General features: G+C 43.5%; 51 protein-coding genes and 2 tRNA genes (2 of these 53 cut by a window edge). 20 read left to right on the top strand and 33 right to left on the bottom strand.

What is annotated here, in order from left to right; all coding sequences use genetic code 11:
- Both H6849_04735 and dksA read right to left on the bottom strand, forming a co-directional pair.
- On the bottom strand, nt 1–108 hold the start of the coding sequence (locus tag H6849_04735) for a DUF4167 domain-containing protein (protein ID USO01363.1). 438 nt of this gene lie to the left of the window's left edge; the window shows 108 of its 546 coding nt (coding positions 1–108); it begins with the start codon at nt 106–108; its stop codon lies beyond the left edge, outside the window.
- 147 nt (nt 109–255) lie between these two features.
- On the bottom strand, nt 256–618 hold the full coding sequence (dksA, locus tag H6849_04730; GenBank protein USO01931.1) for an RNA polymerase-binding protein DksA: 363 nt from the start codon (nt 616–618) through the stop codon (nt 256–258).
- 255 nt (nt 619–873) lie between these two features.
- Between dksA and H6849_04725 the strand changes: the two genes are divergently transcribed.
- Nucleotides 874–4,263 (top strand): AsmA-like C-terminal domain-containing protein, encoded by a 3,390-nt coding sequence (locus H6849_04725; GenBank protein USO01362.1) that lies wholly within the window; start codon nt 874–876, stop codon nt 4,261–4,263.
- Nucleotides 4,264–4,327: 64 nt separating this feature from the next.
- On the opposite strand, the gene H6849_04720 is transcribed toward H6849_04725, so the two are convergent.
- Together H6849_04720 and parC are read right to left on the bottom strand one after the other, a co-directional pair.
- Nucleotides 4,328–6,043, bottom strand: coding sequence for a hypothetical protein (locus H6849_04720; protein USO01361.1), 1,716 nt, complete (start codon nt 6,041–6,043; stop codon nt 4,328–4,330).
- A gap of 234 nt (nt 6,044–6,277) precedes the next feature.
- Nucleotides 6,278–8,533 (bottom strand): DNA topoisomerase IV subunit A, encoded by a 2,256-nt coding sequence (gene parC, locus H6849_04715; GenBank protein ID USO01930.1) that lies wholly within the window; start codon nt 8,531–8,533, stop codon nt 6,278–6,280.
- 268 nt (nt 8,534–8,801) lie between these two features.
- Here parC and H6849_04710 point away from each other — a divergent pair, with 268 nt between their 5' ends.
- Complete coding sequence (locus H6849_04710) at nt 8,802–9,308, top strand: phosphatase PAP2 family protein (protein ID USO01360.1); 507 nt, start codon at nt 8,802–8,804, stop codon at nt 9,306–9,308.
- Here the strand turns inward: H6849_04710 and H6849_04705 are convergent.
- Genes H6849_04705 through H6849_04685 form a run of 5 tightly spaced genes read right to left on the bottom strand, consistent with a single transcriptional unit; the run spans nt 9,247 to nt 12,980 of the window.
- Entirely contained in the window at nt 9,247–9,765 is a 519-nt protein-coding gene (locus H6849_04705; protein USO01359.1) for a winged helix-turn-helix transcriptional regulator, read from the bottom strand. The two genes, H6849_04710 and H6849_04705, sit on opposite strands and share 62 nt — an antisense overlap.
- A gap of 42 nt (nt 9,766–9,807) precedes the next feature.
- Nucleotides 9,808–10,890, bottom strand: coding sequence for a glycosyltransferase family 4 protein (locus tag H6849_04700; protein ID USO01358.1), 1,083 nt, complete (start codon nt 10,888–10,890; stop codon nt 9,808–9,810).
- Between the two features lie 14 nt (nt 10,891–10,904).
- Entirely contained in the window at nt 10,905–12,182 is a 1,278-nt protein-coding gene (gene murA / locus H6849_04695; GenBank protein USO01357.1) for a UDP-N-acetylglucosamine 1-carboxyvinyltransferase, read from the bottom strand.
- Nucleotides 12,183–12,186: 4 nt separating this feature from the next.
- Complete coding sequence (locus H6849_04690) at nt 12,187–12,699, bottom strand: dCTP deaminase (protein ID USO01929.1); 513 nt, start codon at nt 12,697–12,699, stop codon at nt 12,187–12,189.
- 47 nt (nt 12,700–12,746) lie between these two features.
- Nucleotides 12,747–12,980: a hypothetical protein gene (locus H6849_04685; protein USO01356.1), complete on the bottom strand. Its 234-nt coding sequence runs from the start codon at nt 12,978–12,980 to the stop codon at nt 12,747–12,749.
- Between the two features lie 96 nt (nt 12,981–13,076).
- Here H6849_04685 and H6849_04680 point away from each other — a divergent pair.
- From H6849_04680 to H6849_04665, 4 genes are all read left to right on the top strand, one after another.
- A tRNA-Thr gene (locus H6849_04680) sits at nt 13,077–13,151 on the top strand.
- A 209-nt stretch (nt 13,152–13,360) separates the two neighbouring features.
- On the top strand, nt 13,361–14,164 hold the full coding sequence (locus H6849_04675; GenBank protein ID USO01355.1) for a hypothetical protein: 804 nt from the start codon (nt 13,361–13,363) through the stop codon (nt 14,162–14,164).
- A gap of 29 nt (nt 14,165–14,193) precedes the next feature.
- The gene (locus tag H6849_04670) at nt 14,194–15,156 is read left to right on the top strand and encodes a hypothetical protein (protein ID USO01354.1); all 963 of its coding nucleotides are present in this window, start codon (nt 14,194–14,196) and stop codon (nt 15,154–15,156) included.
- 152 nt (nt 15,157–15,308) lie between these two features.
- A complete protein-coding gene (locus tag H6849_04665; protein ID USO01353.1) occupies nt 15,309–16,331 on the top strand; it encodes a glycosyltransferase in 1,023 nt (340 codons plus the stop codon).
- A 10-nt stretch (nt 16,332–16,341) separates the two neighbouring features.
- On the opposite strand, the gene lpxC is transcribed toward H6849_04665, so the two are convergent.
- From lpxC to H6849_04640, 5 genes are all read right to left on the bottom strand, one after another.
- Nucleotides 16,342–17,232 carry a UDP-3-O-[3-hydroxymyristoyl] N-acetylglucosamine deacetylase gene (gene lpxC, locus H6849_04660; GenBank protein USO01928.1) on the bottom strand — a complete coding sequence of 297 codons (891 nt, stop codon included), beginning with the start codon at nt 17,230–17,232 and terminating at the stop codon, nt 16,342–16,344.
- Between the two features lie 69 nt (nt 17,233–17,301).
- Complete coding sequence (locus H6849_04655) at nt 17,302–18,621, bottom strand: CCA tRNA nucleotidyltransferase (protein USO01352.1); 1,320 nt, start codon at nt 18,619–18,621, stop codon at nt 17,302–17,304.
- 13 nt (nt 18,622–18,634) lie between these two features.
- Nucleotides 18,635–19,327 (bottom strand): hypothetical protein, encoded by a 693-nt coding sequence (locus H6849_04650; GenBank protein USO01351.1) that lies wholly within the window; start codon nt 19,325–19,327, stop codon nt 18,635–18,637.
- Between the two features lie 103 nt (nt 19,328–19,430).
- Nucleotides 19,431–20,174 (bottom strand): ABC transporter substrate-binding protein, encoded by a 744-nt coding sequence (locus tag H6849_04645; protein ID USO01350.1) that lies wholly within the window; start codon nt 20,172–20,174, stop codon nt 19,431–19,433.
- A gap of 17 nt (nt 20,175–20,191) precedes the next feature.
- Complete coding sequence (locus H6849_04640) at nt 20,192–21,139, bottom strand: VacJ family lipoprotein (GenBank protein ID USO01349.1); 948 nt, start codon at nt 21,137–21,139, stop codon at nt 20,192–20,194.
- 199 nt (nt 21,140–21,338) lie between these two features.
- Between H6849_04640 and H6849_04635 the strand changes: the two genes are divergently transcribed.
- From H6849_04635 to H6849_04615, 5 genes are all read left to right on the top strand, one after another.
- Nucleotides 21,339–22,085, top strand: a complete 747-nt coding sequence (locus H6849_04635) for a thioredoxin domain-containing protein (GenBank protein USO01348.1) — start codon at nt 21,339–21,341, stop codon at nt 22,083–22,085.
- 32 nt (nt 22,086–22,117) lie between these two features.
- Entirely contained in the window at nt 22,118–22,462 is a 345-nt protein-coding gene (gene cyaY, locus H6849_04630) for an iron donor protein CyaY (protein USO01347.1), read from the top strand.
- Nucleotides 22,463–22,515: 53 nt separating this feature from the next.
- Nucleotides 22,516–22,592: transfer RNA gene (locus H6849_04625), tRNA-His, on the top strand.
- Between the two features lie 61 nt (nt 22,593–22,653).
- Nucleotides 22,654–23,736, top strand: coding sequence for a glycoside hydrolase family 3 protein (locus H6849_04620; GenBank protein ID USO01346.1), 1,083 nt, complete (start codon nt 22,654–22,656; stop codon nt 23,734–23,736).
- Between the two features lie 66 nt (nt 23,737–23,802).
- Nucleotides 23,803–25,311, top strand: a complete 1,509-nt coding sequence (locus H6849_04615) for a hypothetical protein (protein USO01345.1) — start codon at nt 23,803–23,805, stop codon at nt 25,309–25,311.
- A 174-nt stretch (nt 25,312–25,485) separates the two neighbouring features.
- Here the strand turns inward: H6849_04615 and H6849_04610 are convergent, their stop codons facing one another.
- The 5 genes from H6849_04610 to H6849_04590 form a co-directional block, all read right to left on the bottom strand.
- Nucleotides 25,486–25,824, bottom strand: coding sequence for a ferredoxin family protein (locus H6849_04610; protein USO01344.1), 339 nt, complete (start codon nt 25,822–25,824; stop codon nt 25,486–25,488).
- Between the two features lie 15 nt (nt 25,825–25,839).
- A complete protein-coding gene (locus tag H6849_04605) occupies nt 25,840–26,796 on the bottom strand; it encodes a ketoacyl-ACP synthase III (GenBank protein ID USO01343.1) in 957 nt (318 codons plus the stop codon).
- Nucleotides 26,797–26,827: 31 nt separating this feature from the next.
- Nucleotides 26,828–27,871, bottom strand: coding sequence for a phosphate acyltransferase PlsX (gene plsX, locus H6849_04600; GenBank protein ID USO01342.1), 1,044 nt, complete (start codon nt 27,869–27,871; stop codon nt 26,828–26,830).
- Nucleotides 27,872–27,891: 20 nt separating this feature from the next.
- Nucleotides 27,892–28,107, bottom strand: coding sequence for a 50S ribosomal protein L32 (rpmF, locus tag H6849_04595; GenBank protein USO01341.1), 216 nt, complete (start codon nt 28,105–28,107; stop codon nt 27,892–27,894).
- A gap of 87 nt (nt 28,108–28,194) precedes the next feature.
- A complete protein-coding gene (locus H6849_04590; GenBank protein ID USO01340.1) occupies nt 28,195–28,974 on the bottom strand; it encodes an NAD kinase in 780 nt (259 codons plus the stop codon).
- A gap of 469 nt (nt 28,975–29,443) precedes the next feature.
- Here H6849_04590 and rnhA point away from each other — a divergent pair, with 469 nt between their 5' ends.
- Nucleotides 29,444–29,893, top strand: coding sequence for a ribonuclease HI (gene rnhA, locus H6849_04585; protein USO01339.1), 450 nt, complete (start codon nt 29,444–29,446; stop codon nt 29,891–29,893).
- Between the two features lie 89 nt (nt 29,894–29,982).
- Here rnhA and rpoD read toward each other — a convergent pair whose 3' ends face one another.
- The 10 genes from rpoD to H6849_04535 form a co-directional block, all read right to left on the bottom strand.
- Nucleotides 29,983–32,064 carry an RNA polymerase sigma factor RpoD gene (gene rpoD, locus H6849_04580; GenBank protein ID USO01338.1) on the bottom strand — a complete coding sequence of 694 codons (2,082 nt, stop codon included), beginning with the start codon at nt 32,062–32,064 and terminating at the stop codon, nt 29,983–29,985.
- Between the two features lie 28 nt (nt 32,065–32,092).
- A complete protein-coding gene (locus tag H6849_04575; GenBank protein ID USO01337.1) occupies nt 32,093–33,901 on the bottom strand; it encodes a DNA primase in 1,809 nt (602 codons plus the stop codon).
- A complete protein-coding gene (locus H6849_04570) occupies nt 33,902–34,420 on the bottom strand; it encodes a copper chaperone PCu(A)C (protein USO01336.1) in 519 nt (172 codons plus the stop codon).
- Between the two features lie 61 nt (nt 34,421–34,481).
- The gene (gene polA, locus H6849_04565) at nt 34,482–37,271 is read right to left on the bottom strand and encodes a DNA polymerase I (protein USO01335.1); all 2,790 of its coding nucleotides are present in this window, start codon (nt 37,269–37,271) and stop codon (nt 34,482–34,484) included.
- A 25-nt stretch (nt 37,272–37,296) separates the two neighbouring features.
- Nucleotides 37,297–37,758 carry a dUTP diphosphatase gene (gene dut / locus H6849_04560; GenBank protein ID USO01334.1) on the bottom strand — a complete coding sequence of 154 codons (462 nt, stop codon included), beginning with the start codon at nt 37,756–37,758 and terminating at the stop codon, nt 37,297–37,299.
- 54 nt (nt 37,759–37,812) lie between these two features.
- A complete protein-coding gene (locus tag H6849_04555) occupies nt 37,813–39,063 on the bottom strand; it encodes an MFS transporter (GenBank protein ID USO01333.1) in 1,251 nt (416 codons plus the stop codon).
- A gap of 22 nt (nt 39,064–39,085) precedes the next feature.
- Complete coding sequence (locus tag H6849_04550; protein ID USO01332.1) at nt 39,086–40,072, bottom strand: hypothetical protein; 987 nt, start codon at nt 40,070–40,072, stop codon at nt 39,086–39,088.
- Complete coding sequence (locus H6849_04545; GenBank protein USO01331.1) at nt 40,069–40,731, bottom strand: 1-acyl-sn-glycerol-3-phosphate acyltransferase; 663 nt, start codon at nt 40,729–40,731, stop codon at nt 40,069–40,071. Before H6849_04545 ends, H6849_04550 begins: the two co-directional genes overlap by 4 nt.
- Before the next feature lie 65 nt (nt 40,732–40,796).
- On the bottom strand, nt 40,797–41,348 hold the full coding sequence (locus tag H6849_04540) for a YdcF family protein (GenBank protein USO01330.1): 552 nt from the start codon (nt 41,346–41,348) through the stop codon (nt 40,797–40,799).
- Between the two features lie 153 nt (nt 41,349–41,501).
- Nucleotides 41,502–41,885, bottom strand: a complete 384-nt coding sequence (locus H6849_04535) for a hypothetical protein (protein USO01329.1) — start codon at nt 41,883–41,885, stop codon at nt 41,502–41,504.
- Between the two features lie 176 nt (nt 41,886–42,061).
- On the opposite strand from H6849_04535, the gene H6849_04530 reads away from it, so the two are divergent.
- From H6849_04530 to H6849_04505, 6 genes are all read left to right on the top strand, one after another.
- Nucleotides 42,062–42,682 (top strand): hypothetical protein, encoded by a 621-nt coding sequence (locus H6849_04530; protein ID USO01328.1) that lies wholly within the window; start codon nt 42,062–42,064, stop codon nt 42,680–42,682.
- Between the two features lie 81 nt (nt 42,683–42,763).
- Nucleotides 42,764–46,246: a DNA polymerase III subunit alpha gene (dnaE, locus tag H6849_04525; GenBank protein USO01327.1), complete on the top strand. Its 3,483-nt coding sequence runs from the start codon at nt 42,764–42,766 to the stop codon at nt 46,244–46,246.
- A gap of 71 nt (nt 46,247–46,317) precedes the next feature.
- A complete protein-coding gene (locus H6849_04520) occupies nt 46,318–47,421 on the top strand; it encodes a 6-phosphofructokinase (GenBank protein ID USO01326.1) in 1,104 nt (367 codons plus the stop codon).
- Nucleotides 47,422–47,479: 58 nt separating this feature from the next.
- Entirely contained in the window at nt 47,480–48,607 is a 1,128-nt protein-coding gene (locus H6849_04515; protein ID USO01325.1) for a glycosyltransferase family 4 protein, read from the top strand.
- 79 nt (nt 48,608–48,686) lie between these two features.
- Entirely contained in the window at nt 48,687–50,099 is a 1,413-nt protein-coding gene (locus H6849_04510) for a glycosyltransferase family 39 protein (protein USO01324.1), read from the top strand.
- Nucleotides 50,096–52,624 carry a hypothetical protein gene (locus tag H6849_04505; protein ID USO01323.1) on the top strand — a complete coding sequence of 843 codons (2,529 nt, stop codon included), beginning with the start codon at nt 50,096–50,098 and terminating at the stop codon, nt 52,622–52,624. Before H6849_04510 ends, H6849_04505 begins: the two co-directional genes overlap by 4 nt.
- Nucleotides 52,625–52,732: 108 nt before the next feature.
- On the opposite strand, the gene H6849_04500 is transcribed toward H6849_04505, so the two are convergent.
- A complete protein-coding gene (locus H6849_04500; GenBank protein USO01322.1) occupies nt 52,733–53,005 on the bottom strand; it encodes a hypothetical protein in 273 nt (90 codons plus the stop codon).
- A 90-nt stretch (nt 53,006–53,095) separates the two neighbouring features.
- On the opposite strand from H6849_04500, the gene H6849_04495 reads away from it, so the two are divergent.
- Both H6849_04495 and H6849_04490 read left to right on the top strand, forming a co-directional pair.
- Nucleotides 53,096–54,667, top strand: a complete 1,572-nt coding sequence (locus tag H6849_04495) for a hypothetical protein (GenBank protein USO01321.1) — start codon at nt 53,096–53,098, stop codon at nt 54,665–54,667.
- 247 nt (nt 54,668–54,914) lie between these two features.
- Entirely contained in the window at nt 54,915–56,066 is a 1,152-nt protein-coding gene (locus H6849_04490; GenBank protein ID USO01320.1) for a hypothetical protein, read from the top strand.
- A gap of 64 nt (nt 56,067–56,130) precedes the next feature.
- Here H6849_04490 and H6849_04485 read toward each other — a convergent pair whose 3' ends face one another.
- From H6849_04485 to H6849_04475, 3 genes are all read right to left on the bottom strand, one after another.
- Nucleotides 56,131–56,946, bottom strand: a complete 816-nt coding sequence (locus H6849_04485; protein USO01319.1) for a biotin--[acetyl-CoA-carboxylase] ligase — start codon at nt 56,944–56,946, stop codon at nt 56,131–56,133.
- Nucleotides 56,927–57,409 (bottom strand): glutathione peroxidase, encoded by a 483-nt coding sequence (locus H6849_04480; protein ID USO01318.1) that lies wholly within the window; start codon nt 57,407–57,409, stop codon nt 56,927–56,929. The genes H6849_04485 and H6849_04480 overlap by 20 nt, the downstream gene beginning before the upstream one ends.
- A gap of 101 nt (nt 57,410–57,510) precedes the next feature.
- Nucleotides 57,511–57,671 carry the 3' end of a branched-chain amino acid transport system II carrier protein gene (locus H6849_04475; protein ID USO01317.1) on the bottom strand. The gene runs 997 nt beyond the window's last position, so only the last 161 of its 1,158 coding nucleotides appear in the window; the start codon falls outside the window, past its right edge — the gene reads right to left on this strand; its stop codon occupies nt 57,511–57,513.

Genomic DNA, 57,671 nt, shown 5'->3' with positions numbered 1-57,671 from the left:
AGAGTTATTTCCACTGCCATTGCTTCGGTTGTTACCATTGTTCCCGTTGTTGCGCTTTTTAAATCGTGAGGGGCGCTGAATCTTGTCGCGAGCGATGTTCATATTCATGTGTGTGTACAATACTCGATTGTGTTAAGGTGATTTTTCCAAGTAGGGCTCTCTATGTTGTTGTATATACATAGACAGTGTGTGAGAGCTATAAGGTCGTCGCATACCCGTGTGCAATGAACCCTTCTTGTGCTTTCTATCACGAGTCTACTCACTATGCAAGCGTTCAGATTTTTCGTGTAACTCTTGCGCTTCAAGACTTAGTGTGGCAATTGGCCGTGCCTCAAGTCTGCCAATACCAATCGGCTCGCCGGTTTTTTCACAATACCCATAACTTTTGTCAGCGATACGACTTAAGGCTTCATCAATTTTAATGAGCAATTTGCGCCCCCTGTCACGCGTACGAAGCTCAAAAGAGCGATTCACTTCGCTGGTTGCACGATCAGCCAGATCGGGCTCGTTGATGGTTTCTTCTTGAAGATGAGAAATAGTTTCGGCTGATTCAGCAATGATTTCATCGCGCCAACGCAGGAGGCACTGCCGGAAGTACTCCAGCATTGTTGGGTTCATAAAATCTTCATTATCACTTGGTCGGTAGTCATGAGCCAGGAGAACGACGGAATCATTGATAGGTGTGTTTTTATTTTCAAAGGATTGAGACACTAAGCTACCTCCATAGTATGTAAAAATCGAACGTTAGAATAGGATAGATTTCAATCAAGTTCCAGCTTATTTTTTTTTGCAAAAATATGAATTGTAACGCTCAAAGACTTAATTAATAGGACAATATGTGTTACTATTATAAAGATTAGGCGGGATAATTTAGTGGTAAAAAAAAGAAGATTCGCAGGGGAACCACTTAAGCTTCAGAAGGATCTTACCCAGCCCGCTGATTCTCTAGTCACCCTCATAAGGACATTCATTGCAGAAAAAATCATCAGCTGGGTTGCGCGCGCGCTTAAGGTCGCAGTACTATTTTTTTGTTTTACGGGATCATTGCTTGTCGGTGTGATTGCCTATATTTCCCATAATCCGCTTACGTTTACCCAAACACCAGCTTACCTGAATGAAGCCCTTATATCGCGGGTGCCGGGATATAAGGTAAGCCTTTCTAGTCTTGTAATCACATGGAATACAGCCGCGCGTGCTTTTGTTGCGCAAACAAAAAATGCCTATTTTGAATCATCGGCGTCACACTTGCCATCAACAACAATCCCTCAGCTTGAGTTACACTTTCCGCTAACAAACCTTCTGAGATTGCATTTTTTGCCGGGGCTGATTGGCATCAATAATCTTGATCTTACTCTTGATTTACCGGACTCCACAATTCATGAAAAACGGCCCAATTCATTCGACTGGGAAGAATTTCTAGGCGGCATTGATCAAATTACGGATATTAGTATCCATAAAGGAAAGATAACGCTGCGTGACCCCCACACAAGGAAAACGATGCTGCTGACTGTTGTGGCCCACAAAACCAAAGATTACATGCGTGCGGTAGCAACTCTTCCTTTGGGTGGATCTCAAAGTTGTGCGGTTGAGTGTGTCAGTCATGACGGTCTGCGTATGAAAGTTTCTGCTTTAATGAAAACATTTACACCGAAAAAGCATATGAATGTATGGCGTTTTTGTGAGAGGTATATGCCTGTAGAAGGCAAAAAATATTTGTCACGTATAACGCTTCCGCTATCTGGAAAAATAGGAGTGGTGTGGCATATTCAAAAAGGCCTCCAGGAGCTTTTCACAGACGTGCATATAGAAAAGGGCACACTAAAAATTCCCGAAATAAACGAGAAACCTTACAAAGTTTTGGCTGCACGAATCAAAGGAAGTTTGGGAATAAAGGGCCTATTTATTGAAAATACAGATATTTCTCTTCCTCAGGGGCGCGTTGCACTTCATATCAATGCTCCCTATGAACAGCATCGCAAAGAACTAGTAGGAAAAGTAAGCATCAAAGGTACAGAGCTTGATCTTTCTCAGCTACGGGATGTTTGGCCGGTGGGTCTGGGGGATGATGCACGTACGTGGATTACAACAAATATTCATAAAGGGAGTATCCCAAAAATTACCTTAAATGCTGATTACACGGTAAAGAACACAGGAATAACTGACAGGATATCACCCTCATCGTTTTTCACACCCTCTCATCATAAAATTGCCAATATTCAAGGGCATACAGTTCTTCAGGATGCTTCTGTTGAGTATATGGATAATATGCCTCTTGTGACTGATATCAACGCATCTGGACCTTTTGATAGCAAGACATTTACTCTTAAGGTTACCTCAGGCCGCACAGAAGCTATTGAAGTGCGGGAGGGAGAGGTGATTATTCGGGGTTTTCAGGATGCGCGTCAGTATCTTGATGTGACCATCGGTATTCATACGGATTTGCGTGCGGCGCTTGTGCTTGCAAATGAGAAGCCCTTACATTTTATGGATGAATACTCTATAGATCCGCAGAATTTTTCGGGGAAATCTTTGGTCAACCTAATGCTTTCATTCCCTCTGCAGAATGATCTGACTCCGAAAGATATTCAAGCCCAAGTCATAGGTCACGCATCGGATGTTTTTATGAAAAAACTAAGCCCAGAAATCAGTATTCCTCTTGAAAAAGGCACATTTGATGTACGCATTTCCAATAAAGGTAAAGATGCGGGTATTGCTTTGAAGGGAAGTGGATCTGTTCTTGGTGAAGAGACTATGATTGAAATCAAAGAGAACTTCATTGCTGATGAAGCAAGCGCTGAAGGAAAAGAAGTGAAAAACATTACCCTTGCAACGTCTATAACAGATGAGCATATCATAAACTTTGTACCCCAACTGAGAGGTGTTATTTCTGGAAAGGCTCCCCTCACTCTTAAAAGGCAATTTTTTCATCGTGCCCAAGGAACAGCAGATGGTACGCTTAACTTGACGCTTAACTTGACGCCTGTTTTACTTGATATTCCTCTTGTTAAGCTTCATAAGCCCTACGATGAGGCAGCCGTCCTGCAACTCGAATTAGCGATGATCGGTGATATGGTTCATCGCATTAACAGGATTCAATTATTGGAGAGCGAACGCATTCACTGTGAGGCTGATGCGCAGTGGGATATCGACGCTCGCTCTTTAAAACGAGCCTCGATGAAGCTGCAGTATCCAGAAGGTCACGTAGACTGTGTGTTGATGGGGCTCCATCAACAGATTCTGGAGTCTGAGATCCGTATTCACCACCTTGATGCAAAAGAATTGATACGTATAATTTCGGCCTCAGAAAATGATGATCAAAAACCAGACGCAAAATCGCATAAGCATAAAATCAAAATAACAGTTGATAAAGTCGATTATGGCAACACATCTCTTGTGACCAATGTCGGTGGCGCAATCACCTTTGAGGATGGCGCACTGGTTGGAGGAAACCTTGAAGGATCACGCCCTAAAGACGGTGGAGTTGATCTGTTTCGTTTTGATGCCGCACGCACCCAGGAAAAAGAGCTGCATTACAAGATCACAGCTGAAAACCTTGAATCATTCTTTGCCGCCCTAGAAGTGGATACGAAGGTAAAAAGTTCCCAGGTGGAAATTGATCTGAAGCGTCGCGCTGATGGAAATAAGGGATGGAAAGGTAGCTACACCATGAAAGACTTAGTGTTGGCAGATGCTCCTCCTGTTATTAGGCTGTTGAAAGTTCTTTCACCCACGGCAATTACAGAATTATTCTCTGATAAAAAAGAAGGTATTGTATTAAGTTCGGTGACGGGACAATTTCGCTACCATGATGATGTTTTGCACCTTGTTCAAGGGCGCGCAGCAAGCGCGAGTGTTGGCTTTACGTATGAGGGGACGATAGAGCTTGATACCCAACTGCTTGATATTACAGGAACGCTCATTCCTGCCTATGGTCTGAATACGGCGGTCGGATATATTCCCATTATTGGACATATCTTAAGTGGTGGACCAGGGCAGGGGCTTGTGGCGTTTAGTTTTGCTGTGCAGGGAAAGTACAGCGACCCTGTGATTACCAGCAATCCACTTAGTGCCTTAACTCCTGGTTTTTTGAAAAAAATATTTAGTGATTCATCTCGTGCTGAAAAAAATGCCTCTCGGGAAAAAAAATCTGAGACGGATGAAAAAGAAGATAGTGCCTCTTTACCTGTCAAGAGTAAAGGCATGAATGCCGAAACAAAGCCTATTGCTTTACCAGGAACTTTTCAAACAGAAAAAAAACGATAAAAAGCAGGAATTAAGTGGTTCCATCAAAAAAATAGATTAACGACAGCATCAATAGTATAAGAAATCAAGCCTGGTGATCATCACTGTGCATAAATGTTCTTGCGTGTGTGGGGGCTTCTGCTGCAACTTGAATTTTTGCAAAAAAAGAACCAGCAGGTTGATCCTCAAGATTTGTCTCTCCCGGGAGGTGAGAAGATAAGAGGTATGTTGGGACAGAATGAGAAGTTGTTTTTTCTTGGGTTATAAGCATTCTACCAAACGTCTGATAGGCGACTTTTCTTATGCCGTCAAACATCGTGCGATCAATTGCAGAAGGTGTGCTGCTGTAAGGATGGATACTTTTTCTATGCAAACTACTGGGAAGAATGACGATAGAAGAGAAGTTTGCCTGACACACATGATGAGCATGGCCCACTTCCTCAGACCCATCAGGAAATATATTTTTGGGTGCTCGTCCTGAGGACAATGTTTGTCTTAACAGATATATTTGAGCTGTGTAGTCAGTATCCGGGTCTAAGAATAGTGCAAGTGGAAAATAAAACTCAAGAGATTGATCTTTGTTTGTTGCCGTTGTGTGCAGACAAAAAGATAGCAAATTGCGTGCGAATTTTCTTTCTACCTTTCTGCGAGAGATAAAAATACCATCCACAGAAATTTCTTTTTCATATTTTTGAAAGGCATCGACCCAATCACGTTGTTGTTCTTTGATCCAATCTTTATTTATAATCCCAGGAATCATTAGAGGCATAATTTCCTTGCGTGCAGCATACACAAGGGTGTCTTTGCCAAATGCATAGGTTTCACTTTCTATAATGCTTTCATTTTTTTCAATAAGTGCATGCATAGATCGCGCATGAGAATCAGAAATGATCCGATCTTTTTTACGGAAGTGTAGAAGTCCATCTCTTCGAAGAAGATTTAACACAAGAATTTCTGGAAATTTTTCAGTAAATTTCCCTTTTAGGTGTGTATGCGTCAAGGGAGAAAACAAAGGAATCGCAGATTCTGGATATACAATATGTGATAACGTGGCCGTCACAGCAGCATCATCGGTAAATTTCATCCAACTTTGTGCAAGGTTAAAGGTTCGGGTGCGCAATCCTTCATCAGATTCAGTGACATAAGATGAGTGGCGGACAACTTCTCGTGCTTCGATTTTGAGGATGTGGAGAAAGTTTGTATAGTGTTCGAACAGAATGCGTTGATTTGAGGACTGTTGAAATTTTCTTGATTCTGGATTTCTCCTTGATACAAGAGGGGATGAAAAAGAGGGCTTTATCGGAATCTCTCCACAAATATGCTCAAAGAGAGATTGTGCGTATTGCAGAGGTTTTCTTTTTGCGGGGGAGAGAAAACTGAGGTTGCTAGAAAATGTTTTTTCTGATTTTTCCTCTTCTGTCAGGGGAAGATACACACTTGCTAGCAGGGAGGTTTGTCCCGATACAGGAGTCGGGGATGAAGCTAGTGCATGACAGGGAGAATTTTCATTGCCTGTCTCGGCCTGTAAAGGCTTTGGTGTATTTTGAGCTAACTTATTTGAAAAAATACTTCTTTTTACGGTGGTATAATTGCTGCAATCTTTGAGAACATGACAAGAATTCTCATGAGCCGTTTTCAGCCGTGTACGAGAGGAATAAGAATCCACACGATCGTGTGATAAGGGGAGATTATCCCTCTTACGTTTGGTGGAGGAAGTTTTGCTATCGCAGAGATTGCTACTATTGAGAAAAGAGCTTTGAGAAAAAACAAGAATAAGCGAAAGAAAAAGACCGGGACTCATTGACTGAAAAGTTTTTTATAAAATATAAATTATAAAAAAATAATATCAAATATTAATATTTTAGAAAAATTTAATTAAAATGTTTTTTATTTATAAATGAGATTAATTCACTAAAATAGATACCCAAACCGTAGTCCAATATATGCGCATGAAGAAGCCCTGCCTAAAAATAGCCTGCTGCAGGAGAACTATCTTTGTGCACGGCATTCGTAGTGCAGGTGTTTGTGTAAAAAATTACGACTCGTCAAATTTTCCGGATCGTGGAAATCCCGTAGGGGTTGTTCGTCCCACACATGCTCGTTTCCCCATCCACAGCCCTATGTTAAAGGGGCGTTCCGCGCTGCGTCCCTTCCAGGTGAGGCCTTCATGAGCATTAATGAGTGTGACATCTGTCACTGTTGTTTCCGGTGATGTGTATTTTTGAAGAATCACTCCTCGTCCGCGCTGCAGAAGAGGAACTTCACTGAGAAGGAAAAAGAGAATCTTCCGATTGGAACCACAAATAGCAACAGTGTCTCCTGTGTGGGGAAGAGATTTTAGTGCCCTGACGCCCTTGGGAATTTTCATAACTTGCTTGCCTTGGCGTGTTTGTGCAAGAAGATCTTTCTCGCATACACTAAAGCCACGGCCATCAGTTGCAACGAGAAGGCGCTTTGCGTTTTTATCTGGGTGCGCGGCTATAAACATGTGCACAATTTGTATTTCTGCAGATAAATCAAGCTGTACACGCAGCGGTTCTCCAAAGCCACGCCCTCCTGGAAGTTTATCTACCCCGATTGTGTAGAATTTTCCATCGGATACCATAATGATTAGTTTTTCAGTTGTTTGTGCCTCAAGAAAGTACGCCAAGGAATCTCCTTCGCGAAACCGTAAATCCTTTACATCAACGCCGTGCCCTTTATGGGTACGAATCCATCCATGGTCTGAAAATAAAATCGTAACAGGTTCTTTTTCGATGAAAGCATCTGCATCAATGATAATATCTGAAGGTGCTTTTGCAAGCATACTGCGTCGTGGGGTACCAAACTGTTTTGAAAGATCGGCTAAGTCCTCATCGATTGCCCGCCACTGCAGATGCGTATCTCCCAGAATTTCCTGCAGATTCTTTTGTTCGGCACGTAAAAGATTTTGCTCAGTCGTAAGCTTGATTTCCTCTAGTTTACGTAACCCCCGGAGGCGTGTGTTGAGAATAGCCTCTACCTGTAGGTCTGTTAGTACAAAGCGTGTCTTTAAGACATCAGCTGGCTCATCTTCTGTGCGTATAATGCCAATGACTTCGTCAAGGTTGAGATAGACAACCAAGAGCCCATCAAGGACCTCGAGGCGTTCTGCAATTTTTGCACAGCGATGGTGTGTTCGGCGAATGAACACATGATAACGATGTGCAAGAAAAGCCTGCATAACTCCCTTAAGACTCATAACGCCAGGTGTACCTTTTTCATTCAGCACATTGATATTTACGCTAAAACGTGTTTCCAGTTCGGTAAGTTTAAAGAGTGACTCCATCAATACATCAGGATCGGTGGTGCGTGTTTTGGGTGTTAGAATAATGCGAATATCAGCAGCAGATTCATCAGCAATATTTCCCAATAACGGTAGCTTTTTATTGAGCAGAGCCTCAGCTGTTTTTTCAATTAAACGAGATTTCATGACACCAAAAGGAATTTCGCTCACGACAATGGCGTACTGACCATTTTTGAGTGGCTCCACTGCCCATTTGGCTCGCACGCGAATAGATCCTCGTCCGGTTGCATATGTTTCTGCAAGACTTTCCGGAGACTCAACAATAACGCCCCCTGTTGGGAAGTCAGGCCCAACAACATACTTCATCAAGGTTTTGCAAGGTGTTTCGGGATGTTTAATGAGGTGACGTAAGGCGTTGCATACCTCCTGAAGATTGTGAGGAGGAATATTTGTTGCCATCCCCACGGCAATTCCCATGGCACCATTGAGAAGAAGATTGGGCACACGACTGGGGAGTACGCGTGGTTCTTTTTTCTGCCCATTATAGTTGGAAACAAAATCAACGGCATCCTCATTCAATCCAACCATCAAGGCTTCAGCAAGAGGAGTCAATCGGCATTCTGTGTAACGCATGGCAGCAGCGTTATCGCCATCAATGCTTCCGAAGTTTCCTTGTCCTTCAATGAGAGGAGCTCCCATAACAAAATTTTGCGTCATGCGCACGAGCGAATCATAAATCGCACTGTCTCCATGAGGATGGAAGTGCATCATGACATAGCCAACGGCGTTAGCTGATTTACGGTGTGGCCGCGAATGGAAGTTTCCTGATTCATGCATTGCAAATAATATGCGCCGGTGAACAGGTTTTAATCCATCACACACACTAGGCAGTGAGCGGGCTGTTATGGTTGACAGAGCATAACTTAAATAACGCTCACTTACCGCTGACTTGAGGGTAACGTCGCGAATTTTTCCAGAGTTTTGATGTTTTTGTTCGTCAGGCACGTGAACAATAGAGAGAAACATTATCTTTTTCATACCAAAACTTGTTGCTAAAGTAAAATTGTTATAAGATTGGCCAATTGGTATTTTATGTACATCGATGAAAAGTACGTCGAAAATAGAACAAAAAACACAATATTTACAAAGAAATATATACGCATTAATAACTGTTATTTTATTTATATCTATTTTTTTTATTGTTTGGCCTGAAATCGATATTTACGTTGCAAGACTTTTTTATATACCTGAAACAAGAAATTTTTGGGGAAAACAGAGCGGAATTATTCGGTTTTTGCATTTTTCCATACCTGTGATGGCCAAGATTCTGGCTATCGTTGGGCTTGCTCATATGTTCTATTTTTCGTTTTTCAAGCCAAACAAAGAGCGTTTCCGAGAAGGACTTTATTTTTGCGTATCGTATGCTGCTATTCCCGGTGTTTGGATTAATCTTCTTTTGAAAGATCAATGGGGAAGGCCGCGCCCAAGTCAGACCATTATCTTTGGTGGGGATTACCCGTTTTCAGCAGCCTATGTCATTACAGGGCTGAGTAAGCAATACGGATCCTTTGTTAGTGGTCATGTGGCATTGGCCATGTTTGTGATGGCTGTGGGTGTTTTCCTTGATCGTTCGCGCGAACCTCTTTGGATTTGTGGTGGTGTTGTCTATGCTCTTGTGATGAGTGTTGTCCGTATTGCCGAGGGCGGTCACTATTTGAGCGATGTTTTCTTGGGAGGGTCTATGACGTTTCTGGGGGTATTGCTTGCGAAACGTTTGTATCTTCGTGCGCCGCAATTGTAGAGGTTAAATAGGTAATACATTGTTGAAAGTCGACCTGAGCTGCTTGTAAAACGCCAAAAACATCTTTATTTATTTGCTCAATAATTTCCTTTCCCTTCCGAAGCTTAACGGCACCAAGAGGAGTTAACTTCACGATCTTTGCACGGGAGTCCCCTTTTAGGGTGCGCCGGGCGACATGTTTTTTAACTGTTGTAAGGATTTTTAAAACCTGTGATGTCATGGCAGGAGCTGATCCAAGAAACGTGGAGAGACTCACTTGGTTGACGGGAACGCCATCGTGACTCAAAAAATCAACCCCAGCCAAAAGATGATACTGCATTAGTGTGAGGTCATGGGCCTCAAGGGCGGATTCAACCTTGCGTCTCCAGAGCATTTGCAACTGCCAAAACTGAAAGCTTATTGTTGTACGAGGATCGTGTTTAGGAGGTGTTTCTCCCCAGGGGCGAAGGGTGCTCATGACATACATTATTAATATATAAACATTATTGTATAGCAATAATTACAAGGATTCCAGAGGTTTTCTTTCTTGTTTTTTCCGTAAAATTTTTTCCAGAAGTGCTCGAAGAGTTTTCTGGGAATTGCTTGTATCATAGCGTGTGTGCAAGGTATCAAAAGCATTGCGCGCACACGCGTCTAATTTGTGTGGATCATGTATAAGCGCATTCACTGTTGCCGCAAGAGAGTTTTCCTCAGCACGGGGGAAGATAAACCCATCATGATTTGGTGTAATAATACTCATAGGTCCATCTGTATCAGATGCAATGACAGGAACACCGTGAGCAAATGCCTCTAAAATAACAAGTCCAAAGCTTTCAGAGTGTGAGGGAAGAATCAGAATATCAATTTTTGAAAAAAAGTCTTTTTTATCGCCGATCCAACCTTCCCATGCAACCACGTGTGTGAGGCCTTGTGTATGAATTGATTGCTTCACTTTATGAAGGTATGCGGGACGCCCAGACCCTGCAAGTATGAGAGAAATATCCAGATTATCAGACTTCAGTTTTGAAACGGCCTGAATGAGGGTATCAATACCTTTTGCTCGCTCGATTCTTCCAAGATATCCCAAACGAACTTTTCCGTCGGGAAAAAATAGGCGGGAAGAGGGTAGTGAATACAGTGTGCAATCAAGAGCATGGGGAAGTGTGGTTAGGCTACTTTTGGGGAAATTCTGTGCTAGAAACTGGGCCTTCATGGTATCTGTAAGGGTAATAATGTGATCGCACCCATGGAGATTTTTGGGTGCTGTGCCGTGAGCGTAACCCACTCGGGGAAGATGTTTGAGCGCACGGCAGACAAAGTTTGCATATTTACCATTGTGGATCAAAACAAGATCAATGGCATGTTTGCGGGCAAACCGTCGCAGTTTCCAGGTAGACAAAAGTGGAAGCAAAACATTGGGACGCAATGTTAGACTCGCAGAAGGCTGCAGGGGCATGTTGGCCAATGGCGCATTACTTTGTGCGTCCACATGTGTAAGTGTGTACGTGGACCATCCCCATGATAAAAAAAGATGTGTGGTGTCCGAAAAAACTTGCTCAACACCACCAACTCCCTTGTTGAACATGACATTAAGAATACGCACAGTGATAGAAGCCTCTAGACTGGTTCGCCAACAATGCGGCTAATTGTAGCTCCAACAGCTGAAAGCTTTTGTTCAATATTTTCATAACCACGATCAAGATGATAGACACGACTTATGGTTGTTTCTCCTTTCGTGGCAAGGGCAGCCAAGACAAGACTTACCGAGGCACGAAGATCAGTCGCCATGACTTCTGCCGGATTCAGGGACTTTTTTCCCTGGACGAAGGCGTTATTGCCTTCTGTACGAATATCAGCTCCCATGCGGGAAAGCTCTGGGACGTGCATAAAGCGATTCTCCCAGATTGTTTCTTTGATCACAGAAACACCCTCAGCGAGGCTCATCAGTACCATAAATTGTGCTTGAAGATCTGTTGCAAAACCAGGGTAGTACTCCGTAATGACATCAACACCTTGCATACGTGGGCGGTTGCGCTTAACCGTAAAGCCTTGAGCGGTAGGCGTAAACAAAGCACCTGCTCGTTCCAGGGCTTGACGAAACACAGGAAGGGTGTCTAGGTTAGCACCAATAAGTTCCAATTCTCCGTCCGTAATGAGGGCAGCTACGGCGTATGTGCCTGCTTCAATGCGATCAGCAATAATGGCATGCGTGGCACCTGTAAGATTAGGAACTCCTGTTATGCGAAGCGTTGATGTGCCAATCCCTGTGATTGTTACCCCCATTTGTAGAAGACAGTTCGCCAAATCCCCAATCTCAGGTTCTGAGGCGGCATTGATAAGAGTAGTAGTGCCGTGTGCTAAAGCCGCTGCCATCATAAGATTTTCAGTTCCTGTTACCGAGGGAAGAGGAAGCACAATTTCAGCACCAGTTAATCCGTGGGGAGCTGTCGCTTCGATATAACCATTCTCAATAGCAATTGTTGCTCCCATTGTGCGCAGACCTTCGATGTGAAAGTTCACAGGGCGCGTCCCAATAGCACATCCTCCAGGAAGTGAAACACGCGCTTTTCCCTCACGTGCGAGGAGGGGACCAAGAGACAAAATTGATGCACGCATTTTGCGTACGATATCATAGGGAGCCTCATGGCTAGCAAGTGTGGGCGTTTGAAGAACAAGCGTGCGATCACTGAGAATACGGTTTTCAACGTGTGTACCAAGATGTTCTAGCAACGTCAGCATTGATTCAACATCGGCAAGCTTCGGTACATTCGTGAGCGTGATTGCCTGATTCGTGAGCAATGTCACACACAACAAAGGAAGAGCTGCATTTTTCGCCCCACTAATATGGATAGCCCCGTGTAGGGGTTTCCCTCCAGTAATCGTAATTTTATCCATGGGATTATGCGGCCATTATTTTTGGAAGAGTGACACCTTGCTGTTTCATATATTTGCCTTGACGATCCTTATACGATGTTTCGCACGCAGATTCTCCGCGCATAAAAATAAACTGACAGGCACCTTCGTTGGCATAAATTTTGGCAGGAAGCGGTGTTGTGTTTGAGAACTCAAGGGTGACATGACCCTCCCATTCGGGCTCAAGCGGTGTAACGTTGACAATAATTCCACATCGGGCGTAGGTTGATTTTCCCAAACAAATTACCATGACATCCCGAGGAATGCGGAAATATTCCACCGTGCGACCAAGGATAAAGCTGTTAGGTGGGATCACGACCTCGTCTGTTACACGATCAACGAAGCTGTTACTTTGAAAGTTTTTCGGATCAATAATGGCGTTATCAACGTTGGTAAAAATTTTAAATTCTGGTGCAACACGCGCATCGTAGCCATAGGAAGATAATCCATAGGATATAACATTATTTGCCGTTTGCTTTTCGGTGAAAGGTTCAATCATCCCATGCACAAAACTTTGATGACGAATCCAGGTATCAGGTAATAACACTACGAATCCTTATGTGTTTCTGGTTGCGGGAAAGCCACCTGTGGTACTGCTGATGCTGTTTTGTCTGTGGCCTTAGCAGGAGGTGGAGTGAGTGTTTTTTTTGCCAAAGCCTGTTGAAGTTTCTTGCGCCGAAGAAGGTTTTTGCGCAAAGCCATGGCACGCATTTCAGATTTTGATGTCTTATTTGCTGGCGGAGCTGTAGCAGAAAGAGGAGTGGTCTTTGTGCCCGTCATTGTTGTTTCTCCCAAAAAACTGATTGTAATTTGTACTTGCGTTCATCCATACTACAACTTATAACGACTTTGAAATGAATGACCAGTCATTTTTTTGCCGCCGTAGCTCAGTGGTAGAGCGCACCCTTGGTAAGGGTGAGGCCGCGAGTCCGATTCTCGCCGGCGGCACCATGTCTTTTTTTTGTCAGAGAATCGGTTATGAATGGGTCATAAAGTGAGTTGTTCCTGCTAATAAAAAAAATTGAAAACTTCAGAGCGCAATACTTTCTGTCCACATTCAGTTTCTAGACTAATGACAGTAAGGCTGCCTGGATTTAGCTTCGCAGAAATCACAAAATATGTTGCATATAAGCCATGACATTTTGTCATAAACCATCTGAATGGCAAAGAGAGGTCTGCTTTGGTGGTTATTTGTTCAAAAAATCAGCATGATTGTTTTTATGAACTGTGAGGAAAAACGTATGAATCCTATGAAAAAAAATATTTTATGTGCACTTGTCGCAACTGCGGCGCTGTCAGGTGTGTATGCCGATGGCACGCCACATAAGCATCAACAACCGTTAACGACCCCATCAAATACAGGGTTTCGCTTTGAAGTTGGCGTATTGGGCGGCGGAAGTATGAGTAGGGGGAATTTTACTGTTATGTCAGTGGGTGATACTCAGCCCGATAGTAAAAAAGACATGGGTCTTGTCGGTGGTCATGGTGGTGGGTTTTTCTCTGCTGGGTATCAGTTTCCCTCAGCCTTGGTTGTTGGTCTACAGGCAGAAGGTTCTGTAGCCAATGACATTGGGCATTTTCAAGTAAACGCAAGCAGTAATATTGCTGTGCCACTGGATATAAAAATTAAGCGCACACAAACGTATGCTGGGGGACTATTTTTGGGAAAAGTAGTGGGAAAAATGTTTCCTTATTTTAAATTAGGGTATCGCCAACATAATTTTACCATAATAACAGCCCTACAAAATCAAAGCTATAGACATAAGAACGTCTTCAAAATTGGCTCTCCCATGGCTGGTTTTGGCTGTAACACGGACATTACAAAAAATATTTTTGTGGGGGCGGATACTGATATCAGTATCGGAAGTAGAGCAAAATTTAATGTTCCGCCACCGATTGGCATGAAAAATAACTTCAAACCAGTCATTGTGCAGATTACGTGTAAATTTGGCTATCGTTTCTAAAAAAAACAACACATTTAGGGAAAATTATCATGAAAAAAACAGTGGCAGTCTTAACCGTTCTTTGCACGTTTGGTATTGAGGCCAGTGAGAAACAGCGCGTTATGGCACTAAGAGCAAAGCAAGCAGCGGAAGCTGCTGCATTACAGCAAATAACTCAGGAGAAACGCGCGTTAGACCAAGAAAAATGTGCAAACACTAACGCCTGCAAAGACGGAAAATTTCTTGTGGATGGTGATTCATTGGGGACCTGTGACAGTTTAAAAACTTCACTAGATGATCTTCACACCGTTTTCGATAATGCTACAGCTTTGAAAAGAGAGAGTCGCACCCTTACTCCGAGTCAGAGCCTACCGTTGAAGAATAAAGCGGAAGTATTTGCTCACTTTATCGTTCAGCATTATGCAGATGACGTGCGGAAAATTTTGGAGAAAATCAGTGAAAATGCAAATAAAGAAAACTTCACTATAGGCCCAGCGAATATTAAGAAAATTAACATTAGAAAAATAACTGCTCTCAATGCATTTTTCAACACACTGTACAAAGAAAGTAACGGTGGTGGCTTTAAACAAATTTTTACGAACACTGAAGTTGAAAAAAGGAATCATGCCTTTCGTGTGGGACTTGCTTTGTTTTTGGTGCAAATTTTCTCACCTTCTGACTTTGATAAGATAAATAAGGGTCAGTTGTCGAGTGAGTGGGATAACATACTCAAGAAAAATTTATGGGCTCTGGATGTTTTGTGGATTCATAATTTTTATCAACAATGTTTTGCCTTAGATGATGGCACTTTTTCTGCTGTTGTTCCTAATATTAACTTTTGGGCAATGCTAAAGAATAATCTCCAGGTTTCAAGTGGTGCCCCTGCCCCTGCTGCTGGTGGCGGTGGCGGTGGTGCCCCTGCTGGTGGCGGTGGTGCTACTCCATACGAATTTCCTCAATTCAGCCCTAAACGATTTGTAAATGCTATGAACCAGATAATTGCAAAAAGATAATTAAAAAACGCTGATAGCAAAAATGTTATCTTATCATTCCCCTGTCGAGAAATCTTCGAGGGGATTTTTCTATGTATACACTTGATGGATCCGGGGGTTGATGAAAGACAAGGAAACACCTACAATAGAACCAATATCCAGTAGTGAATTTCATGCAAGTTGCGTGCGTTTTAGGAGCTAAAAAATATGGTGGGGCAGAAAATTTTGCTATTCGCCTAATCAAAGCACTTGCTGATCGTGGGGTTTCGGTTTTGGCGTGTTTATCACGGCGATCTTCCTATTGCAGTGATTTGAAGGGTTACCCCGGTGTTACGTTGAAAACATACGCTTTTGGCGCGTGGTGGGATTTTTGTACATCACGGCGTTTACGTGTGGATCTTCAGGCTTTTAATCCTGCGTATGTCCTTAGTTTTATGAGCCGTGCAGCGTGGCATGTTCCTGTGATCCAAGGCATCCCTCATATTGGGCGTTTGGGCGGGTATTACGATCTCGCTTATTTTAAAACCTGTGATGGATTTATTGGAATTACGCCGGACCTGTGTGATTATATTGCCCGACACACCAATCGTCCTGTGCAGTGGATTTCAAACTTTGCCACAGATTATGCTGACATTGCTAAAAATCGTGTTATTCCGCGGCGGCCAAAAAATCTTTTGGCGTTGGGGCGCTACCATGAAAATAAGGCTTTTGACACCCTGATTAAAGCGGTTGCAAAAGTTCCTGATCTTGCCCTGACCTTGGTTGGTGATGGACCAGAACGAGAAAAATTGGAATCGTTAGCACAGACACACGGCTGTCAGCACCGTGTGACTTTTACTGGATGGATGAAGGATATCACTCAGCCTTTAAAACAGGCTGACTTATTTATTGTACCATCACGCCATGAGCCCCTTGGCAGTGTAACCATGGAGGCATGGTCAGCCAAGTTGCCTGTCATTGCGGCAGACACTATGGGCCCTGCCAGTGTGATTACACCCAATAAAGATGGCATTTTTTTCCCCATTGATGATATAGCAGCCTTAACAGATATTTTGAACGGATGTGTGCGGGGTGATTATGATTTGCAAATGTTGGCGGAGGAGGGACGCAAAACCTTCGAAAGGAATCATTCGGCGGATGTAATCGTCAAACAGTATATTGATCTCATTCGGGCACCACTGGGCCGCAAAGTTTAATAACTTCGCTTTATGCAAGCGTCACAAGTGTGTACGATGATGGATCAGCAAAAATAGCGTGTAGTAATTGATTATTGAGGCCATGACCGGAATTATGCCCCTTGAAGTGCCCAATGATAGGGTAGCCAGCTAGATATAAATCCCCTAATGCGTCCAATAGTTTATGACGAACGAATTCATCCTCAAAGCGCAATCCTTCACTGTTTAAAACTTTATCACCACTCACAACAACGGCATTGTCTAATGATCCCCCACGGGCAAGGCCAGCCTCCCACAATTTATTGACTTCTTCAAGAATGCCAAAAGTACGGGCTGTAGCGAGCTGTTTGTCAAAAGAATCCTTGCCGACTTCAAAGCGTCTTTGAAACGCAGGGAAATCCGCACGTCCACGAAAATCAAAGTGAAAATCTAATATAAATGTTTCATGGGGCCCCAGTGATGCCCTTGCTCCTTTGTGTTCTACGCACACTTCTTTGTGTATTTTCAGATATGTACGGGGTATACCTTGATCAATGCGGTCCGCCGCAATAATGTTTTCCACAAAAATGCCTGAACTCCCGTCCATTACGGGAACTTCGGCAGCATCAAGGTGAATCACCGCGTTATCGATATTACAGGCATACAAGGCCGAAACAATATGTTCAATAGTCCCAACGGAAACAGCGTGGTTATTGGCAACGCGCGTACATAGCATTGTATCAACGACCGTATTCCAACGGGGAATAACCACATTGTGGGTCTCAATGTCAGTGCGCTGAATAATCAGCCCTGTGTTCGGAGCGGCTGGAATGACCTGCATCGTAACCAGATCACCGGAATGAACACCAACTCCTTTGCAAGTAAAGGCTTTTCTTAGCGTGTGTTGCGTGGAGCGATGCTCAGGAAAAAGCACAAAACAAATTAATGAACTATAAAATAATAATACAGGAAGATCCGCGCAAAGTATGTTACAATTTATTACAAATCTATATTATGTGACAGTAGTCAGGGGAATGTCCTTGATAAAATCCAAGCACTCTTTTTTGCTTGCAGTGCACTGTCGCGCAAACCACCAACGTTCAGTCATGTGTAAAGCTTTTCCCATATTTTTTCCCACAATATTAGGATATAGGGCGCTGATGTCTGTTCCCCGCACGGGAAACTCTGGGACATTGGTAGTTGTTATCGCAGATACCAAAGAGGCTTGATCCGCACCAGAAATGAAAGACCCATCAATCCACGCAAGCAACAGAGCCTGGATAAAAACGCTTTTTCCGTGTGTATAGAGAAAGCAATTGATCGTTCCTTGATCTAACGAGGATACGGTTACAGGGTGTGTGATAAAGTCTTGCATGCAGGCCTTAAGCTTTTGTATATAATTGGATTCATTTTTAGAAAAACTCAGGGCCTTTCTCAAAATAGACTCAAGACTTGAGTGATGCTCGGGCTTTAAAAGAGCATAAAAATAAAACAAATAGGGAAAACGAAACGCCAGCTCTTCGTTATACGGGCTGTCCCGTATCATACGCGTATGCTGCAAATCATCGGCACGTTTCATGCGTTCTATATCAAAATATTGCGCGGGAGCTTTAAAAATCTGTTCCCAAACACCGCTGGTTAAAAGGTATCCAACGGCGGTTAAACGATAGGTTCCTGTAAAAAGACCACTAAGCTCTTTTTTAATGCGCTCGCGTGATATCCTCGCAAGTCCCTCACGGTGGGTGGCTATGGCTAGTTGGTCCACCGCACGCGGGTGTAAACGTCCAAAGTGCGCATAAAAGCGATAGTAACGTAAAATTCTTAGGTAATCTTCTGTGATACGTGCTGACGGTTCACCGATAAAGCACACGCATCCTTCCTGAAGGTCACGAAATCCCCTCCCCAGTGGGTCATAAACAGTGCCATCAAGATCCGCATAAAGCGCGTTCATTGTGAAATCCCGCCGCTGAGCATCCGTATGCCAGTCATCTGTTATACGTGCAGTTGCGTATCGCCCATCCGAAAGTGTGTCTTTGCGAAGGTGTGTAATCTCGATTGTATATCCAGAAGCAAGTACACACCCCACTGTTCCAAAAGCAATGCCCACAGTTATTGGCTTTAGGCTATGACGCTCCAGGATTGCAATGACATCAGTGGGTGACGCAGTAGTAGCGCAATCAAGGTCATAGCTGTGCTTGCCCATGATTGCATCGCGCACGGCTCCTCCTACTAATTTTGTTTGCCAAGGCGATGTATTCAAGTCACAGATAATGCGCTCTACACGGGGGTCAGTAATGTGAAATTTAAGCGTTAAGTTTGCAACACTGCGCATGGTTGGTCCCCCGTTAGGGGCTCCCAAAATATTTTACATGCAGAGGTTTTTTAAGCGGAAAGGGGGTGGCGGTATCTTGTGATCTGCGAACAGGATTTTTCTTTATGAGGCTGGTAGCCTTTTGTGTGATCAACGGAAGGTGCTCTTTGTTCTTCTGAGATAAGCGACGCTTTAATTCGAACGCAAGGTCCTTTCGGACATCGGCAAACATCTCCCACCAATCTTTATGGCGAGGTCTGCGGAAATATCCTTCATGAATCTCACGAACACGGGTGGTTTGAATCTTTTCCTCCGAAATTCTTACCCCTTGGCGATTGATGCGCTCTAAGTGAAGGCGAACAATGGCACGATACGGCCAATACTTCATAGTGCGTAAGTTTCCTGGGCGCTTCCGCCAACGGAGAGAAGCTTCCTGTATGCGGATAATCACACTTCCTTCGTGTCCTGTTGCAATAAATTTTTGGGCGAGCCAATCCTCCATATATACAGACGGTGAGGGAGAAAGTGTATGGTCAACGTACGGATCCTCACCATAGGGCAGGTAGTCATTCACTATCTGTATTGTTGCAACAGGAATACGGATCACATCACGTGGTTTGAGAGTTTGAGGGGAGAATGAGGAAGAAGGGAAAGTGGTGCATCCTCCAACGACGAGCAATGCACTTGTTACTGTAACGATTATAGCATGACAAAAAGAAAATCTCATTATAGAGACGCAACGATAAACTCTTGCGAAATTATAGTGTCTCTAGGGGGCTCGTCAATCTTTTTGCCATGGGAAGGTGCGCAAGCATTTTGCTGAAAATGACTTATTTGGTAATCTCAACAGTGGTGCGTGTGCCTTTATCATAATCGTCAGCGGCTTGTGCTACTGTTTTCAAGAAACATGCTGTTGCTTCGTGGTTGATATTTGTGCCGGTTGTTTTTTTAGCATTACGTTGTGCTTTTTGTTTGCACGAACGGAAGTCGCTGTTGAACTGGCGACGTTGAGAAAGAGCTAAGCTTATTTTTGCTATGATGATATCTGTAACTTCAAAACCACCACCTTTCTTGGGATATGCTGTCCATATCACTTCAACCTTGGCATTATTATTTTTAGGATTAATAGCGACAGAACTTACTTGGAAACCCCCATTAATAAACTTTGCACTTTTTATTTCAGGCTTTTGTGCATCTTTGTAGGCCCCAAACTGTGATGCATACATTTCAACAATGAGTCGTTCAAAGCGCGTGTAAAATTCATCAAAATGAGGGTTGTTTTTGTTTGATTTTTCATTATCAGGAAAATAGAAATTTTTTTGATGGGCTCCAAGGGTAAACTTAGCAATAGCAGGAAGATTGAAATCTTCCTTAAGGGCTTTGCGAAATTTTTCTTCTTTGTGATCTTGGGGTACATCACTTTGAACGGCGTCATAGATTTTATTGATTACTTTTTGAACAAATGCCTTAGCATCAGACTCATACTCTGCGCGTGATTTCGCCTGAGAGGGCGTTATAGCAACAAGCATGAAACTCACAATGAGGGAAGTATTTATACAAATCTTTTTTATCATAATCGGTTTCCTCACTCTTAACTTGATATAGGAGCAACAGCTGCTTCAGGTTCTTCGGTCTCAGGTTCTTCAGGTTTTGTTTCGTCGCTTACAGTGGTGCTCTTGTTTCGCAATTTTGTATCAGGCTCATCATCAAAAACAAGCGTCACAGCTCCTTGGGGTACTGGTGCCTCATAGGTAGATGTATCAGCATTCGCACTACGGCGGAATTCATTGTACATGAAGCGATAACGGGCATAAGGGTCTGGAGACTTATTCATTGCATCAATAAGATTCATCAATTTTGTGCGAGCATCAAGAATCCGTGTTCCCATCCACGCGGTTGTATGGTCTGTTCCACGATCTGCAACCATCCATCCAAAAGGATCAGTTAACCAGTCAACGGCCAATCCGAAGGAATCACGTAGATTTGACGGTCCCAAAATAGGGAGTACAAAATAGGGTCCGGGGCCAAGATCAGCCTTAGAAAGAGTATCCATAAAGCGCTGTTTCTTTGATTTTATGCCTATTTCAGAAGCCACATCAAAAAAACCAAAAAATCCCATAAAGGTATTGATAAACAAGCGCTTTACTGATGCACCGATACCAGCAGAATTTTGTTGAAAAAAGTGATTAAGAACACTCACAGGCTCACCCACGTTTTCAATAAAGTTACTTACGGCATTGCGCGCCCCTTGGGGTATAAGACCTTGGTAAACGTGTGCAGCGGGCTTTAGAACAATAGCATCAAGCGATTGATTAACTCCGAAAGTGAGGCGATTCACAAACTCAAACGGATCGTCAATTTCATCATCCATTTCATCATTCTCGTCGTCTTCATCATCGATATCCTGCGATTGCACTACTGGTGCCTGAAAGCCCTGCAAGTCTGGGATGTCACTGTTTTTCCCGCAAACGGAGGGTGACAATGCCACGCTAAGCGTGAGAGAAAAAATAAGAAAGTAAATATTTTTTTTACAGGTCATTCTTTGTCAGTTTTCATAATCTAGCAGTCCTAGTGATAAACTTTACACAATAAGGCTGACTAATCTATTAATGTTGTTTAAAAATTTAACGATCCTATAGCATGCCTGATTATAAAAATGAAGTCTTCAGGCTGTTCCTTGAAAAGAAACTTGTGTAAACTGTGATTTATATGACGATTGTGAATCAAAGGACTTTTGAGTGTCTCACGTTTCAGTATTTTTATTTTGCTTATCGGGATTTTTTTTTCTTCCCTTTGATATCTATGCCACCACACCCGGTAAATCTTCTGTAGAAGTAAATCCTTCGCTTGAAAAAGATATGTTGGTGAATACATCCAGTCTACACAATGAGAACGGCATCAAGGACGCACAGCATGGCGAGGGAGCATCACATGTGGTCCCGTGCATTAAGGGACCGGAGTATCGGTATGGCAAAAAAGATGCTCCGATACAAATTACCCTTTATTCGTCATTGACATGTGGTCACTGTGCAAATTTTCATATGAATACCTTGCCAGCGATCAAAAAGAAGTATATTCGCCCAGGTAACATTAGCATTGTTTTGCGCTTTTTTCCTATGGACTCTCCCTCTTTGCGTGCCACAATGTTTGTGCGCAGTCTAACAACGCAGTCGGAGCGCCGCAAGGCTATCGATGCTCTTTATGCTCAACAGGAAGAGTGGGTATTTGCAGCACCAGAAGAACTTGCTTTAAAAATTGCCATGGTTACAGGGCATGATATTCTGCGTGTACGCAAGGCGTTAGGTAATAAAAATGAAGAGACAAAGATACTGTTGCGTCTTCAAGACTTTGAAAAAAGGGGCTTAGATGCAACACCAATATTTACTATTGGTGCAAAAGTTTATGATTGGGAGCTGTCTTGGGCAGAGTTTCAAGAGAAAGTTGATCCCCTTGTGCTTCAAATTCCTAAAACCGCCTTACTGTAATGCTGCAATTTGACTGAAAAGGAAGCCCCTGAATGCCACAAATGGATAGATCAAACTTTTTACTCATGAGTGAGGCAATGCTTGAAAGTCTTGCTGAGCAAATCGAGGAGTCTCTTGATGAAGATGTCACCGTTGACTATCAGGATAGTATGCTCACTATTACCCATGAAACAGAGGGGGCATTTGTGATCCACCCTCACATGCCAACACATCAGATTTGGATGGCATCACCCATATCAGGATCAACACATTTTGCTTTTGTTCCCCAATCAGGACGTTGGCGATCAATTCGGCCACCACATGTTTATTTGCGAGACCAGTTGGCAGAAGAGCTTTCACGCATCACGAATAAACTTTTTATCTTTGAGGCAATCTAGTGAAAACCCTTGACGGCGAGGGGGGTAATCGTTACAACAAATATGACTTTATGGCGGGTGTAGCTCAGTTGGTTAGAGCGTCGGATTGTGGTTCCGAAGGTCGCGGGTTCGAGCCCCGTTACTCGCCCCACGCCCTTTACAGATTCACCTGTTTGTTGTTCTAATGGAACTAACATTAAATAAGTATCTGTATGCCTACATTAGCGCAAAAAATTGGTCGACTTATTATTGTAGGCTTTGATGGTCTATCGCCGGATGACAGTGGCGTGCGAGATGTTTCTCATTTAATTACTCTGGGTCTTGTGGGAGGAGTAATTGCGTTTCGTCATAATATTGCATCTAGATCTCAAATCACAGCGCTGAACACCTATTTTCAGGCATTAACATCAAAAAACAATACTCCCTTGTTAATAGCGATTGATCAAGAGGGAGGCCATGTTATACGCACAAATGCTATCAATGGTTACGACACCATTCCCAGTGCGAAAGAATTTTCCTACCTGCCACCTGAGAAACAACATGAAAGCAGTCAAAAATTAGCCTCAGAACTAGCTGATCTTGGCTTTAACTTCAATTTTGCTCCGTGTCTGGATTTAGATTTAGGGTGTCCTGTTATTTCTGGTTATGAACGCAGTTATGGTAAATCTGTAAGCGATGTTATTGCGTGCGCACAAAATGTTTGCATGGCTCATCGCCATGCCGGTGTTATTCCCTGTCTAAAGCACTATCCCGGCCATGGCTCAGCACAGGGGGACACACATGAAGGTATAGTAGACGTCACAAACACTTATCAGGTGTGTGAAGGTGATGTTTTTCACCAGATGGTGCGAGCAGGATTTCATGATGCCATTATGACAGGACATCTCTACAATAACGCCTGGGATCCTGATATGCCCGCCACGCTTTCCTGGCGCGTGCTGGATAATCTACGCAAGGAGGGTTTCAAGGGAATTATTGTCAGTGATGATATGCATATGGGAGCGATCATTCGTAAGTTTCAGAAAACAAGAATGGGCGATGAAACAGATTATCGTGGGTATGATTCAGTTTCTGCCGCTATTGCTGCATTGCGTGCAGGGTGTGACATGCTTATTTTTTCCTGCAATCCATCAGCAGCAAAGGGTATCAAAAACTTTAGCAAAGATTATGCTTTCGTCCATCAAATCACTACGGGAGTATGCGTAGCTATAGAAAAAAGTTCTTTACTAAAGTCTGCCATTGAAGAGAAATACTTGCGCATTCAGAAAATTTCTTCTCAGTATGAAATACAGTAATGAGTTATTTTAATTGACTTTTTTGTTTTATTTAATATAGAAAATTAAAATTTATTATAATAAAAAATGAAAACCAACTTATTTTATATAGGGCTATTTCTGCTCTACCTTGTGAGTTTTATTGATGCATCTGCGGAGAGACTCCTCACCCCAGAAAGTGATAAAACTTCGGGTGCTTTTTCGGGAGATTCCTCTCATCGTAGGCATCTCCCGTTTGATCGATTGCAGCAACACGCACGAGGAATAACACCCGAAGATATGATGCGCAGAGGAATGCCCGTTCCAGTCATGCTGGCGATGATTACTCATGAGGAAAAAGAGCGTAAAATGATTCATGAAAACACAGAAAAGTCACGCAAAGAAGCGCAGGTAGCTTCTCTGGGACCATCGTTGGATAAATCCTTGTTGCGCTCATTTCCTGACGGTTTGCCTATTGAAGTCACCACTGCAGGGCGGCAGTTATTTGCACCTGGCTCATCTCTCAACGTATTAGCCTGCCCCCTAACACCTGCTCAGGCAGTAATTATGGATGCTATCAATCTTCTTAACACGCGTACTCGTTTTAAAAAACCAGGGGATGATGTTGTTGCACCGCCTGGATGGGTTGTTGATTACGCGGGAGGAGGGCTTGCCCTTTACAATTGTCGCCTTCCTATCAGTGAGGCGTTGGATCAGTTTTGTACCTATGCGCATAAAGGATCCCTGCGTCTTGAGTGTTTAACGGTGGCTAAGTATGTACAACTTTCTGTGCTGCGTGTTCTGATGAGACGAGAAGCTTTTGATCGTGACGCCTCATTTTATGAAGGAATTACACTACCAAAGAGAACCCCTGAAGGGTTGGTAAGACAAGGTTATTATAAACCCTGGGCAAACTTAGGGAATCACATTGGTACGATTAGTGATATCGTCTTGTATGAATCTCTTGCGATTAAGAAAATTCGCTATGACTTGGGTGCAAAACCGTATTGTATTGGTGATATTGTAACATTTCATGGTCCCAAAGAGTATATGCGACGCCATCCATCAGGTTCCATGTCTATGATAAATGTCGTTTATGTAGGGAAGTCTTTGGGAAAAGACGATCTCTTTATTTATTATGATCCTGCACATGCTGATCCGATGAAAACAAGCACAAAAATGGAAATACAGATTGATTTATTGGAGGCGTTTTTGAGCCCTCCAAATACTTTTGAATCAAAAGCCATCCGAGCAAAGCCCTGGTTTGATTTCTTTCAAAAAGAGGCGGATTCTGCTGCAAAAATCATATGTGCGTGGCGCCGTCGCGTGCAAGGATCTTCTGTGGAGTATGGCGACATGTTGGACAGGGTGTGTCCTATTGTGGCCATTCAGCGTATTGCCCAGAGTCGTTTTAATTTCCAAAAAAACCCTCTTGAGGCAGTTTCTATCAGACACAGGGAATCACTAAGAAATATGCGTGCCATCTATAAAGAAAAAAAGCCAAGATTGTCTGCTGATGTGCGCAAGGCATATAAAAAACAGTTTGCGCAAATGGAGAAGCGTATTGCCCCTGAGAAAGCTAATAAACCAAGTTTTTTGAATCATTCAAGAGTGTAGGGTGCAATCGTTTTTCTGAATCTTGCCTAATCTTTTTTCAAGGATTACATAAGATAGATAATTTGGTGCTTTGCCATCCTTTCAAGCACATTTTCTTCTCTTTTTTATTCACAGATAATAGGGAAGTATGGGGCCTCTACGTGTTTGGATCTACACATGAGAGAAGATAAAGATTCACTCATTCTTACCCGGTTTTTCACTGAAATACCTTATAAATTTGTTTTCAATGTCTTTCCAAGCATTGGCATCAATAGGAGCGGGGATTTTGCGACGAATATTTGGCCATTGTGTTGCGTATTTTTGATTAACTGCAACCCATTTTTCCATACCAGGCTCGGTATCTGGCTTAATAGCATCGACGGGACAAAAAGGAACACACACGCCGCAATCGATACATTCCGCAGGATTAATGGCGAGAAAATTCTCTCCTTCATAAAAACAATCCACAGGACAAACCTCTACACAATCAGTGTATTTACAGTTTACGCACCCATCAGTTACGACATACGTCATTGTATACCTCTTGTTTTACACACGTATGAGTGAAGATCCCCATATAAGACCTCCGCCAAGGGCTTCATGCAGGATAAGATCCCCAGACTTAATTTTTCCTTCCTGTATTCCCACACTAAGGGCAAGAGGAATCGATGCAGCAGAGGTGTTTGCATGCCTATCAACAGTCATAATTACTTTATCCATGGGAAGACCAAGCGTTTTTGCCACATGCTGAATAATACGAACGTTTGCTTGGTGAGGAATAAGCCAGTCAATATCAGTGACTGCGAATTCCGTATCCTTAAAAATTCCCGCAGCGGAAGATGTAAGATTATTTACAGCATGGCGATAAACTTCTTGACCTGTCATCTCAATATAGCCTGCCGTTTGGGTGGAGCCTACACCTCCTGATGTTTGCAGAATGTTTTGATACTGTGGAGCAGAATTCAGGGTTGTTTTGATAATACCTGCTGTATCATTTTTTTCAGCATCAAATAGTACGGCTCCTGCACCATCACCAAATAACACACAGGTGTTGCGATCCTTCATATCAATAATTCGCGAAAATACTTCCGCTCCAATGAGAAGAATGCGTCTGGCCTGACCAGAGCGGATGTAGGCATCAACAAGCGAAAGCCCCACGAGATAACCTGCACAAGCTGCAGAAATGTCAAAACAAAAGGCATTTGTTGCCCCAACAGCTTGTTGAATCATACATGCTGTGGCAGGAAAGGTTCTGTCAGGGGTTGTGGTTGCAACAATAATGGTATCAATGGATGAAGCTCTAATACCTGCGCCAGTAAGAGCTTCTTTTGCTGCCTTAGCTCCTAAATGTGAGGAATTTTCACCCTCAGCAGCAAAGTGACGTTGACGAATCCCCGTACGACTAAAGATCCATGCGTCAGATGTGTCTACAATACGGGACATGTCATCATTTGTGAGAATTTTCTCAGGTAAATAATGACCACACCCCCGAATCACTGCCCGCATTAATCAAAAACCACAGTTAAAATTTGCCGCATTATGCCATTGTTGAGGTATCTTGACTATGGCTCAGAAGATCTTTTTTTAGGCTATTTTCGAGAGAGGAAATGATGCCCTTGGTCATTAACCGCATGGTAATGTGCAGCGCATTTGCAAATGCTTTGTAATCAGCTCCTCCGTGGCTTTTAACGGCAAGATACCGTAAGCCAAGAAGTGGGGCACCATTATAGCTACGCGGATCCAATTTTTGGGTAAGGGTTTTGATGCTACTGCGTAAAAAATAGGCACATATACAAGATAACCAGGATGTCGTGAGCGAACGCTGCAAGTGGATGCGCATAAGCTTGATCGCACCTTCAGCAGATTTAATAGCGACATTGCCGTTAAATCCATCAGTCACAACAACGTCGGCTGCTCCAGCAAAAACTTCATTTCCTTCAACAAACCCTCTAAATATAGCCTTAGGAAGCACACCTTTTAACAAGGAGCGAGTGGTACGAAGAATTTCATTGCCCTTAATATCTTCGGTGCCAATATTCAAAATTCCTACAGTTGGTGCTATCCGATCAAGCATACACGCAGCATAGGCACGCCCAAAGACGCTAAATTGTACCAACTGTTCGGGAGTCGAGTCTATATTTGCCCCTACATCAAGCATGACGCACCTATCTTCCAGTGTCGGAAGAAGACCAGCAAGTGCCGGGCGGTTGATACCAGGAAGTGTTTTAAGTATAACCTTGCACAAGCCCATATAAGCCCCTGTATTACCACCAGAAAGAACAGCTTGGCATTGGTTCGTTTGAACGGCTTCAATTGCTAAGCGCATGCTGGTGTTTGCAGAGTTACGCAACGCATAGGATGGCTTTGCATCGGAAGCAATAACTCCTGGGGCATGAAACACATGAAGGCGGGGGTCTGAAGAAGGAAGATTATGCTTTTCCAGGAGAGGAAAGATAAGGTCTTTGTCCCCATAAAGATGAAAAGAAAAGCCTAGGGATTCATCAAACAGCGAAGATATGCCCCGAACTATAGATTCGGGAGCATGGTCGCCTCCCATTGCATCAACGGCTATATGGTGCATATCCTTGACACGCACCAAGATTACTTCGTCTTAGTGTCTATGTCCTTACTGGTGGCTATTTCTGGACGTCCAAGAATGTGACGGCCTTTATAGAAGCCACAGGGTTCACACATATGATGAGGGCGCTTAAGTTCGCCACAATTTGTACACGCAGTTAGGTTCACTGGCTTGAGAGCATGGTGAGAGCGGCGCATATTCCGCTTGGATTTGGAGGTCTTTTTCTTTGGTACTGCCATAGGAATTCTCAAATAATGATAATTATCTTAGCTTTCTATACGAAAAAGCCCCTGATCGCAAGGAGTTTTTACCTTTTCACAGGAAACTTAGGCATGAAATTGTGTGTGCATTAGGCGCTCTGCGAGAGAGTTGTTCGGGTTAAAAAGAACATAGGCGCATTGAGTGTTGTCGCGTACAACTTCGATACGGTGCACATTTGGAATATTTTTGCCGTCGATACTGGCATGAACGGGGCGTTTCTCCGGTTCTTGGATATGAAAAACGAATGCAGATGTATCAGGAACAAGGGCACCATGCCACCGTTTAGGACAGTGTGCATTAATGGCTGTAAGCGGAAGAACATTCGCATTAAAGGGCACAACAGGACCTCGCGCCGAAAAATTATAAGCTGTGCTCCCAGCGGGAGTAGCGACTATCAAGCCGTCCCCAATCAGAGGATCTAAGCGCCTAACACCATCTATGTCTACGGATATTTTTGCCGACTGACCGCTTTGACGCAATAAGGCAACCTCATTAAACGCAAGGTGATGGGATGTTTTTCCCGTACTATCAGCAATTTTTATACGCAAAGCGGGTAGCTTCTGCAACAGAGCATTATTGATAGGGGTAATAATGTCACTTCCTTGGATATAAGGGTGCATGTAAAAGCCCACTGTCCCAAAATTTAATCCGTATAATGGCATTTCAGTACCATAAAACTGATGGAAACAGGATAACATAAAACCATCGCCACCTAAAACCACAATACACTTTGTTTTGCTTGTTACGTCTCGGGGAAAAGCAGAAAAATCCTTGTGTAAAGAGTCATGAACACGTGGCGTATTTTGATAGATAAGTGCAATTCCAGATGGTGTTATACCTCGCATAATAAGGTAAGCTCTCCCAAAATAAATATTATGCCACTGCGTGCACGTATGTTCGAACATTACCAACGAATGCGAATGAGCACAAGAAACTCGTGTGCTTTTTTAAAATTCTGCGCGCAGCACATTGAAAGAACGTTTCCCATGAATCAATCACATCAGACCCCTGTATGCTTATTTTTCCAGGAATAAAGCAGGCACTAATCTATTATTTGATTGTATATAATTCATGTCTAAACTTATTTTCACGATGTGCATTGCCATAAAAAAGGTTGTTTTTCAGTTAAGTTGTAATTTTATGAATAATAATCCTTACCTGATTCTGCTTACACTATTTACCTCATAAGCACAAAGATGTAAAAGGATTCTACGGCTTTTAGTAAGGCTTGTGGGGGTAAAATACTATAAGGTTATCCTTGTGTGTCATTGTGTTTTGCGTATACTTGGGACAGATAAAAATGAACACAATACCATGAGCCTTCCTAACGTCGTCATTTACACAGATGGTGCATGCAGTGGAAACCCTGGCCCAGGAGGGTGGGGTGCTGTTCTTACGCATGGGGATACAAGCAATGAGCTTTCAGGGTTTGAACCTGAAACAACAAATAATCGTATGGAACTCATGGCTGCCATTGAAGCGCTGAGGGCTCTCAAAAAAACATGTGCGGTAACGATTGTTACGGATAGTCGCTACGTTCAGGATGGCATAACACAGTGGGTACATGGTTGGCAAAGTAAGGGCTGGAAAACAGCTGCGAACAAGCCAGTGAAAAATATTGATTTATGGCAAGCGTTACTAGAAGCTGTAACGAAACACACTGTGACCTGGGAATGGATAAAAGGACATTCTGGGCACGAACTTAATGAGCGAGCAGATGCCCTTGCGCGTAATGCCATCATTCAAGCAATGATGGCAGGGTAGGGCTGGTTTTTCTATCTGTATGCCCTGCCAAAAAGCCTCCTGTGTGAACAGGAGGCTTTTTCTTGTGATTACGGTATCCCACATGTCATTTACTGATCGAGAAAACTCCGTAACTTTCGCGAACGACTCGGATGTTTGAGTTTACGAAGGGCTTTGGCCTCAATTTGACGAATCCGTTCGCGTGTAACGGTAAACTGTTGGCCAACTTCTTCAAGCGTATGATCGGTATTCATTCCAATACCAAAGCGCATGCGTAAAACCCGTTCCTCACGAGGCGTTAAGGTTGCCAGAATACGTGTTGTTGTCTCTCTCAAGTTACCATGGACTGCTGCATCAATAGGAATAACAGCATTTTTATCTTCGATAAAATCTCCTATTGTTCCATCTTCTTCATCACCAATAGGCGTTTCTAATGAAACCGGTTCTTTTGCAATTTTCAAAACTTTACGAACCTTTTCAAGAGGCATATCTAATTTCTTGGCAAGTTCATCAGGTGTAGGTTCGCGCCCAATCTCATGTAAAATCTGGCGTGACGTACGCACAATCTTATTGATTGTTTCAATCATATGAACCGGAATACGAATTGTTCGCGCTTGATCAGCAATAGATCGTGTAATAGCCTGGCGAATCCACCATGTTGCATACGTTGAAAATTTAAAGCCCCGACGGTATTCAAACTTTTCAACAGCTTTCATCAGGCCAATATTACCCTCCTGAATTAAATCAAGAAACTGCAATCCCCTATTTGTGTATTTTTTCGCGATTGAAATTACTAATCTTAAGTTTGCTTCAATCATTTCTTTTTTCGCACGGGTCATCATGCGATCGCCTTTTTGTACATCTCCAACAACGCGGCGAAATTCTGCAGGTGTGAGACGTACGCGCTCAGAAACATCCATAATTTCTTGGCGAATTTTCAAGATGGCATCGTGATGAATTGTAGCAAAGCTCTTCATCGCAGGGTCTTTGTGTCCTGCTAAACGCTCTAGCCACTCAGGATCAAGCTCTTGGTCTTTATATTCCTTGACAAATAGGTCCCGTGACACATCGGCTTCGATGGCCATCGTGTAAATTTTTGTGTCAAATCCTATAAGACGTCGACTTAAACCGTAGAGCTGATCAACAAGCTCATCAATACGATTTTGGTTAAGGCGAATGCGCCCCATAAGGGTAGCCAGCTTTTTTGCAAGTTCATGATATTTCTTTTCCTTGACAGCATCAGTTTTTTTTCCAGCACGCATGGTGGAAAGGCGATCCTCCGCGATTGGATGAAAATCTTTATAAATTTGGGCGATTTCTGTGAAAACGTCATCAACAATTGGGCGAATATTTGCTTCCATGGCAGCAAGAGAAACAACACCTCCTTCATCAAAATCTTCTTCCTCGTCTTCGGGCTTTATCTCCGCCTCGGATTCCTCAGTTTTGATTGGAGGAGAAGATGTTTGCGGATCAGCACTGAGTAATTTTTCTCTAGGTTCGGGCTTACTTTCCTCTGCATCTTGGGAAGATCCAGTTGCAGCATCAATTTCAGTCATTGAGTCTAGATCGACAATCTCACGCAAGGTCATTTCTTCATTTTCAAGAGCCTCATACCAACCCATCAGTGCCTTGATCGTAAGAGGACTCTCACAAATGGAATGCAGCATGTCTTCGCGCCCTTTTTCAATGCGCTTAGCAATTTCAATTTCCCCCTCACGCGACAGAAGCTCAACTTGCCCCATTTCTCGCAAGTACATACGAACAGGATCATCTGTGCGGCTAACCTCAACATCAGAAACGGCTGTAGAAACAGCTTCTTCCGGTTCTTCTTCTTCTTTTTCAGAAGCAGGATCATCATTCATGTCATCATCATCGTCCGATGATTCAAAATCATCATCGTCATCATCAAGAGATTTGGTATCTACGCTTGTTTTAAGTGATATTCCCTCTTCATCCCCAGCATCAGCGATATCATCGTCATGATCTTCAATAATGCTAATCCCCAAATCAGTTAGTGCTGTTACAATTTCCTCGAGATTTTCAACGACAACATCATCCTTCGGCAACGCTTCGTTAAGTTCACTGTATGTTACATAGTCAGTATCTTTGAATTTTTCAGCGATTTGCTGAATCACTTGCTCAATATCAATAGTTGTATTTTGTTCTGTTGATTCATGTACGTGGTCTGACATATGTTTTCTTCTCCAAGCTTACAGGTACTTATATATCTGATGATCCATCAATGCGCAATCCTTCAGCCATTTCTTGTAGCATTTTTACACGCTCCCATGCCTTCGGATCCATCGTGTTATGTAGGTCATTTAGGGCAATTTTCAAGTCAGCTTGGAGACTATGCAAATTTTTGTAAAGTGCAAATAACTCTAACCACCCCGTATAAAGTTTTTCTAACGGTGTGTCAGAATGAATGAAACGGTGATGAACACTTAAAGATTCATCATAAATTGAAGACCACAAGGGACGGTCGCGGCAGTGTTCAAGGTAGTCACCTAATACAGAAAGATCATCATGTGCCTCATAGTAATCAATCAATGTATCGCGAAAACCAATGATTTGTTCATTATGAATAGGCATTTCTATAAGTTGTTTGTGTACACTCTCCAGAATATCAGGACGTAACATTACAATACGCAGTAATAAACACTCTTGAACATATAGCCTGTTAATAAGCATTTTCGGAATTTTCTTAGGAATAGTGGTAACGTGACGAGAGAAATTTCTTACTGGGACACGAAAGTGTTCAGAAAACATGGTTTTAAAATAATGACTGAATTCCTCTCGGGTAACATTATCGCGAATATTATGGGCATATCCCGCAAGTTTTGTCCGTAGTGAGGACAGCTGTTCAGGTGTGGGAGAGGGGCTGTTTTTTGTGTGCAAGTCCCATAAAAACTGGCTAACGGGAAGAGCATTTCCATAACGTTCGCGAAAAGATTCAGAGCCATTTTTGCGCAAAAATGTATCGGGATCGTCACCGGTATCCAACAACATGACATGCAACCGTCTGTGTGCATTTAAATAAGGAAGTGCCTTTTCAACCGTACGATTGGCAGCCATTACACCAGCTTTATCACCATCCATACAAACAACAATTTCTTCCCATCGTCCCCACAGAAGATGTAACTGATCCTCTGTAATAGCCGTTCCCATGGGGGCAACACTTTCGCAAAACCCATGTTGATGCAATTGAATCACGTCAAAATATCCCTCAGCGACAAGTATTCGGCGCGATTTTTGGGGGGCCTTCAGAGCAAAGTTCATCCCATAAAGGTTCAACCCCTTGAGGAATAAGGGGGTTTCTGGGCAGTTGATGTATTTTGCAGAATCGTCACGCAGGGTTCGTCCACCAAAACCAATGACACGCCCTTGATTGTCAAAAATCGGAAACATTAAGCGTGATCGAAAGCGAGGATAGGGCGCCCGTATAGTGTCCTGAGGTGAAATGAACAAGCCGGCCTCGACACACTCTTCGGTGGAAAAACCTAGATTAGCTAAACAGTCCGCAAGCTCACCATGGACCGGGGTAACACCTAACCCAAAACGTTTAATACTTGTGTCAGAAATCCCTCGTTGATTAAGGTAGTTACGTGCCTCAATGCCCTGAGCACCGCGCAAGTGATCTCTAAATAATCGGGCTGCTGCCACGTTAAGGGAACGCAAGCGATCTTTTAGACCACGCTTTTCCCCAGGTATATCTGCTTGCATCATGGGTGGCACAGAAAGTCCTGCACGTTGTGCATAAAGCGCAAGAGATTCCATAAATGAAAGGCGTTGTGTTTCTTTGATAAATCCCAGTGCGTCACCATGCGCCCCACAGCCAAAGCAGTGATAAAATCCCTTGCTGTCGTTAACAGAAAATGAGGGGGATTTTTCGTTATGAAAGGGACAAAGTCCTTGAAATTCATGCCCCTTTTTACGCAACTTGACTTTTTCGCCAACAATTGCGGATAAAAGCACACGCTGATTAATCTCGTCAATAAAGGCGCGTAAATCAGGCTTGCTGCTATCCATTTAGAAAGGTTGACGGAGCTCTACAGGAAGATATACCGTACAACGACTTTGATCGTCAAACAGTAACGTAAGCGGAACCATATGACGATCTTGCAATTTTTTCTTCAAACCGAGAAGAAGCAGGTGTTTGTCACCAGGTTGAAAAACAATTTCTTTGCCCGCAGGAATATGAAAGTCGCCAATTTTTCGCATTTGTAGCGTCACGCCATTAGTTGTATTTTCCCGAATTTCCACAGTCTTTGCAACGGGTGTGATCACATGTGTAATGTAGGCCCCTGTTTTAGCACCCTTAATGCGCATATAAGCAGCAGAAGTCTCACCTGTTGAAGCCCTTGCCCAAAAATTACTGACAGCAACGCCATTGGGGCATAGAACTTTTCTCACATTCGTGCCATGCATAGCTGTCGATGCATCCGGTTTGTCAGAATCAGGAGATGATGGCCCTACGGGTGACGCTTCAGCGTATGCAGGTACTGTTCCCAAACAAAAAATAATAGAAAATATGAATCGCAATTTCATAGCAATTACCCTAAAAATGTAGGTTAAGCATATCGTACTTAGTGTCTTTTTGCAAGATTTGTTAGTGAATATCACACCAATTTTGGCCAATACCATAATCAACGACTAATGGGACAGAAAGCTTGACAACAGAAGCCATGACCTGCTGACAGCGGATTGCCACATCCTGGGCAAGCGATTCTGGTGCCTCAATAATCAGTTCATCATGCACTTGCAAAAGAGTATGGGAATTTGGATATTCATGCTGTAAAAGCGCGTGAATACGAATCATAGCAAGCTTAATGATGTCAGCATTACTTCCTTGAAGGGGAGCATTAATTGCCTGACGTTCAGCAAATCCTCGCAAAGAATGGTTTTTGCTTGCAATAGAAGGTGTATAACAGCGTCGTCCAAAAAGAGTAGTGACGTATCCTTTTGTACGTGCGCAACCAATCATTGTATCCATATAACCCTGAATACCCGGATAACGGGCGAAGTAAGCATCGATGTATGCTTGGGCTTCATGACGAGAAATTTTGAGTTGTCGTGCAAGCCCAAAGGCGCTAATGCCATAAATAATACCAAAGTTTATAGCTTTTGCTTGTGAACGAAGCTCCTTCGTAACCGCTGTCAAGGGAATATCCAGAACCATGGAGGCAGTTAGTGCGTGAATATCCTGTCCCTGGTTAAAGGCATCACAGAGGGTTCTGATTTTGGCCATGTGTGCAAGAAGCCGTAACTCAATCTGTGAGTAATCTAAGGAAATTAAAGACATTCCTGGGGCGGCCACAAAAGCTTGACGAATTTTTCGCCCCTCTTGGGTGCGCACGGGAATGTTTTGAAGATTTGGATCCGATGACGACAGGCGCCCTGTAGATGTGATGTTCATAGAAAAAGACGTATGCACGCGACCCGTGTGTGGATTAATCTGGTTGGGAAGTGCATCGGTATATGTCGATTTGAGTTTTGATACTTGTCTCCAATGGAGAATTTTTTCTGCGATTGTAATACCTTGAGCCGCCAAGTCTTCAAGCGTTGCTGCGTCTGTCGTCACTTTACCTTTCTGCGGAGAAGGCAAAGCAAGTTTATCAAAAAGAATCTCACCAACCTGTTTAGGAGATCCGACATTAAATTCCATTCCAGATAACGTAAAAATTTCTGTTTCTGTTTCTGCTATTTGCTTTTCAAGTAAACGACTCATGCTATTTAAAATAAGTGCGTCGCAGGTAATGCCCTTATATTCCATCGCAAGCAATACCGGAATGAGCGGGCGCTCAATCCGGTAATAAAAATTCAGCATACTTGCTTCAATAAGTTCTGTAAGTAAAGAATGATACAGCTGCAAGGTAATGTTGGCCTCTTCGCACGCATAATGCACACGTTTATCAAAAGGAATGTCCGCAAAAGTTTTGGCACCCTTCACCAAGGCGAGTGCCTCCTTAAACAAGAGCGCTTTTTTTTGTAAGTGTCCTTGGGTAATGTCATCCATATTGTGATTAGGTTTGCCACCATTGAGAACATAAGACATCACCATGGTATCATGCACATTTTTCAGCACGACGTCATGACGCAGCAAAACAAGCAAGTCATATTTAATATTGTGACCAATTTTTATAATACTTGAATCAGCAAACATGGGCTTTAAACATGAAAAAATATCCTGGAGCGAAAGGCCATGTGTATTTTTCTCAAGGCTAACGTGATTAAAAAGATCCCCAGTAGGCACAGGAGAGGAAGTGGCAACATCAATATAGTAGGCTGTATCAGACGTAACGGAAAATGACAGGCCAATGAGCGATGCTTGCATTGCATCACGGGATGTTGTCTCTGTATTTAGGGCCACAATCCCATATGCATAAATCTTATCACGAAGGGTGTATAGATCCTCAAGGTTTGTAATTGGAAAGTATGTTCGCGTTGCTGGAGCAGAAACGGAAGGTCTGTCAGGGTGTAAAGAGGTACCATCAGTATCATCTAAAAAAAGAGAAGGAGAGGCATCTTTCAACCACCCCTCATTCTCCACACGTTTTATCAGTGTTTTAAAGGAGTGATTTTCTAAAAACAAACGCAATGTATTCGCCTCAGGGGCTTTCCAAACAAAATTGGCAAGGGAGTCTGTCACCGGCACATCATCCACCAATGTTACTAACTGTTTTGATATATGGGCTTTGTCGGTATTATTCGCCAATGCTTCCCGTCTTTTGGGTTGGGCAATTTGATCAATGTTTGCAAGAAGATTTTCTAAAGTACCAAACCGTATGATAAGCTCTGCCGCAGTTTTAGGCCCAATACCTGGAACACCAGGAATATTATCAGATGCATCCCCACACAAAGCTTGTACATCAATAACTTTATCGGGACTAACACCAAATTTTTCCTCAACGGCATTATTATCAATACGTTTGTTTTTCAAAGGATCAAAAAGATCAATGCCGGGCTGAATGAGCTGCATCAAGTCTTTGTCTCCGCTGATAATGCATGTCGGGCGATTCTGAGCTACTGCAAGGCGCGCATAGGTTGCAATGACATCATCGGCTTCATAGCCTTCAATGCGAACCTCTGTAACATTAAAAGCATGGCAGGCCTCATGGATGAGTGAAAACTGAGGAATGAGAGCTTCAGGAGGGGCAGGGCGATGCCCTTTGTAGTCAGGGTAGATATCGTGGCGAAAATTTTTACGCTTTGCGTCAAAAATTACAGCAATATCTGCATCTTTGTTATCAAGCAACACCCGCAACAGCATATTACAAAAACCATAAACAGCATTAACGGGAGTTCCATCAGAGCGTGTCATAGGAGGAAGTGCGTAAAAAGCCCGAAAAATGAATCCTGAACCATCAATGAGGATAAGCCTTTTTCCTGTGGATGACATAGCAGATATCCTAGTGATTACAGATCTAACCGGTAATACGAAGGCCTGTTGAGCCAAAACCAGCAGATCCCCTTTCTGTATCATTTTCAAGAGAGTCCTGGAGGTGCCAGTTCACGCTTGCGTGAGGGGAAACAATCATTTGTGCTATACGCATTCCATGCTCGACTATAAAGGTAGCATCACCATGATTGATGAGAATAACCTTGATTTCACCGCGATAATCTGCATCGATTGTTCCTGGACTATTCAGAACAACCACGCCGTTGCGTGCGGCTAATCCTGAACGCGAGCGTATTTGTGCTTCATAGCCTGGCGGAAGTGCCATACAAAATCCTGCAGGAATCACGGCTGATTTTCCAGTAGCAATTACAATAGGAACTTCAATTGCAGCAAATAAATCCATACCGGCACTTTGCGGTGTTGCATAAGAAGGCAGCGGGAGGTTTCGGCCATGTTCCAATTTTTCAATGGTTACAGATGTTGACATACCGTTTTTTCTTTCATGAATCTTCCTCCTGTTTTACTCCAGTCTAGCGGCAAATCAACCCTTGATTCGTTCTGATGGAAGGTTTCCCTTTTTTAGCTGAAAACGATGGAGGATTAAAAATCCAATAATAGCAATACTCGCAGCAAATGTTCCGACAACAAACGGTGCAAAAGTTCCATAGCTATGGGCACATTCACCTGCCAAGGCATTGCTCGCATAAAGGGTTAGTCCTGTACTTAAAGCAATTAATGAAAAACCAGTACCGCGGGCATGTGCCGGAAGAAGATCAGAAATAGTAGCTTTCAATGTACTGTGAGTCATCGCCATTTCAACACCAATCAGCATAATACCAATCCCCATAGACTCAGGAGTATTTGCATAAATAATGATAAGATTGGCTGTTATCAGGACTATTAAACCCATAATGGCCATACGTATTTTTCCAATACGATCAGCAAGAATGCCTGCAGGATAAGCACAAACCGCATGCACACAGTTGATAATGCCAAATATGTAAGGAAGCCAATTTTTGGTCCACCCAATGTCGCGGGCACGATACAAAACAAAGCTTTCACTAAAACGGGCGAACATCAAAATATTTAGAAGTGCCAGTGTAACCCAATAAAGGGTTGGCATTGTAAAAAAAGAGGTAAACGCAAATGGTTTAGATTGGGACTTATTTACCAAAGCGCTGTTAGGCGAGGGGGTGCGCACCATAGTGAATAAAACGACTAAAGAAAGAGCAGCAGGAAGTGTAGCACATGCAAAGATTAGGCGATAATTGTTACTCGTATGTGCAAGCATAGAAGAAGCTATAACCGCCCCACATACAGCACCCAGGCTCATTAACGACTGGCGTAGTCCGTAACTTTGACCGCGCATCGGTTGTGAGGAAAGATCTGCAATAATGGCATCGGCAGGTGCCGCCCGTATTCCTTTACTTAAGCGATCAATAAAACGTGCCATAAAAACCCCACCTATCCCTGTGGCGCAGGCAAATAATAACTTTGCCGCAGACGTTAGGGCAGTTCCCATAGCAAGAATGCCAATACGGGATCGGAAAATATCAGAAACAATCCCTGAAAAAAACTTCATAAAAAATGCGGTAAAACTTGCAATACCCTCAAGGTTACCAACCTGACGTAGATTTGCTCCAAGTTCATCCGTTAGAAACATCGGGAGAATTGAAAAAACCATAAACGATGACATAGTCCACAAAAAAGCCATCAAGGAAACACCCCATAGCTGAAGACGGACGTTCTTAGGGTGTGTGACGGCTTTTGCCTGTACTGCGTTCAGTGACATGTTTGGAGATCTGTTTTTCTTTTTATAGGGCACCTTTTAACTCAGAAAAAGGGCTTTTACCATGGCCAGGCGTAAAGGAAAACAAGAGCTTTCCAAGCAAATAAATGCCGTTTGATGTAACCGTGAATGAAAGAGTTTTACCTGGAATTGTGATTGCAAGAATTTTTACAGCAGCAGCCCAGGCATTAAGCGTACCCTGGCTAATGTTAGGATGATCGTGCAAGCAATCTAATGCCTTAGAAAAAGATTCAATAGATATATTTGCTTGGATATATCTATTGCCGCTTTTATCCAAAAGAATGCGCGCAGAAGCAGCTAACTCTGAGGCTTTCCAGCGCACTGTAAGTGTTGGGATAGTGATTGTCTCATGCATAAAGGCATTCAGTGCCTCGTTATAGGGAAGAACAAAAGTGCCTTCAATAGTATCTATATCATGATTTTGATTCCCCGAAAGAAACAGCTTGTCTGCGGAAAAATGCACACGTGATGTCATCCCGGACTCACTGCGGCGGCGGGCCCGTACATTGTAAGCTGTATACGCATAGAGGCTTTTAGTGCTTAGAAACTCAAGCTTTAAGCGCTCAGCAAAAAAACGATCAACGAGAGGATCATGGTCAACGCGAGAAAGAGTCACACGCGAGTTTTGAAGCTGGGCTTTAGTTTTCAGCCCGGGGGTCATTATCTCACAAACAACCTTTTCTGGATTGGTAACTGTGACATTTTGCCCCTTCCACCAGTTCAACATAAAGCGCGTGGGCTGAGAAGCAACAAGCGAAAAGTTTGGAAGCTTCGCGGATTTTGGCGTTAAAGCTAAGTGGGAAACTGTCACATATGGACGGAAAAGATAGTGTCCCACGTGGGTATCGCCCATGCTTACGCGAAGACCTCTTTTTTTTCCCTTCATAAGAGCAAGTGTTACAATTGCAGGGGTTTTTTGGGTAAAATACACATGTCCAAAACCGTAAATGACAGCCACGAGGCCAAGCACGTAAAGAATTTTTTTTATCATTCGTATTTCTTCCTAGCAGTTAAGGGACTATTCTGTGCGTTAATAGCGGAGTGAAGCGTTGCAAGAAATGACTCTTTTGTCATCCCCGGTTGAATAGGGTCTTGAAAGATGACTGAAATACAACCAGGTTTCTTGATAATAGCGCGTCGGCCCCAGTATCTTCCCGAATCCAATGTTACAGGTATTACAGGATATTTCAAGCGTGCATAGAGGAGCCACACACCTGATTGAAGCGCGGGAGAGTCACCGTGATTTACTCGTGTTCCCTCGGGAAAAATAATAACAGGACGTCCCTCGTGTAAGCGTTCATTGGCTTGTGCAATAAAAGACCCTATAATATTATGCTTTTTTTTTCGATTAATAAGAATTGCTTTAAAGCGTCGTATATACAACCCCAAAATGGGAAAAAAGATTAGCTCACGCTTGGTAACAATGGCAGGAAAGGAAATAATTCGAGGGAAAATCATAGTATCCCATGCTGACTCATGCTTGATAGCGTAAATGCAGGGTTTATTTGCGATATTTTCTTGACCCAGAATTTTATAGTCTAATCCCATCACATACTTACATATGATATGAAAAATATCCGCACACAAAGCGGGAACAAAGGAGATATAACGCATCGGAAAAAGTAAGAGAGGCGTGAGTATGAGTAACATACTGAGGCTTACCGAATATAGGGTAAAATCAAAAATAATTGATCGAAAAACACGAAAAAATGTCATTAGAAGGCGAATGAAGGCTTTTCTGGTAAAAATCGAACCACAAGATACTTTAAATATTCGCGCATGAGAAGACGAAAAATGCCTCGCGACCAAACATGTTTTCCGTGCATGGCTCTTGGAACAACATTATGGGGAATTATCCGATAGGCTGAAGGTAGCACACGTTGAAATTCAATAAGGCTACGGGGCATGTGATAGCCCGCCGTAATAAGACGAAGTGAACGAATGTTGTTTTGCCTCAACCACACATATGTTTCCTCCGCATTTTGTCGTGTATTTTCCGCATTCAATCCAACAAAAACACGGGTGTAAATATCCGCATTTTGTGCCCGACTACGCAAGAGTCTTTTGACATCAAGCTGTTGGTAAACTCCCGAAATAAAAAGCTTCTCCCCATACTTTGCACGTAAAAGACCAAATCCAATCTCAATACGATCGGCACCCCCTGTGAGAACCACCAAGGCTTCTGTATGTTGATTGTCGTATTTCCCTGGGGTTTGGACATGATGTGCGAACCAGGCAAATCCCCCGATAAAGAGGATTACCCCCATTAGTATAAAAGTTTTTATAATAAACTTAAGCACATTTAGCCTGCTCATCGCGCCTGATATAGGTTTTCCCATGCGCCAACTGTACGTGAAAAAAATATGATCAAAAAGAAGATTTTTTTTTAAGCCTCAGAAACCCATGTATTACCCCATGCATCACGAAGACGGCCACAACACTGAAATATGATGTGATTTAGACGACTGATACTCGGGAACCTCAACCAAGCCATCCGGTGTATGCCTTGCTTCGTCAAGATTTAAGCCAGCAATAACCATTGCAGCAGAGCTGTATCCTTTCGTGCATCCAGAAGAACAAGAGCGTAAAGAAGCATCAAGATTAATATTCTTAGACTCACGACTAAGCAGAGCATCGATCAATGCGCGTGAAAACCAGATCAGATCATCGGAAGAAAGGCTTCCCGTTCTTGCTGTAGTCAAAGATTGCTGCTCATCGTCTGATAAAGCCTGCCTAGAAGCCTTACAGGTTTCGAGCAAAGATGTGGCTAAACCAAAGCCCAAGAAAATGGTATATATCCGCATTCATAAAAAAATTAATTAACTCTTACTTCAGAATAATAGAATTTAGCTAGCAAAACGTTAAAAGATGGTCATATGATCAGATAATACTTGAGAAAACGTTGAGAAAGATTGTCTTGCACCTAAACACTAGGAAGACTAGGCTAGGTCAAAAAGAGATTTTTTGAAAAACGATGGATATGCGTAAAGAAACCTGGTCCCTTGTTACGATCATTCCTCAAACAGGTTGGAACATAGAGGCAATAACGGCACACTGCGAGTCCCAAAATGCCTGGGATCTTGCAGACCACCTGCAGATAATCAGCGGGGGTGATATTCATAAATTACAAGCTATTTTTTTCTCTACCCTGGATAGTCATTGTACTCACACGATTGCTAAGGCGCGTGGGGAGGAGGCTTGGGGAATTACAGCAACTATGGAAAAGTTGTTATGTTCCCGCTATATGCTCATGAGCTCCCACCCTAAGTGCTTTGAGGAGACCTATCGTGATCTTTCCCGCCCACAAAATGTTATCCAGAGTATGCGTATCTTAAACCAAACTACGGATTCTTTCTGGCGCTTTTGTGGCGATCGCAGTACAGACATGAATTACTATACAAAACGAGGAGTTTTAGCCTCTGTTCTGGGGGCTACAACATATGCCTGGATGAAAGGGATGCGCAATGATCAAGAAATCGCCCAGGAGGTTTCTAAAAATTTGGGTTATGCTCTCGCGTTAGGTAAAATAAAAAAACAAACGGGGAAGTACTTTGCTTCTTTGATTGTTAGGGGGAAAACAAAGATTTTCAATTTTTTTTGATACCCATTTGTGTTAGTGGGTTTTATTGTTATGTGCTTTCATGTAGATCACATATGCTTCATTTTAGGAGAACAACAACCAATGCTCCCTCTTGGCCATGCCAATGCGTCCCCCCAACCATTCATTCACCTTATGGTTCACAGTTCATTTTCCTTAGCAGAAGGTGCTATTCATCCGAGTGACCTTATTGACTGGTGTGTCACGAATGCTATGCCGGCAGTGGGTTTGGGAGACACTGGAAACCTTTTTGGAGTTTTCCAGTTTTCGCAAAAAGCCATCAAAAAAGGCATTCAACCCATCATTGGATGCAAGTTACCATTACACATCCCGGCCGGAACATTAACGCCTCCCTCGCGGACTCTTAATGGCCATGTATTTTTTCTCTGTAAAAATGAGGCAGGCTATCGAAATTTAACGAAACTTTCTAGCCTTCATTATAGACGTAACTATGAAACACAAGAGGGCACTTTACTTCTTGATGACCTTGTAACACATGCAGAAGGCCTGATCGTTCTTCCAAGCGGAGATGGGGGAATTCTTAATGAAGCAACCCAGAGTCAAACAAGTGCTTACCTAAGAATATTGGGAGAAAAACTTCTTAGTATTTATGATGATAATATATACATAAACATTGAGCGGCATGGTTTTGAGTATGAAACAATATCAGAGCCTTCACTTTTGAATCTTGCTGGTGAACTTGCCATTCCTCTTGTGGCAACGAATGAGTCGTTTTTTATCAATCCCAATCAGCAAGAAGCCCACGATGCTTTGCTTTGTATTGCTGACGGGCGCTATGTTAGTGAACGGGATCGGCGCACATCCCATCCTTCATTTTCCCTTAAATCAGCGTCAGAAATGGCTGCGCTTTTTGCAGATCTTCCAGAGGCAATCACACACACTATTACAATCGCTAAGCGATGCGGATTTGCTGTTATGCCGCACGATCCAATGTTACCTCCATTTCCCTGTGAGCGCTCTGAACAGGAGGAGCTGCGTCAGCAAGCGCTAAAAGGACTGGATATTCGCTTAAAGCAGCAGGTTTTTACCTCACATATGACTGGGTCTGAACAATCAGAACGGCGCAAACTTTACGAAGACAGACTTTTGTTTGAATTGAACGTAATTAATACTATGGGGTTTCCTGGTTATTTTTTGATTGTTGCTGATTTTATTACATGGGCAAAAACACAAGGAATTCCTGTTGGACCGGGTCGTGGATCCGGAGCAGGGTCTGTGGTTGCATGGGCACTAACCATTACTGATCCAGATCCTATTCGCTTTTCTCTTCTTTTTGAACGTTTTTTGAATCCCGAGCGCGTTTCGCTGCCGGACTTTGATATTGACTTTTGCCAAGAACGTCGGGATGAAGTCATTAACTACGTGAGACAAAAATATGGTTCCGATCGTGTGGCGCAAATCATCACGTTTGGTAAGTTGCAAGCCAGAGCTGTTGTGCGTGATGTAGGGCGTGTTTTGCAGATGCCTTATGGTCAGGTAGATCGCTTAAGCAAATTAATCCCGAACAATCCAGCACAACCTGTTACGCTTAAAGAAGCAATTGCCCAAGAACCAAAGCTTCGCGAAGAAATTGAAAATGACGAAACTGTTGGGCAACTAATGAAAATTGGCCAACAACTTGAGGGACTCTACCGTCATGCCTCCACCCATGCAGCCGGTGTTGTGATTGGAGGAAAGCCCTTGGATGAAGTTGTGGGAATCTACTACGATCCCAAAACAGGTACACCTGCTACCCAATTTAGTATGAAAGATGTGGAATCAATAGGACTATTGAAGTTTGACTTCTTAGGATTAAAAACACTTACAGTTCTTAAAGAGTCTGTAGGTCTAGTTGCTTTTCGAGGGATGACGGTCGATCTTGAACACTTGCCCCTGGATGACACACGTACGTATAAACTCCTTCAAGCCATGGAAACAATTGGCGTTTTTCAGCTAGAAGGTGCAGGAATGCGCGAAACATTAGGGCAGGTAAAGCCTGATCGCATTGAAGATATTATCGCGATTATTTCTTTGTATCGCCCCGGACCAATGGATAATATTCCCAAGTACGTAGCGTGTAAACATGGGAGAGAAAAACCTGATTATTTACACCCTATGCTGTCTCATATTCTGAAAGAAACATTTGGGGTTATTATCTATCAGGAACAAGTAATGGAAATTGCTAAGGTACTTTCTGGATATACCTTAGGAGGGGCAGATTTGTTGCGTCGTGCGATGGGGAAAAAAATCAAGTCCGAAATGGATACCCAGCGTCAGTTATTTGTAGATGGGGCAAAAAACAATGGTGTTCCTCAAGCACAATCTTCTGCAATTTTTGATCAGGTGGCAAAATTTGCTGGTTATGGATTTAATAAGTCACATGCTACTGCTTATGCCCTTATTGCTTATCAAACAGCTTATATGAAGGCTAATTATCCGGTTGAGTTTATGGCAGCAACCATGACCCATGATATGCACAATACGGATAAGCTTGCCAATTACCGTCAGGAGCTTTCGCGGTTGGGTGTTGGTCTTTCATGCCCTGACGTAAACACGTCTTATGTACACTTTGGTGTGGGTGGGGACACAAAGGAGAACCCCACATATGTTCGCTATGCGTTAGCGGCAGTGAAAAATGTTGGCGCTTCTGCCATGCAGGCGCTTGTTAGTGAACGCCGTAAAAATGGGAAATACAAGTCTTTAGCAGATTTTTGCGCACGCGTTGATGCGCGACAAATCAACAAGCGCCAGTTAGAGAGCCTTATTCTTGCTGGGGGTTTTGATAGTTTACATCCCAACCGACATGAGCTGATCATGAACGCTGATCGTCTCCTCGCGCACATTCAAGCAGAAACACAGTTCCGTGAAAGCCCTCAACAGGCCTTATTTGAGGGTAGGGGTGTTTCTCAATCCACATTACAGCTTGTGTCTTATCCCAGCTGGTCAAACGCGGAGAAACTTAAGCATGAAATGATAGCCCTTGGGTTTTATCTTTCTAGCCATCCTCTTGAAGAATTTGCAGGAGAACTGAAAAAACATGGGGTCATTACGTATGCGATGCTTGTCACGAAAATGGCTCTTCAAAAAGAAGGATCTTTCCGTCTAGCAGGGGTTTTATCAGGCAAAAAAGAGCGCTTATCCAAGCGTGGTAATCGTTTTGCATTTACTCAGTTTTCCGATGAATCGGGGAGTTTTGAGACTACTTTATTTGCGGAAAATCTCGAAGCTATTCGAGAAGACCTGATCCCCGGTCATATATTTGTAGTTGATGTAACTGCATCAGTGATTGATGAGCAAATACGCCTTACTACAAAAGGGATTCGCCCGTTTGAGAGCTTATTTCAGTCCACACGAGAGGTGCTTACGTTGCGATGTTCCCATAGGGAAAGCCTTTTGCATATTAGCGCTACTCTTTCCGGGTGTAAGGCAGGAAAAACGCAGATTATCATCCATGTTTTTGCCGGAGATCACATCACTGTCGTTCAGCTTCCTGGGGGATATACATTAGACACGAATGCTCTTAGTAGTCTCGCTCGCCATGAAGTATCAGAAACAACCGCAACTTAACTTGCATTTCATTTGCGGATTTGGATAGAAAGTGTAGATTAGAAAAAAAACGAAAGAGGCAGGGGTAATCAATGAAATCCACCATCAAGCGTATTGGTCTGATTACAAGTGGAGGAGATTGCCCTGGCTTGAATGCCCTCATTCGTACAGTAGTACAGTCGGCCGCCCAGAAGAATATTGATGTGATAGGATTGCCCCATGGAATCCCTGGCCTTATTCAGGATCATCCTCAGGCATTGGCTCTTGATGCATCGTATGCTTCTGCACAAATGATCCAACGAGGGGGATCGCGCCTTGGTGGTTTTATCCGTAAGATATATGCCCCTTTGGATGCACTTACAGAACAAGAGATAGCAGAACGCGTGGTCTCTTCACTCAAAGTTCTTGGTATTGATGGACTGATTGCAACGGGGGGAGATGGAAGCTTTGCGATTATATCGGGTATTCTTCAGCACACGGATGTGCCGTTTGTCGGCATTCCCAAAACAATCGATAATGACGTCCCCGGAACAGTTTATGCTTTGGGTTTCCAATCGGCTGTTTCCAATGCCGCAGATGCGCTGATGAAGGTTGCAGATACCGCAGAAACACACCAACGTATTATCGTTGTTGAAACTATGGGGCGTGAGGCTGGTTTTTTACCCCTACATGCGGGGCTGGCTGCTGGAGCCGATGCCATTCTTTTACCCGAAATTCCCTATGATGCGAACGACTTCATTACGCACATCCGAACGATTTATGCAGCACAAAAATATGCTGTCGTGGTGGTCAGTGAGTCGGCTAAACTGCCTGCGGGAGAGGTTTCATCTATTAATACACCGGACGGGCAGGCGCGTTTTGGCGGCAGTGGAGAAAAATTCGCCCATTATATTCATGCCTGCACGGGAATTAATACCCGCCACTGTGTCTTAGGACACATCCAACGAGGAGGGGCACCGAATGCTTTTGATTCCGTACTTGCTGCATCCTTTGGCACGCAAGCGGTAAAGTCACTTTGTGTGCACCAAAAAAATGTGTTTGTTTCGTGGAATGGATACAGCGTTGATGTCAAAGACTTTACAAGTATCACAGGTCAGATTAAACGTGTTCTCCCCACAACGTTGGAACTTCGTGCGGCGAATTCTCTTGGCATTTACTGTGGTACAACCATCGAATCAACTGCACAAGAACGATGAATGATGAGAGCCAGGATATTATGTATTCAGGAGACCGTGTATTAATGTATAGCTTGCTATGAGCACAAAATCTTCGCAAAAAATTACGTTTGTTATCCACGCCCTGCAAATGGGAGGTGCTGAGCGTGTGTTGACATTTTTGGCGAATTCTTTAGTCGAGCGTGGCTATGATGTTAGCATTATAACCCTGGACTCATCAGAGCGTGGCTCGTATTTTCCTATAAAGCCAGGCGTTGATGTTACATACCTTAATGTTCTAACAGCCGGTGCGGGAATTGTTAGGCGTTTCTATTCTATTATTCAGCGTTTGTGGATGTTGCGGCGGACACTCAAGCACCACAAGTCAGGCGTAGTGGTTGCGTTTGTCGATATCACCAATATAACAACCCTTTTAGCATCCGTGGGTTTGGGGATTCCCGTGTTGGTAGCCGAACGATCTGATCCTTTTACGCATGTTATTCCTTGTTTTATGAAGATTATGCGTCAAATTACCTATCATTGGGCACATTATGTTGTTACGCAAACGCAAGGAGCGCGTACCTATTTTCAATGGCTTCCTTGTGAAAAAGTGGTTGTGATTCCTAATCCGGTTCCACAGGATAGTCCTCCTCTTTTTGAGGTGCGTACTTGTCAAAAAATTATTTCTGTAGGGCGATTAGTGCCAAGTAAAAACCACGGACTTCTCATACATGCCTTTGCGGCTGTGGCAAAAACGCATCCTACCCTTACGCTTACACTTTATGGAGAGGGGGCAGAGCGCAAAAATCTTGAAAGCATCATCGCAGCGCACAATCTTACGACGCGCGTACATCTTCCCGGAGCTGTATCCCAGGTCAAAAGATACATGCGCAAGGCAGATCTTTTCATTTTCCCATCGGCGTATGAAGGTTTTCCCAATGCGCTGGCCGAAGCAATGGCCGCTGGGGTTCCCGTGATTGCCTCCAAATGTTCAGGCAATACAGATCTCGTGGTTCATGAAAAAACGGGTATCTTGGTTGAAGTAAACTCCCAGGAACAGCTAACCGCAGCTATCATAGCCTTGGCGCAAGATCACGAGAAACGTCAATGTCTTGCCCTGGGTGCGTATTATGCACTGGGTGCGTTTAGACCTGATGTCGTTGTTCAACAATGGGAAGCACTGATTCACAAGGTGCTTACTGGTAAAGCACTGGTTGATTCACCGTAGCACTCAATATTTTAAATTCACATGGTTTACACGATGTGCTATTAATGAATAATTCTCATAGGGAGGTTGTGTAGGTGGTATGACTCTTGCATCAATGAGCGTAACAAAAAGCTGGTTTACAAAAAGGTGGTTTTCTGATTTTTCCTCAACGGCTTCTTCTGAGGAGCGCACACACCGACTGTGGCTGTTTTTTCTAGGATACGCGGTAACACTCGTATTGATCCGCTTCTTCATCATTTTCATATATGGGCCTCAAGCTATTGGGCATGAGGTCACTCGCATGGTCCAGAGTCTTTATCCCACCTGGGATTATACGGCGATTGAATGGGGCACAGAAATGGCCCCCCTGGATAAGTATATGTATTATGCCTTAGGAAAAATTTTTGGATTTAATACGCACACGTTTCGTAGTGCCGCGAATATTGGGAGTATCGGCGTCCTTTATGCTCTCTATCTTTTCGGGCGCACAACCCATCAATCCTCTCGGGTGATTGTTATTACCCTTATACTGTATGCGTCACTACCAACTTTTTTTCTCACTTCAGTATTAGCCAAAAAAGAGAATTTTTTTCTGCTTTTTTATATTCTTTATTTGAGGGAATTGTACCGTTTTCTTGTGGAAAATGCCATCAAACGGGTTATGTGGGCCGCGATTTACTTAACGATCAGCGGATTGTTTGCGCCCTATGCCTACTTTACTCTTTATGGTCCGTTTGTTTATGTGTGGGTCCAACGCCAACATTGTGACTTTACCACTGACCGGAAATATGTTCTTGCTGCCCTTACTATTGTTACCCTGGGCATTGTATCCAGTTATTCTGTGCATGATATTTTCAGTTTGTTTCAGGTGCGCCAACCATTTAATTGGAAGGGTTTTTGGTCATTGGTAGAGAGTTTCTATTGGCAAATACTTGCCTTTGGGGGCTGCACGATGATGATTGTGCGTTCGTGCACACAAGGGTCGTTTTCAGATCCTGAAGGGCAGTTTTTCCTGTGGCTTTGTCTTGTTCCTCTTGTAATCGCATTTTCGTGGATTTTTATCGCCTGCGGTTATTATGTTCCGGCCTGCTGTTTGCTTGGAATGTATGCCCCACTTTTTGTTTTTGGGGTTAAAGTTCATGATACCCTTAAGCGCCTTCATTACAGACGCATGATAAGTGTTAATACGGTAATTGTTTCATTTTGTATCATTTTTGTAGCTGAGAAAATGCAAGGATTTTTAAATCTTAGCCCTTTTAACGTGTTAAGGGCCTTTTCTGTCAACGACTCGTCACACCAAAAAAAGAGCACTTACTCCTCACCCAACCTCATGATTCACAAAGGGGATATTTTATTTATTCAATCCCCTTACCAGGGGGATTTTCCCATCCCTAAAGATTTTCGATGTTCACCGGAGCTTACGCTCACAAAACCCCGTAACTTACGAAAGAAGGGCTTTGTTCCCGAACGAATTTTGTATTGTACACGCACAACAAAGGATTGTACCCAATGAGAAACGTACTCTTGACCTTAGTCTGTTTACTTTCAACCATCGAGGCAGGAGGTGGTACTAGTAATAATAATAATACTACTACTGTAGTTTCTATTCATAAAAATTCTATAGATCATATTACAGGTACTGACCACACTGATGATACTTCATCAAGTGACAGACCCGATCCCCCCGCTTCATTTACCCAAGTTGATAATTCTGATGTGTACCAGAAGAATGAGGATGGAAAAATTACAGGTGATTTTAAGTATAATAAGACTTCTACTAAGGGGTCTGATTCTACAATTTATACTCATTCGTATGTTGAGCGCATAAACTATACTCATAATGATAATGACACAGTAACAATGAAAATCCGCGCGGGTAACAATTTCGAAACAAGACCCCTTACGAATAAACAATTTCATACAATTCAAGGGAAGGGATGGTCCCTTACGCAGCGTGAAGCTCTCAAAGACATTCCACAGACACAGATTGATGACTATATACTCATGCCGGAAAATCAACGCACTGCGGTTGCAGCTCTTCCGGCAGAAGAACGCGCTGCTTTCGTGGGTCTTCCGGCAGAAGAACGCGCTGCGGTTACAGCTCTTCCAACAAATCAACGCGCTGCCTACATGGGTCTTTCGGAGGCGGATCGCTTCACGTTTCTAGCCATGCCGGAAAATCAACGCGCTGCCTACATGCTTCTTCCAGATGCGGATCGCTCCAGATTTATAGCCATGCCGGAAGATGAGCGTGCTGCTGTTGCAGCTCTTCCAACAAATCAACACCGTACCTACCTGGGTCTTTCGGTGCCGGATCGCCGCACGTTTCTAGCCATGCCGGAAAATCAACGTCTTGCCTACATGGGTCTTTCGGTGCTGGATCGCCCCAAGTTTCTAGCCCTGCCGGCAGAAGAACGCGCTGCGGTTGCAGCTCTTCCAACACATCAACGTCTTGCCTACCTGGGTCTTTCGGTGCCGGATCGCTCCAGATTTATAGCCATGCCGGAAAAGCAACGCGCTGCCTACATGCTTCTTCCAGATGCGGATCGCTCCAGATTTATAGCCATGCCGGAAGATGAGCGTGCTGCTGTTGCAGCTCTTCCAACAAATCAACACCGTACCTACCTGGGTCTTTCGGTGCCGGATCGCCGCACGTTTATAGCCATGCCGGAAAAGCAACGCGCTGCCTACATAGGTCTTTCGAATCCGGATCGCCCCAAGTTTCTAGCCCTGCCGGAAGATGGACGCGCTGCGGTTGCAGCTCTTCGAACATATGAACGTTCTGACGAGATAAAAAAATGGCAACTAGCAGCTCTTCCAACACATCAACGCGCTGCCTACCTGGGTCTTTCGTGGACGGATCGCCGCACGTTTCTAGCCATGTCGGAAAATCAACGCGTTGCCTACATGGGTCTTTCGAATCCGGATCGCCCCAGGTTTATAGCCATGCCGGAAGATCAACGCCGTGCCTACCTGGGTCTTTCGAATCCGGATCGCCGCACGTTTCTAACCATGCTGCCATATCAACGCGCTGCCTACATGGGTCTTTCGTGGACGGATCGCCCCAGGTTTATAGCCATGCCGGAAGATCAACGCGTTGCCTACATGGGTCTTCCGTGGACGGATCGCCCCAGGTTTATAGCCATGCCGGAAGATCAACGCCGTGCCTACCTGGGTCTTCCGTGGACGGATCGCCGCACGTTTCTAGCCATGCTGCCATATCAACGCGCTGCCTATCTGGGTCTCCCGGCAAATCAACGTCTTGCCTACATGGGTCTTTCGGAGCCGGATCGCCGCACGTTTCTAGCCATGCCGGCAAATCAACGCGTTGCCTACATGGGTCTTTCGGAGCCGGATCGCCGCACGTTTCTAGTCATACCGGAAAATCAACGTTCTGCAGCTACAGATCTTCCAACACATCAACGCGCTGCCTACCTGGGTCTTTCGTGGACGGATCGCCCCAGGTTTATAGCCATGCCGGAAGATCAACGCGTTGCCTACATGGGTCTTTCGTGGACGGATCGCCCCAGGTTTATAGCCATGCCGGAAGATCAACGCCGTGCCTACCTGGATCTTTCGGAGCCGGATCGCCGCACGTTTCTAGCCATGCTGCCATATCAACGCGCTGCCTATCTGGGTCTTCCGGAAGATCAACGCCGTGCCTACCTGGATCTTTCGGTGCAGGATACCTACATGTTTTTAGCCATGCCGGCAGATAAACGTGCCGCGGTTACAGCTCTTCCGAAAAACCAACGTTCTGACGAGATAAAAAGATGGCGACTAAGCCAAGGTTTTGGTTATGGTGGAACCAATACAACGGATCCAACGTCACCTGGGAGGGGGCCTTCTGGTTATACTGAAGGAGCGGGTGATTCTCAAGCTGGGGAAAGCTCTAGTAATATTCCTGCAACTCCTCCTACCCAGAATGCTGCCAACACTGGTGGTAGTGGCTCTTCTGGTGGTGGCTCTTCTGGTAGTGGCTCTTCTGGTAGTGGCTCTTCTGGTAGTGGCTCTTCTGGTCCTTCTGGAAGTATATAAGAGGAATTATCCTTCTGTGCCTTCTTTTAGGAGGCACAGATTATTCTTTGCAAAATCAATGAGGCTTTTGGGTTAACTGGTCATAGACAATATTTTACATAATATTTATTATACGCTTTTTTCCATGTAGATAGATTTTTGTGGATCAGAGAATAACGCATTGAGCTGAAGGTGAAATACATTCCACTTCCAAAGGCTCATCTCTTTCTTTGCAAATACGTTTTTAATTTGCTTTATGATCTTGGTAAGCGCTTCTTTTTTTTCTGGCTCTCTCAAAACTGCATTTGCATAAAATGCCTCAAGTCGGGGAAGCACTTGCAAAAGTTTAGGTATGTTTTTTTCACGAACAGCATCGCGCCCTGATTTTTCAAGGGCTTTCATTATTATATATCCTTTCAGATTAATTACTTGTATTTTATTCGTATGTGACTATATATGATTATAAAATATTAGCGTAAATGGATAATATTCATGAAAACAATGCATACACTATCACGATCGTTTCTCCTCTCCTCTTTAGTAATCAGCACTCTTTGTGCCTCATCGGATCCTTCGCTCGAGGCAGCGGCAGCACCCGCCGGACCAGCAAGAACCCCACAAGAAAAAGCTGCTCGCTTAAGAAAAATCGACTGTATTCTGGCCCTCTCCAGTCCATTCCTCCACCCCGTCATTGTCGATGCGCGGCACCTTCCCAATCCTGGCTCTGCTGCTGAGCGGGGTTTGTTAGATGTAGTAAACTATAGGCGCCTCAGCCTGACCAATTCCTTTTCAGCTTTTGCGCCGGGACATGAAACATTACTAGCGAGAGCAAGTGAGCTACGCATGACCATCAGAACCCAAGAAGACTTAGAAAGGGCCCTGAATGGTCTTTCCGCCATGGAACCTGGGGGAGCTCTTGATACAATTAACATTGATTTAGAGATAGCCTACCCTGGCATGGTGTTACCTGGTGGTATCACCTGCGAAAATATTGCTCGGATTTTAGACAGCAATCTCTTTAATTCTGTAAGAAATGTAAACGTAGAGGCTTATTGGATCCTGCATGATAGAAGAGAGGGAAATCCTATCGCGATACGTTCCTCCAATCAAAAAACGAGCATAAAAATTGATAGACGGAGCGGTCTTTTACCAACTCTTAATCGTGCGTGTGAAGAGGGTGGCTCTCTTCATGGACGGAACCTATCATTCAAATTCTCAGATTTTATGGGGGAATTCCGCGATGTGCGAGGTTACGGAATAATACCCGGAATTTTTGATGGGGCCTTCGGAAGGCAGATATCCTCTCTCGATATCTCGCGACATCATCTGAGCGCATCTTTGAGACTCGATCCTATCGCCGTAACACAATTTCTTGAGGCATTGAAGGGCCTTACAAACTTACGAAAATTAAACCTTAACTATTGTTCCCTTGGCAATACATGCTTTCAAGGAATTTTAGGGTTACCTATTATGAGTACCCTGGAAGTATTGGATATGGAGGGTAACAATCTTTCGTCTGAAGGAATAACAAGTCTTGTGGGTGCAAACCCCTTGCCTTCTTTACAGTCTTTGAATCTTTCTGGTTTTCTTCTAAATACTTCCGTGCGCAATACCCTCACCACTGAGGCTGTAGCGCATCTTTTGTGTCTACTAAACCCTCGTTCCTTAAAGGTCGTGGATCTGTCACGAATGAAGGGGAGTTTTCAGTCATTGGCGACAAGTGATGCTGCACCATACTTACGTACCGTAAAAAAACTTAACCTGAAGGCCTCTGACGTAAGGGATGAGGATGTGCAAGGGATATTCCACACTATGCCCTCTTTAGAAAGCGTGGATTTGGTGAACAATAGAATCGGTGATGATGGAGCCCTAGGGATACTGGCAGCAATAAACGAAAGAAGACTACCTGTGAAATATATAGACCTGTCACGTAACTACGTTAGCCCAGAAATTGCAGAACGTCTCACAGCAACTGTAGAGAGCCTCCAAGAACAAAATCCAGGCCTAGCAATAAATATGAGCTATCAAAGTCCAGTAGCAGCAGCGGCGGGTGGATCTTCTTAAAGATAATAACAATGCTTCGGTTACGAGCTTTGAAGAAGAATAACAATAATAAGAAAAACTGATCAAAGAGGAATATGCGAATATGGACGTATTCCTCTTTCCCCTGTTGAGCATCCCCTCACCCCTTGCAAGCCATAAGCAGGCAGCAGGCTTTAAAAAAATAATTCATTTCAGATTAAGTACTTGTATTTATTTCGTATGTGACTATATATAATTATAACAAAATTATTATAGGTTGATAAAAACAATGAAAAAAATACGAACACTGTCACAATCACTGCTCCTCGCATCTCTAACCATAAGCACTCTTTGTGCCTCATCAGATCCTTCGTTCGAAGCAGCAGCACCCGCCGGACCAGCAAGACCCCCGCAGGAAAAAGTCGCTCGCTTAAAAAAAATCGACTGTATTCTGGCCCTCTCCAGCCCATTCCTCCAGCCCATTACTGTTGATGCGCAACATCTTCCTGAGCCTGGCTCTCCTGATGCGCAAAGGTTTCTCAAAAATCTTTCCTACAGAGGCCGCCTAACGCTCACTGGCCTAAATCCCCTAGCAGCTTTCAGACCCGGATATGAAACATTACTGGCAAGGACAAATGCACTAAGCATGACATTTAGAACGCACGAGGCTTTAGAAACTGCTGGACTTGGTCTTGCTGCTCTTGGCCGTTGGAATTCAATCGATACAGCTAATCTCAACATACGTTTATCCGCCCCTGACAATGTTTTAGGGATTTCTTCTGAGCATGTGGGCTTATTTTTGCAAGATAATCCCTTAAATTTTGTTAAGAACCTGAGCGTAAGGATTGACTCTTACGATCTCAGATCCCAAGAACAAGTAGAAATCATGATAAAATCATCACGATTCACAGCAGAGATTACCGTGAGAGATGTCCCTTTTAACCGCTCACTCTTACCAATACTCAAGGAAGCCTCTGAAAGAAACGGTTTCTTGGATCGCAAAGAGCTTTCTCTCCAAATTCCTTACCCTGGTTCTTTCTCTGATGAGGAGAGTATATTGCATTTTCCAGGAATTTTTGAGGGTGCATTCGGGGCACAGATAGTTTCCTTAGAGCTTACTGGAAGAACAATAGCAAATGAAGACTTACAAACGCTCGCAAATCTTCGCGCATTAGAAAGATTAGATATTAGTGACTGTTTGCTCAGTACTGATACTCTTGGCTCTCTCCTGCGGTTAGAAAATCTGAGCAATACGGTAAAGACTTTGGATCTCTCAGGTGCCAGAGTGGATTTATCAAATGACCTCAACATCCTTGAGGCTTTTAGCCATGCGCGGCCGTGGGTTAAGTTAGAGGCATTGAGAGGCGTTAGTGACGACGTCTTGGGTGGGCTTAAAGATTTGGGAGTAGCTCCTAAGTTACCTCCCATAGATCTTTCATAAGATCTTTATATCTTTAAAAACCAATAAACGGGGTGCGTGCTATTATAGTGTGCACCTCTTTTTGTTAAGGAGAACACTCAGAAAAGTTGCCAGAAAAAAGGCGAATACGCCCATTACGGTATATTATCTCTAGCCCCTCACAACAGACTCTCAAATGACCGTATGCATTGATGCCCATAAGTGTTCCCACAGTCTTTGTTCCTTCAGCTTCAAAGATAATATTCTTTCCACGAAAAGCTAAAAGACTATTAACGGATTCCAATAGTTCTGCTTCACCCTTTTCAACAAGATGATGCATCCGCAACCATACGGCAGCAAAAATATCGTGACGCAGACATCGAAGATCAAAGGATTTTCCAGTTTCATCTACACAGCTCGTAACAGGTTGGTCTGTGATGATCATGCTTTCTGCCACATTATTTACATTCAGACCTATCCCCATGAGGAGTATCATGCTTTGGGAATTTCCTTCGTGCATAAGGTTTTCAACCAAAACACCTCCCATTTTTTTTTCTCTCATAAGAATATCATTTGCCCATTTAATTTGCACAAACAGACCATACGCTTGCAAAGCATCGGCAACGGCAACCGTTCCACACAAAGCAACAAAAGGGAGTTTGTCTATCCACTTGCGTGACCACGGAAAGGCACACGTCATGGCTAGCGCCCCTTTAGGTGTAAGCCACGTATTTCCACGCTGACCAATTCCAGCTGTTTGCATGTCAGCTGAAAGCACATGCACGGGATCAGTAAGGTTTAGTGTGCTAACTTTCTTTGATACGATTGCTTTTAATGCTGCTTGCGTTGAAGAGGTTCTAGAAACATGGTGCCACAACACACGGGATAAATCAGCAGTGGGACTATTCAGCCAAGGCTTCATCAATTGCCTCTTTAAGTTTTTTATTTGTTGGCTTTGTTGCTGAACTAAACCAGTCAATAAGTTTTCCGCTTTTACCAATCATGATCTTGTGGAAATTCCAACGAGGTCGGCCTAAAAACCCCACTTCTTTGTTCACCCAGGTATAAAAAGGGTGCGCATTGACGCCTGCAATATGATATTTTTGGGTAATATAATAGGTTGCGTGAAAGATCTCACAGGCTGTGTGGGTGATATCCTCGATTGTACCAGGCTCTTGCCCGCCAAAGTCGTTGCTAGGAATAGCAATCACAACCAATCCCTTGTCTTTATACTCCTGATGAAGAAGCTCTAAATCTTTGAGCTGCGGGGTAAATCCACACTCTGAAGCAGTGTTAACGATCAGCAAAACCTTGCCAAGCAACTTCCCTAGCTCAAGCTTTTCTCCATTAAGGAGCAAAAAAGAAAAATCATATGCAGATGGCATTTTGTCTATTTCAGGTGCATTAAATAATACTTTAGCCTTACACTGAAAAAGCTCGTTCACCTAAGAGAATTTTGTTGGAACAAAAATTTCCAAAAAATCTATCAGAGCGTATAATAATAAAAGTATATATTTACGCATAGCACGGTAATCCAAAAGGAAACCCGGATAAACGTGGGCTTGTTAGGGATAAAGTATGCTGTCAGTGCAAATACGACTAATGCGGGATAGATTGTCTGCAGAAACAATCCCAGCCACTGTGAAA

The organism is Alphaproteobacteria bacterium (assembly GCA_023898725.1).
Taxonomy (GTDB): domain Bacteria; phylum Pseudomonadota; class Alphaproteobacteria; order JAUHZC01; family JAUHZC01.
The sequence above is the reverse complement of the archived record's forward strand: the minus strand, read 5'-3'. Positions and strand labels throughout refer to the sequence as shown.

Bases quoted from the DNA above. Each gene is read 5' to 3' on its own strand.
- H6849_04670 (USO01354.1), top strand. From the start codon at position 14,194: ATGAAAAAAACAGTGGCAGTCTTAACCGTTCTTTGCACGTTTGGTATT.
- polA (USO01335.1), bottom strand. From the start codon at position 37,271: ATGTCATCCACAGGAAAAAGGCTTATCCTCATTGATGGTTCAGGATTC.
- H6849_04550 (USO01332.1), bottom strand. From the start codon at position 40,072: ATGATAAAAAAAATTCTTTACGTGCTTGGCCTCGTGGCTGTCATTTAC.
- H6849_04570 (USO01336.1), bottom strand. From the start codon at position 34,420: ATGAAATTGCGATTCATATTTTCTATTATTTTTTGTTTGGGAACAGTA.
- dksA (USO01931.1), bottom strand. From the start codon at position 618: ATGAACCCAACAATGCTGGAGTACTTCCGGCAGTGCCTCCTGCGTTGG.
- H6849_04605 (USO01343.1), bottom strand. From the start codon at position 26,796: ATGCGGGCAGTGATTCGGGGGTGTGGTCATTATTTACCTGAGAAAATT.
- H6849_04545 (USO01331.1), bottom strand. From the start codon at position 40,731: ATGTTACTCATACTCACGCCTCTCTTACTTTTTCCGATGCGTTATATC.
- H6849_04610 (USO01344.1), bottom strand. From the start codon at position 25,824: ATGACGTATGTCGTAACTGATGGGTGCGTAAACTGTAAATACACTGAT.
- plsX (USO01342.1), bottom strand. From the start codon at position 27,871: ATGCACCATATAGCCGTTGATGCAATGGGAGGCGACCATGCTCCCGAA.
- H6849_04535 (USO01329.1), bottom strand. From the start codon at position 41,885: ATGCGGATATATACCATTTTCTTGGGCTTTGGTTTAGCCACATCTTTG.
- cyaY (USO01347.1), top strand. From the start codon at position 22,118: ATGCCACAAATGGATAGATCAAACTTTTTACTCATGAGTGAGGCAATG.
- H6849_04685 (USO01356.1), bottom strand. From the start codon at position 12,980: ATGACGGGCACAAAGACCACTCCTCTTTCTGCTACAGCTCCGCCAGCA.
- dnaE (USO01327.1), top strand. From the start codon at position 42,764: ATGCTCCCTCTTGGCCATGCCAATGCGTCCCCCCAACCATTCATTCAC.
- rpoD (USO01338.1), bottom strand. From the start codon at position 32,064: ATGTCAGACCACGTACATGAATCAACAGAACAAAATACAACTATTGAT.
- H6849_04650 (USO01351.1), bottom strand. From the start codon at position 19,327: ATGAGATTTTCTTTTTGTCATGCTATAATCGTTACAGTAACAAGTGCA.
- dut (USO01334.1), bottom strand. From the start codon at position 37,758: ATGTCAACATCTGTAACCATTGAAAAATTGGAACATGGCCGAAACCTC.
- H6849_04490 (USO01320.1), top strand. From the start codon at position 54,915: ATGAAAAAAATACGAACACTGTCACAATCACTGCTCCTCGCATCTCTA.
- H6849_04505 (USO01323.1), top strand. From the start codon at position 50,096: ATGAGAAACGTACTCTTGACCTTAGTCTGTTTACTTTCAACCATCGAG.
- H6849_04720 (USO01361.1), bottom strand. From the start codon at position 6,043: ATGAGTCCCGGTCTTTTTCTTTCGCTTATTCTTGTTTTTTCTCAAAGC.
- H6849_04575 (USO01337.1), bottom strand. From the start codon at position 33,901: ATGGATAGCAGCAAGCCTGATTTACGCGCCTTTATTGACGAGATTAAT.
- H6849_04675 (USO01355.1), top strand. From the start codon at position 13,361: ATGGCAAAGAGAGGTCTGCTTTGGTGGTTATTTGTTCAAAAAATCAGC.
- H6849_04590 (USO01340.1), bottom strand. From the start codon at position 28,974: ATGCGAGGTATAACACCATCTGGAATTGCACTTATCTATCAAAATACG.
- H6849_04540 (USO01330.1), bottom strand. From the start codon at position 41,348: ATGGGGGTAATCCTCTTTATCGGGGGATTTGCCTGGTTCGCACATCAT.
- H6849_04655 (USO01352.1), bottom strand. From the start codon at position 18,621: ATGCGCAGTGTTGCAAACTTAACGCTTAAATTTCACATTACTGACCCC.
- H6849_04515 (USO01325.1), top strand. From the start codon at position 47,480: ATGAGCACAAAATCTTCGCAAAAAATTACGTTTGTTATCCACGCCCTG.
- H6849_04705 (USO01359.1), bottom strand. From the start codon at position 9,765: ATGAGCACCCTTCGCCCCTGGGGAGAAACACCTCCTAAACACGATCCT.
- H6849_04645 (USO01350.1), bottom strand. From the start codon at position 20,174: ATGATAAAAAAGATTTGTATAAATACTTCCCTCATTGTGAGTTTCATG.
- H6849_04555 (USO01333.1), bottom strand. From the start codon at position 39,063: ATGTCACTGAACGCAGTACAGGCAAAAGCCGTCACACACCCTAAGAAC.
- murA (USO01357.1), bottom strand. From the start codon at position 12,182: ATGGATAAAATTACGATTACTGGAGGGAAACCCCTACACGGGGCTATC.
- H6849_04480 (USO01318.1), bottom strand. From the start codon at position 57,409: ATGCCATCTGCATATGATTTTTCTTTTTTGCTCCTTAATGGAGAAAAG.
- H6849_04530 (USO01328.1), top strand. From the start codon at position 42,062: ATGCGTAAAGAAACCTGGTCCCTTGTTACGATCATTCCTCAAACAGGT.
- H6849_04665 (USO01353.1), top strand. From the start codon at position 15,309: ATGCAAGTTGCGTGCGTTTTAGGAGCTAAAAAATATGGTGGGGCAGAA.
- parC (USO01930.1), bottom strand. From the start codon at position 8,533: ATGTTTCTCTCTATTGTTCACGTGCCTGACGAACAAAAACATCAAAAC.
- H6849_04615 (USO01345.1), top strand. From the start codon at position 23,803: ATGAAAACCAACTTATTTTATATAGGGCTATTTCTGCTCTACCTTGTG.
- H6849_04485 (USO01319.1), bottom strand. From the start codon at position 56,946: ATGAAGCCTTGGCTGAATAGTCCCACTGCTGATTTATCCCGTGTGTTG.
- rnhA (USO01339.1), top strand. From the start codon at position 29,444: ATGAGCCTTCCTAACGTCGTCATTTACACAGATGGTGCATGCAGTGGA.
- rpmF (USO01341.1), bottom strand. From the start codon at position 28,107: ATGGCAGTACCAAAGAAAAAGACCTCCAAATCCAAGCGGAATATGCGC.
- H6849_04690 (USO01929.1), bottom strand. From the start codon at position 12,699: ATGATTGAACCTTTCACCGAAAAGCAAACGGCAAATAATGTTATATCC.
- H6849_04640 (USO01349.1), bottom strand. From the start codon at position 21,139: ATGACCTGTAAAAAAAATATTTACTTTCTTATTTTTTCTCTCACGCTT.
- H6849_04495 (USO01321.1), top strand. From the start codon at position 53,096: ATGAAAACAATGCATACACTATCACGATCGTTTCTCCTCTCCTCTTTA.
- H6849_04620 (USO01346.1), top strand. From the start codon at position 22,654: ATGCCTACATTAGCGCAAAAAATTGGTCGACTTATTATTGTAGGCTTT.
- H6849_04520 (USO01326.1), top strand. From the start codon at position 46,318: ATGAAATCCACCATCAAGCGTATTGGTCTGATTACAAGTGGAGGAGAT.
- H6849_04510 (USO01324.1), top strand. From the start codon at position 48,687: ATGACTCTTGCATCAATGAGCGTAACAAAAAGCTGGTTTACAAAAAGG.
- H6849_04500 (USO01322.1), bottom strand. From the start codon at position 53,005: ATGAAAGCCCTTGAAAAATCAGGGCGCGATGCTGTTCGTGAAAAAAAC.